This window comes from Paeniroseomonas aquatica (assembly GCF_030409335.1).
GTDB classification, from domain to species: domain Bacteria; phylum Pseudomonadota; class Alphaproteobacteria; order Acetobacterales; family Acetobacteraceae; genus Belnapia; species Belnapia aquatica.
Genome location: NZ_JAUFPN010000060.1, coordinates 1 through 56875, shown reverse-complemented (window position 1 = coordinate 56875; position 56875 = coordinate 1). Strand labels below are relative to the sequence as shown.

The following is a 56875-nucleotide window of genomic DNA, read 5'->3' as shown; positions in this document are numbered from 1 at the left end:
CGCCATACAGCGCCGGTTTGCGTCGCCTGATTCGGTCCGCCAAGTACCCCAGCAGTGGTGCTCCAATGACCCAGCCCAGCGGCACCATCGAGGCACGTGCAACCGCCTCGCCGGTGGGCACGCCCAGGCCAAGATGTAGGAACGGCACGCCCCAGATCATGTCGCCGATCGTGGTCGGCATGAACAACAACCCGCCGATGAAGCCGCAGAGGTATGATTGCGGGTTGGTCAGTACGATCCGGTAGGGCGCGAACATCGACCAGAAAGTGCCGGGCGCCCGGTCCTCGCGCCGTGGCGTGACCACGAGCGCCACCACCGCCAGCAGCGCCAGCAAGGCGCCCGAATAGATCCAGAAGGACTCCCAAGGGATCGTTCCATGCACCAGCGGGCTGACCGCGAACTGCCCGGCGAAGCCACCCAGCATGCCGGCCAGCTGGGTGAAGCCGACTGCCGTGGCCAGCCATTTGGCCGAGAAGCCATGCACCGCCAGATAGACAGCGCCGGTAAAGGCGAAGGCGGAGCCCGCGCCCTGCAACAACCTCCCGCCCTCGGCCAAGCCCATCGAGCCCAAGCCGAACAGCACGCTGCCGATGCCGGTGGTGAGGATGCCGATGAAGATGGGCAGTTTGGCGCCGTAGCGGTCCAGCGAGGCGCCGGAGACCAGAGCGAAGGTGGCGTAGGTGTAGTAGTACAGCCCAAGCAGCGCGCTAATGCCAAGCGTGGTCAGGCCGAAAGCCGCGGTCAGCTCGGGAATCATGACGCCGGGCGCCGAGCGCAGGGCATATTGCAGAAAATAGAAGAGGCAGCACAGTACCCAGGCCGCAATAAATAGTGTTCGAGGTTCGGCGCGTACGGGCGCCAGCGTCAGTCCGGCGCTGATCGAAGCGGCCATGATGTGATATCCTTGGCGCCGGGGTATGGGCTGGCGATGCGGACGCTACCCGTTCAATGACTCGACGCGGCAGGCTCGGAAACTACCGAGGTTGGTTGTGTGACAGGGCCGATGGCAGCTGCACGGGGCGGGCACGCTTCGGTAGTTTCCGGCCCTGCGCCTGCAACGCCGCTGCCTCTAAACCGGTCCCCGCCAGGCGCGAGCAGCAGCCGTGCTGCCGCTTACACGGACCGCCGATGAAAACGCAGATTCTGACGGCGATCGGTGAGCAGGCGCTACAGCCCCGCGCCGCCCTGCACGCGTCCCTGGCGGCCAACGACCGGCTGAAATACATCTTCTCGCTGTTGCAAGTGGCAGCGGATCACGCGGCTCACCCGGAAACCTTGCCCGCCAGCCTGAAGGACGAGCGCGTCGCCTGCGGGATTGACCAGCGGAAATTCGATACCATCACCGCCGGGGTGTGGCTGATCGGGGATGCCTGCCAGGTGCCTGGCGCCGAGCGGCTGATGGCGCGCATCGCCTCTGACCTCGGCGTCATGGCAGCACCCCTGCTGACGACCCCATTGCCGGACCTGGCCGGGCGGCTGGCCAGCGTGCTGCATACCCTGCCCACCGCCGCCGACGACCTGCTGCGCCCTAATGCCATTGCCGCCACACCCAGGCCAGCCACGGCCATGCAAACAGCCCGTACCAGCTGGTGATGGACATGCACAAGCGGCTGAACGCCCTGCAGGCATCGCTCGCCGAGGAGATGCTGTGCACCGACAAGACCGGCACGCTGACCGAGGCAACGATCAGGCTGGGTCCAGGATATTGGGACCAGCAGCATCAGGCTGAGCCAGCGCAAGCCACTGGCCTTGACGAAGTGACCGTGGCTAGATTGGACCGGGTCCGGTAGATGCCCTTAGCGCTGATGCACTTGCCGCGCAGGCGCTCGATGGTGTCGTCGAGGCTCAGCAGCACCGGTCCTGCCGGCAGAAAGACTTCCAGCAGTGACCCAAGCAACACCCGCGCTGCCGCCCGCCCGCTCCGGTCGATGCGGTTGAGGACGCGATGATAGTTGACGAAGAAGCGCTCGCAGAGCTTGGCACTGCGACCGCGTAGTTTCCGACCCTGCCGTGACGGTGCTGTGGGCGCCTAGGGTGCATGCAAATAGGTAGCCTCGCTCATTGCTCTCCGAACAAGGACCCACCCATGAGGAATGATGCCCAGCTGAAGCAGGCCGTGCTCTCCGAGTTGAATTGGGAGCCCAGCGTGGACGCCGCCTATATCGGCGTTTCCGCGCAGGATGGAGTCGTAACCCTGATGGGTCATGTCGCCACCGATGTTCAGAGACAGGCGGCCAAAGCCGCCGCCTGTCGCGTAAAAGGTGTCTCGGCCGTCGCCGAGGAGATCGAGGTGAATCTTCCCTTCGACACCAAGCGTGGAGATGACGAGATTGCAGCGGCTGTCGTTGATCGGCTGAGCTGGGATGTTTCCATCCCGCGAGACGCGATCAAGGTGAAGCAGGGCTGGGTAACGCTTACCGGCCAAGTAGAGTGGTATTATCAGAAGAGCGCGGTGGAGCAGGAAGTCCGGTGGCTGTTCGGCGTGGTCGGCGTGGCCAACCAGATTGCCATCACGGTGCGGCCTGATACCAGCAAGATCAGCGACGACATCAGCCACGCGCTGCATCGGTCCTGGCTGTTCGACAGCAAGACGATCGCCGTTAGCGCCACCGGCGGCCATATTCGCCTGACCGGTACCGTGCGCTCACCCTATGAGCGTCAAGTGGCCGCGACGACAGCCTGGGCAGCGCCCGGCGCAACCGCCGTCGAGAACGACCTGCTCGTCGTCTGACCTGTACAGAGTCGCGCCGTCCCGTGAGACCGGGTCGGCGCAGCTAGCGTGCTTCCATCCCACAGATCGCCCAGGAGTCTCCTATGGAAAAGACCGATACGGCCGTTGCCGTCTTCAGCGAACACGTCGCCGCGGAAGCCGCGATCAAGCAGCTAGCCAGCGAAGGCTTCGCAATGAAACAGCTCAGCGTCGTGGGCAAGGGATACCACACCGAGGAAAAGGTCGTGGGCTTTTACAACACCGGTGACCGGGTTCGGTTTTGGGGCACCCGCGGCGCGGTATGGGGCGGCTTGTGGGGCCTGTTCTTCGGTGGGCTATTCATTAGCATTCCCGTGGCCGGCCCCCTGGTCGTCCTTGGCTACGTGGCCGCCGCCGCGATAATGGCGATCGAGAATGCCGTGGTTCTCGGTGGCCTCTCCGCGCTCGGCGCCGCGCTGTTCAGCATCGGCATCCCGAAGAACAGCGTGCTGGAATATGAGGCTGCGGTGAAGGCGGATGGTTTCCTTGTGATGGCGCATGGCACGGCCGAAGAGGTCGCCCGCGCAAAGGCCATTCTCGGCACTATCAAGCCTGCACGCTTGGACACGCATGGGTTGACCCAGTCCACCGTGCCGGAGGTGATCGCCCTCGGCGCTGCATGACGGGCCCGCCATCCGAGCTCTCCTCGGGAGCCTTCTGGAAATGACCACAATGTCGGACCCCACCATGTCGAGCCACGTAATAACATCACCGGCCGAAGTGTTTCCGCCAGAACCGCGCATGACGACGGCGGCCGACCTCGACCGGCTGCTGCATGCTTGGCAGAGCCGCTTCACCGGCGGCCGGTCCCCCAGCACGCTGAGCCTGGCCTTCCTCGATTGGATGAACCACGCGGCCAATTCGCCCTTCCAGACATCCATGCTAGGGCGAGTGGCGGTGGCGCAATGGATCCGCCTGGCGCAGGCGATGATGAGCGGGAAGCCGGCCATCGCGCCGCGGCTGGAGGACCATCGCTTCGACCATCCCGCCTGGCTGGAAAACCCATACCGCACGCTGGTCCAGGCTGTGCTGCTGGGCGAGGAATGGAGCGACAGCCTGGTCCACACGCCACCCGGCGTCGATCCGGCGAATGAGCGGATCGTCGCCTTCAGCGTGCGGCAATGGCTCGACTTGGTTTCGCCCTCGAACCTCCCCTGGCTGAACCCCGAGGTCATCCAGGCGACGAAAGCGACCCGTGGCGGCAATCTCGTCGCCGGACTGGGCAACCTGCTGCGGGACCGCGCCCGCGCCGATGCGGGTTCTGGGATGGAAGGCTTTAGGCTGGGTGGCAATCTCGCCGCCACACCTGGCAAGGTTGTCTTCCGCAATGCCTTGATGGAGGTGATCCAGTATGCGCCGACCACTCCGACCGTCGGCGCCGAGCCGGTGCTGATCGTGCCGGCCTGGATCATGAAATATTACATCCTCGACCTCTCGCTCGGGAATTCGATGATCGGCTGGCTGGTCGGCCAGGGGCGCACGGTCTTCGCCATCTCCTGGCGCAACCCGGGCGCGGACATGCGCGACACCACCCTCGACGACTACCGCAGCCACGGCGTGATGGCGGCGATCGACGCGGTGGGGGCCATCTGCGGCGGCGCGAAGCTCCACGCCGTCGGCTATTGCCTCGGCGGCACGCTGCTGGCGATCGCCGCCGCGGCCATGGCGCGCGAGGATGACCGCCGGCTCGCCAGCCTCACCCTGCTCGCCGCCCAGACGGATTTCACCGAGGCCGGCGAGCTGCAGCTCTTCATCACCAATGACCAGCTTGCCTTCCTCGACGACGTCATGCAGGGCCAAGGCTATCTGGACCAGAAGCAGATGGCCGGCGCCTTCCAGATGCTGCGCTCCAACGACCTCGTCTGGTCGCATGCGATCCGCGACTACCTGCTTGGGGAGCAGGATACGCCGAACGACCTGATGGCCTGGAATGCCGATGGCACGCGGCTGCCCGCCCGCATGCATATCGAGTATCTGCGGCACCTCTTTCTCGACAACGACCTCGCCGAGGGCCGCTTCCCGGTGGGCGGAAGGCCGGTGACGCTGGGGGACATCAAATTGCCCATCTTCCTCGTCGGCACGGAGCGTGACCACATCGCGCCCTGGCATTCGGTGTTCCGGCTGCATGTGCTCAATGACGGCCCGCTGACTTTCGTGCTGACCTCGGGCGGGCACAATGCGGGCATCGTGAGCGAGCCCGGCCACCCGCACCGTCATTTTCGCCTCCGTGCCCGCGAGGCCGCGGGGCACACGCTGGGGCCCGACGAATGGTTGCGCGACACCGCGCCGCAGGATGGTTCCTGGTGGCCCGCCTGGGATGCGTGGCTGGAGGCAAGGTCGCGGCCGCGCATCGACCCGCCGCCGATGGGCGCGCCCGGCTATGCAGCACTCTGCGATGCCCCAGGCACCTATGTCCGCGAAGGATAACCCCAGTGCCTGACGCGAACCCCGTTGCCTTCATCGAGAACCGGACCTTCGACGAGATCCATCTCGGCGAGGCCGCCAGTCTTTCGCATGTCGTCACCCAGCGCGATATCGACCTCTTCGCGGCCGTCACCGGCGACGTGAACCCGGCGCATGTCGATCCTGCCTATGCCGAGACGGATATGTTCCACCACATCATCATCCAGGGGATGTGGGGCGGCGGACTAATCTCCGCCGTGCTCGGCACTAGGCTGCCGGGACCCGGCACCATCTATCTCGGCCAGGAGCTGCATTTCCGTCGGCCGGTGAGCATCGGGGACACCATCACCGCGACGGTAACGGTCCGCGACAAGCGGCCGGAGAAGGGCGATGTGACGCTCGACACGGTCTGCACCAACCAGCATGGCGATGCGGTGATCACCGGCACCGCCGAGGCTCGCGCGCCGCGGGTCAAGGTCCGCCGCCCGCGCGTCGTCCTGCCCGACATCCGCATCGGGCGCCACGACATCCTGCACAATCTGCTGGCCCGCGCCGTGGCCGACACCGCCGTGACCACGGCCGTCGTGTATCCGGTCGATGCCGCGTCCCTAGGCGCCGCCCTGGATGCGGCGAAGGCGGGGCTGATCATACCCGTCCTCGTCGGGCCGACGGCGCGGATCGAGGCGGCGGCGAGGGCGGCCAGCCTGGATATCGCGGGCTTCCGCCTAATCGATGCGGCCGACGCGCCCAGCGCCGCGTCGCGATCCGTCGCGCTCATCCAGGCCGGCGAGGCCGCGATGCTGATGAAGGGCGACCTGCATACCGAGACCTTCATGCATCCGGTGGTCGCGGCCGGAACCGGGCTGCGGACCGCACGGCGGATCAGCCATGTCTATGTGATGGACGTGCCCGAGCATCCGCGCCTGCTGCTGCTGACGGATGGCGCCATCAATATCACGCCGACACTCGCCGAGAAGGCGGATATCGTGCAGAACGCGATCGACCTGGCACAGGTGATCGGCATCACCGAACCGCATGTGGCGATCCTCGCCGCGGTCGAGACGGTGAGCGGCCGCCTGCCCTCCACGGTCGATGCGGCAGCGCTGTGCAAGATGGCAGATCGCGGGCAGATCACGGGCGGCATCCTCGACGGGCCGCTGGCCTTCGACAATGCGATCAGCGAGGCCGCGGCGAGGGAGAAGGGCATCGTCTCCGCTGTGGCCGGGCGGGCAGATATCCTGGTCGTGCCCGATCTCGAGGTCGGCAACATGCTTGCCAAGCAGCTCAGCTTCCTGGCCGGCGCGGAGGCCGCCGGGCTGGTGCTGGGCGCGCGCGTGCCGATCGTCCTCACCAGCCGGGCCGACAGCGCCGCGACCCGCCTCGCCTCCTGCGCGCTCGGTGTGCTGATGGTCCGGGCCGGGCAGCGCGCATGACCGGCCGGGGGACGATCCTGACGCTGAACGCCGGCTCGTCGAGCCTGCGTTTCGCCCTGTTCGAGGCCGGCCGCGCGGGCAGGGCCATCGCACGCGGCGGGGTGGAATGCCTTGACACGGCGCCCCACCTCCTCGCCCATGATGCCACCGGCGCGGTGCTTGCGGAGCGGCGCTGGCCGGCCGCGGCGCCCTTTGCCGAGGTCCTGACGACGCTGCTGGAGGTCGCCGAGGCCCATCTCGGCGAGGATGCACTGGAGGCGGTCGGGCATCGCATCGTCCATGGCGGAGCGGACCATATCGCACCCGCCCTCGTCACCGCCGACTTACTAGCGCTGCTTGAGACGCTGATGCCGCTCGATCCGCTGCACATGCCGCACAATCTGGCGCCAATACACGCGATCGCCGCAGTGCGACCGTCCCTGCCGCAAGTCGTGTGCTTCGATACTGGCTTCCACCACACCGTGCCGGCAGTGTCCCAGCGCTTCGCGCTGCCGCCTGCACTGGAGGCCGCCGGCGTGCGTCGCTACGGCTTCCATGGCCTGTCCTACGAATACATCGCGGGTGAGCTTGCCACGCGGGCGCCAGATCTGGCGCGCGGCCGCGTCGTCGTCGCGCATCTCGGTGCCGGCGCCAGCCTTTGCGCGATCCAACAGGGGCGCAGCATCGCTACGACCATGGGGTTCAGCGCGCTCGACGGGCTAATGATGGGAACACGCTGCGGCAACCTCGATCCCGGCGTGATTCTTTATCTAGGCCGGCAGGGACGCAGCTTCGCGGAGATCGAGAAGATGCTGTATCATGAGTCCGGCCTGTTGGGCGTTTCGGGCATCAGCAGCGACATGCGCGTGCTGCTGGAGAGCGACGACCCGCGGGCGCAGGAGGCCATCGCGCTCTTCGTCTATCGCATCCTGCGCGAAATGGGGGCGATGGCCAGCGTGCTGGGCGGGCTGGACGGGTTGGTCTTCACGGCCGGCATCGGCCAGCATGTACCGCCGATCCGCGCCGCGATCTGCGTCGGCCTCGCCTGGCTCGGCGTCGAACTCGACAGCGCCGCGAACGCGGCCGGCGCCGGCTTAATAAGCGCGCCGGGAAGCCGGGTGCAGGTCCATGTCGTCGCCACCGATGAGGAAGCGATGATCGCCCGCCACACGCAGGAAACGCTCCGGCAATCCCCCAAGTGAAGGAAGCTGCGGTCATCAAAACCTCCCCCATGTCGAGCCTGAGCGGGAAGCGCGGCCTAATCGTCGGCATCGCCAACGAGCACAGCATCGCCGCCGGTTGCGCCCGCGCCTTCGCCGCGGCGGGCGCGAGCCTGGCGGCGACCTTCCTGAACGAGAAGGCAAGGCCCTATGTCAGCGCCGTCACCGATCCGCTGGGCTGCGCGCTGCTGCTGCCCTGCGACGTGCGCGTCGCCGGGGAGATGGAGGCGGTGTTCGAGCGCATCACCGCGGAATGGGGTCGGCTCGACTTCCTGCTGCACGCCATAGCCTATGCGCCCGCCGACGACCTGCATGGCCGCGTCGTGGATTGCAGCGCCGCGGGCTTCGCCATGGCGATGGACGTATCGTGCCACTCCTTCCTGCACATGGCGCGGCTGGCGGAGCCGCTGATGGTCGATGGCGGCTCCCTGCTGACCGTTACCTTCTATGGGTCGGAGCGCGTCGTCGCGCATTACAACCTGATGGGTCCGGTCAAGGCGGCACTCGAAAGCACCATCCGCTACACTGCGGCCGAGTTGGGCGCCAAGGGCATCCGCGCGAATGCAATCTCGCCCGGCCCGATTCGCACTCGGGCCGCGAGCGGCATCGACCGCTTCGACGAATTGCTGGAGGCCGCGGCGGCGCGGACACCGGAGCGGAACCTGGTCGATATCGAGGATGTCGGCGCCCTGGCCGCCTTCCTGGCCAGCGATGCCGCGATGCGCATCACCGGCACGGTGATCCCTGTCGATGGCGGATTGCATCTGCTCGCATGACCGACGCTGACTCTCCCATGGGGATTGTTGTCTCGGTGCGCGGCGCCGTGGTGGATCTGCGCTTCGAGGCCGCGGCGCTGCCTCCGATCAATACGGCGATTGTCGTCGAGTGGGACCGGCCCGCACCCCTCATCCTCGAAGTCCACAGCCACGTCGATCCGCAGACGGTGCGGGCCATCGCGCTGCAGGCGAATGCTGGGCTGGCACGCGGCACCAAGGTGCATGCGACCGGGGCGCCCGTCACCGTACCGGTCGGCGAGGCGATCCTCGGCCGACTGCTCGACGTGGCCGGTAACCTGCGGGATGGCGGAGCGGCCCTGCCGCCGGAGACGCCGCGGCGCCCGATCCATCAGGCGCCGCCGGCGCTGAAGGATGAGACCGCGACCACCGGCGTCTTCGAGACCGGCATCAAGGTGATCGACCTCCTGACCCCCCTCGCCCTGGGCGGCAAGGCCGCGATGTTCGGCGGCGCCGGCGTCGGCAAGACGGTGCTGGTGATGGAACTGATCCATGCGATGGTGGAAAAGTACCAGGGCATTTCAGTCTTCGCCGGCGTCGGCGAACGCTCCCGCGAGGGCCATGAACTATTGACCGACATGCGGGACTCCGGGGTCCTGGCCCGCACGGTGCTGGTGTATGGGCAGATGAACGAGCCGCCCGGCGCGCGCTGGCGCGTGCCGCTGACGGCCCTGACCATCGCCGAGTATTTCCGCGACCAGAAGCACCAGAACGTGCTGCTGCTGATGGACAATGTCTTCCGCTTCGTCCAAGCCGGCAGCGAATTGTCGAGCCTGCTCGGCCGATTGCCCTCGCGCGTCGGCTACCAGCCGACCCTGGCGACGGAGGTCGCCTCCCTGCAGGAACGCATCGCCTCGGTGGCCGGTGCGGCGGTCACGGCGATCCAGGCGGTCTATGTCCCGGCCGACGATTTCACCGATCCGGCCGTGACCGCCATCTCCAGCCATATCGACAGCATCATCATGCTTTCACGCCGCTTGGCCGCCGAGGGCTTCTATCCGGCGATCGATCCGCTCTCCTCCTCCTCGGTGCTGCTCGATCCGCTGGTGCTGGGCGAGGAGCATTACCGCGTCGCCCAGGAGGTCCGTGAGTCGCTCGCCCGCTTCAAGGATCTGGAAGACATCATCGCCCTGCTGGGCGTCGATGAGCTCGGCACCAGTGACCGGTTGGTGGTGAAGCGGGCGCGCCGCCTGCAACGCTTCCTCAGCCAGCCCTTCACGGTGACCGAGGCTTTCACGGGCATGCCGGGCCGCAGCGTGACCAGGGCGGACACCCTGGCCGGCTGCCGCGCGATCCTCGCAGGCGAGGCCGACGACTGGGCGGAAAGTTCGCTCTACATGGTTGGGACGCTGGAGGAGGCGCGGCAGAAGGAGGCGGCCGCCGGCAAAGCGCAGCTCACGCCATGAGGCTGCGCATCATCACGCCACTTTCCATCATCATCGATACGAACTCCGTTCTGTCGCTTCGTGCCGAGGATGACAGCGGCGGCTTCGGGATCATGCCGGGCCATGCGGACTTCCTGACCAGCCTGACGATCGGCGTGGTAAGCTGGAAAGATGGCGCCGAAGAACGGCATTATTGCGCCGTACGCCGCGGCGTGCTTGCCGTCGCATCCGGGCAGAGCATCACCATCACGACGCGGGAGGCCGTTGCGAGCGATGACCTCGCGACGCTCGACGGGACGGTGATTGCCGGCTATCGCGCTGCGATCGAGACCGAGCGGATCGAGCGCACCGACACCATGCGGCTGCAGCTGAATGCGATCCGCCAGATCGTCCGGCAATTGCAGACGCAGGGGCGCGACGGAAGGGAACGGCTCGGATGAGTATGCCGCCCGAGGAGCAGGACCCACTGGTGAAAGGTGTACGCCTGCGGGCAGACCGGCATCGCGGCTGGCTGCGCGACGGCGAGCCTTCGGTCGCCCGTCACTTGGCGCAGATCGGCGTTCTCGGCTGGATTATCGTCGTGCCGATGCTGCTGGGGGCCTTCCTCGGCCGCTGGCTCGATGGCCTGCATGGCTCCGGCGTGTTCTGGACCGCGCCGCTGCTGATGATCGGATTGGCGCTGGGCTGCTGGTCTGGGTGGAAATGGATGCAGGAATCTTGACCATTGTCACCCTCGCCGGGCTGCTTGGGCTGGGCTTTTTGCTGGGGCTGGTCTTCTTCGGGGCGCTCTGGTGGATAACCCACCAGCTCCTCAGCGACGGTGGCGTGCTGCTGGTGCTGGCCTGCCATCTCGGCCGCTTCGCCCTGCTGGGCGGCGCTTTGGTCTGGGCCGCCCGGCAGGGCATCTGGCCGCTGCTCGCCATGGCCTGCGGCATCACCCTCGCGCGCGCGGTCACGCTGCGCCAAATTCGGAGCACCGCGCCATGACCTCCCCGCTCAGCAGCATCGCGCTGTTCCATCTCGGCCCGGTTCCGATCAGCGAGGGCGTGGTCACGACCTGGGCGATCATGCTCGTCCCGATCCTTGGGGGCTTTCTGCTCGGGCGCCGGCTTTCCCTTGTCCCATCGCCGACCCAGGCTTTTCTGGAGTTGATTGTCGAGGCGGTGGACAGCCAGATCCGCGACACGATGCGGGTCGAGCCCGACCCCTACCGGGCCTTCATCGGCACGCTCTTCGTGTTCATCTTCCTCGCCAACTGGGTGACGCTGGTGCCGGGCGTCGAGCCTCCGACGGCGCATCTGGAAACCGACGCGGCACTGGCCCTGCTGGTCTTCCTCGCCGTCATCCGGTTCGGCGTGCGGGCCGGCGGCGTGCGTGGCTACCTGGCGAGCTTCGCCTCGCCCAACCTCGTCATGGTGCCGCTCAATATTGTCGAGAGCCTGACCCGGAGCTTCTCCATGATGGTGCGCCTCTTCGGCAATGTCATGAGCGGCGTCTTCGTGGTCGGCATCGTTCTATCGTTGGCCGGCCTTCTGGTGCCGATCCCGCTGATGGCGCTCGATCTGCTGACCGGCGCCGTGCAGGCCTACATCTTCGCCGTCCTGGCGATGGTCTTCATCGCCGGCGTGGTCAATGACGCGAAGCGCCCGGCCGCTACTGCTCCCGAAAGGAAAATCCCATGAACTGGTTGGCCCTCGCCAGCATCGTCTGTGCCGCCGTTGCCGTTTCGTTCGGCGCCATCGGGCCCGCCCTCGCCGAAGGCAAGGCGGTCGCCGCCGCAATGGATGCCATCGCCCGCCAGCCGGAGGCCGCCAGCACTATCTCACGCACGCTCTTCGTCGGGCTCGCGATGATCGAGACGACGGCGATCTATTGCCTGGTGATCGCCCTGCTGTTGCTCTTCGCCAACCCGCTGCTGCGTTGACTCGATGACCATCGATTGGTGGACGCTCGGCATCCAGACGATCAACGTCGCGATCCTGGTCTGGCTGCTCGGGCGGTTCTTCTGGCGCCCAGTGGCGACCATGATAGAGCAGCGGCGCAACGTGGCGCAGACCATGCTGAAGGAGGCCGAGGCCAGCCAGAAAAAGGCGGCGGCGACGCTCACCGAGATCGAGAAGACCCGCGCCGGCTTTCGCGCCGAGCGCGACGCGATCCTCGCCGCTGCCCAAAAAGAAGCGACAGCGGCCGCCACGTCACGGCTGGCGGAGGAGGTGACCGCGGCCGCCACCCGTGAGGTGGCGGCCAGAGCGGCGATCGCGCAGGAGCGAGGCGATGCCGAAAAGGCTTGGGCCCGCAGCGCCGCAAGCCTCGCCACCGACATCGCTGGCCGGCTCGCGGCCCGACTTGACGGCACGGCGGTACGCGCTGCTTTCCTGGACTGGCTGCTGCAAGGCATCCGCGCACTGCCCGAATCGGTGCGCCAGGCCGCTGCGGCCGAGGGTGTCAGTCTAGTGGCGACCACCGCCACGCCGCTCGAGCCGGTCGAGCAGGACCGCTGCCGGGCGCTGATCGGTGAGGCGCTCGGCGGCAATGCGGAGATTGCCTTCAGGGTTGATCCCACGCTGATCGCCGGCTTCGAATTGAGCGGGCCGCATCTGGAGGTGGCCAACAGCTGGCGCGCCGACCTGGCCCGAATCCAAAAGGATCTCGCGCATGACGGCTGATCCCGGCGGCTCGGCGGATGCCTGGCTCGGCGGCGCCCGCGCCAAACTTGCCGCCGCCGAACTCGGAGCGCACTTGGATCAGATCGGCCGGGTCGAGGAGGTCGGCGACGGCATCGCGCTCATCTCCGGGCTGCCCGACCTGCGGCTCGACGAACTGGTGCGCTTCGGGAAGGGCCAGTTCGGCTTCGCCCAGGTGCTGGAGCGCGACCGTGTCGGCTGCGTGGTGTTCGACGATGTCGACGGGATCGAGGCCGGTGACGCCGTGCATGGCATCGGCGATGTGGTACGCGTGCCGGTCGGGCCGGGGCTGCTCGGCCGCGTCGTCGACCCGCTCGGGCGCCCGCTGGACGGCAAGGGTCCCATCCTCACCGAGGAGACGCAGCCGATCGAGCGGCCCGCGCCCTCAATCATCGATCGCGATCTCGTCCAGCAACCGGTGCAGACCGGACTCGTCGTCGTGGATTCACTTTTTGCGCTGGGCCGCGGCCAACGCGAGCTCATCATCGGCGACCGCGCCATTGGCAAGACGACTGTCGCGATCGACACCATCATCAGCCAGAAGACCAGCGACATCATTTGCGTCTATGTCGCCATCGGCCAGAAGAGCTCGAACGTCCAGCGGGCGATCGATGCCATCCAAACCTTCGGCGCGCCAGAGCGCTGCATCATTGTTGTGGCGCGGGCGGCGACTTCGCCCGGGTTGCAATGGATCGCGCCTTACGCGGGTTTCACCATGGCGGAGTATTTCCGCGACCGGGGCGGCCATGCGCTGATTGTCCTCGACGATCTTTCCAAGCACGCCGCAACCCATCGCGAGATCGCGCTGCTCACCCGCCAGTCGCCCGGGCGGGAGGCCTATCCGGGCGATGTGTTCTACGTGCATGCGCGCTTGCTGGAGCGTGCGGCGAAACTGTCGAAGGTGCGGGGCGGCGGCTCGCTGACCGCCTTGCCGATCGCCGAGACCGATGCCGGCAACCTCAGCGCCTATATTCCGACCAACCTCATTTCCATCACCGACGGCCAGATCGTGCTGGATGCCAAGCTGTTTCATGAGGGGATGAAGCCCGCCGTCGATGTCGGCACCAGCGTCAGCCGCGTCGGCGGCAAGACCCAGGCCAAGGTGCTGCGACTGGCCGCGGACTCGCTGCGCCTCGATTATGCGCAGTTTCTGGAGCTGGAGAGCTTCACCCGCTTCGGCGGGATGCCGGATGCGCGGGTACGGGACCAGCTCGCCCGCGGCGCGCGTATCCGCGCCATATTGGGCCAGCCGCAGCATGCGCCGCTGCGCCTGGCGGAGGAGGTCGCGCTCGTGCTGGCGGTGCAATCGGGTGTGCTGGATGCCATGCCGCTGCCCGCGGTAGCGGCCTTCCGGCAGGGCCTGGGCGTGGCGCTTGACCGCACGGCGCCAGAGGCCATGCGCAGCATCGAGACGGCCGGAACGCTCGACGACCGGCAGAAGCAGGTGCTGCTGGTGGCGTTGCGCGCCCATGCCGCCAGCGTGGCGCCGGCGGAGCAGGCTACACTGCCGTCATGACCGAACGCCTCGGCGATATCGGCGGGCGTATCGAGGGCATCCGGCAATTGGGTGCAGTGGTCAATGCGATGCGTGGCATCGCGGCGGCGCGGGCACGTCAGGCGCGCGATCAACTCGCGGCCGTCGACAGCTATGCCGCCTCGATTGCGGCGGCCATCGGGCATGCCCTCGCCCTGGCTCCTCCTGCGCACCCCAGCGCATCCCGCAAGCTGGCCCTGATCCTGTTCTGCGCCGAGCAAGGCTTCGCCGGCGCCTTCAGCGAGCGTGTGCTCGATGCGGTCGGCGCGGATCTCGCAACCAGCGCAGTCTTCCTCATCGGCACGCGCGGCGCTTCGGTGGCGGCGGAACGGGGCGTCGCTATCGGTTGGAGCGGCGCCATGCCCTCGCATTCGCCCGGCGTGCCGAAGCTCGCCGACGGGATCGCGGAGGTGATCTATGACCGGATCCTCCGTGGCGAGATCGACCAGGTCGATGCGGTCTTCAGCCAATGGGAACCGGGGCACGGCACGCATGTTGAACGCCAGCGGCTGCTGCCCTTCGATGCGGCCCGAATGCCCTATCCAGCCGACAGCAATCCGCCACTGATCACCCTTCCGCCTGATGTGCTTCTCCGTGCTCTCACCGCGGATTTTGTGCATGCGCAGCTCTGCAAGGCGGCGCTGCACGCCTTCGCGGCGGAGAATGAGGCGCGGATGACGGCGATGGCCTCCGCACGCAATCAAATTGAGCGACGTCTCGCCGAGCTTCAGGCGCGGCAGCGCCTTGTGCGCCAGGAGGAGATTACTGCCGAAATTATCGAGCTTGCAGCCGGCGAGACAGCCGGCCGGGCCTCCGGGGGGTAGAAAGTCGATTCCTGGGGTCGTCGTAACACCCCGAAGGAGTAGGAGCGATGAGAACGTGGAGACGGCGCTCGGATTTGGTGGGACGAGGGTGATGCGTCGCCTCGGCGACCATCTGTGGTGCGGCGTGAGGATAGGCGGGAATTCTGGGCGGTGACCGCGACAGGTCTGTCGAGTGGCAGTGGCCGACGCGGGCGTGTGCAGGCGGTAGAAATGTTTATCAGGGGCGTATTCGGCTGCGCCATTGCCCCTCCCACGCTGCGGGCAATCAACCTTCCGGCGACGGGAGCAGCTATAATGGCGTATCTATTCAAGCCGCGACTGGGTCGCGCGGGCTAGACCGCGGCTGGGTCAATTTGGATACGCGCGGCTCCGATCTGTGCTTCAGCCACATCCCAGGCTACGCGCATTTCGTCCAGCGCTGTGCGCGCAGCGAATCCGGCTGCCTGCAACTGCTCTTTGTCCGAAATTTGGCGTCCTGCTTTGAGCAAGGAATCTTGGAACTTGCGCCAAGGTACGTATTGCCACAGAAATCGTTACATCAATAAGGTGATGCACCTGGATCTGGCATGGATCGCCATGCTCTCCGCCTGGACCACACCGGGTGTAAATCGCCAGCCTCCAGCCGGATCAAGATCTAACCGGGCGTTACGTCCTGGCCTTCCAGCACCGGGATCTCCTGTACCATTCCGGTGATTTGACTGCCGATGGGCACACTTTAGGGCGTGGTGACGCGGCCAGACACGTCGACGCTGCGCAGCAGGGTTTCGTGCGTCACCGGTTCGGCAACCAGGACCGGCCCCGGCAGCAAACCAGGCGCATAGATCGTTTGCAGAATCAGCAGCGGTATCACTAAAAAACCAGCGCTAATGGGCGGCGGCGCGACGAACCTGCCCGCCGCCGTACGCTGCGCCCGGTGTGGCTATCGGAGTGGGCAGGGTCGGTCCGCTTGCGGCGGGCGCTGCGTTCAATGCATCATCAGCACTGGCATGACAGCCCCGCCCAGTATGCTGCGCGTAAAGCCGCCGAAGACCATCTCGTGCAGCTCGCCATGACCATAGCCGCCCATCACTAGCAAGCTGGCGCGAGCTTCAGCCGCTGCCGCCAACAGTGCCTCCACGGCGGAACCATCAGCCGTCGGCACATGCCATGCCTGCACCTCCGCGTTATGGCGCGACAGCGTTGCCATGAGACGATCGCGCGAGGCGACGCTCGGCGCGCCAGGGTCGCTGTCGGGCGATGCCTCCTCGCCCACGGTCATTACCAGCACCCGCCTGGCGCGGGCGATAAAGGGCATGGCGACTGCCACCGCACGTGCCGCTTGGGCGGTGTCCTTCCAGGCAATTACCACCGTCTCCAACAAGGTCGGCGGGCAGGTTTTCGCGGCGATCAGCAGAGGGCGGCCGATGCCGCCGAGCACTTCCTGCAGGCGGTCTAGCATCACGGCGTCCGTCCCGCGCCCACGGCCGATCACCACGAGGTCCGCGGTCCTGCCATGCTCGACTAAGCAGGCGCTTTCGTCGCCCGTCTCGACTGTAAGCGCAGCGGTGCCTTGGCCGGGCTGCTGCGCTGCATGTCCGGCAATGCCGGAGACTGCGCAGAAGGTGGCGAAGGCAGCCCGCGCGGCGGCCTCGGCGACCACATCATTCCGCTCAATCGTCTCCATAAGCAGGCCGATGCCATAGCCACCATCCATGCTGGCGCCGGCCATGCCGACCGCCGCAGCGATCGGATCTTGTCGAACATGGAGGAAAGCGAGATGTATCGGCGTGCCGAGACCAGCGGCAAGCGCGGTGGCGAAGACCACGTCATCGTCTGCTTCACCGGTTGCGGGCAACAGGATGTGTTGAAACATGTGTACCCAATCAGGACGTTTTTGGAGCGATATGGGAGGCCTCAAAACAAGTCAGCTCGACATGTAGACCACCTGGGCACATTGGTAGCTTGCACGGGGCGTAGTTCATCAGACTCGGAAATTACCGAGCGATGCACCCATCGGCTGATGGCGCTCATCGCGTTTCGCGATCCGAGACCTGCGTAATTTCCGGCACTTTTGTTCAACCGGACACCCACCCATGCTTCCGCCACCGCACAGCAAGAGTTGCCATCCGTAAAGCAAGAACCCTAGCTACAATCGGGGAGGCGGGTCGACTGTAGGCGGTAAGCCTCAACGCCGCGCCAGTTGCGAATCACCGCCTAAAATGTATGCTGAGAGTCACGCACTGGACCATCCGATCGGCGTGGCGATCGACCGGCTGGCTGAGCTGCTGGTCGCCAACGATGTCAGCAACTGGGCGTGGCGCCTTACGGTGGCGGGGACGCAGGCTACTACGCGTTAGTTACCAAGCGCATCATGAGGCTCAATTTGGCTTTGCGCGGTCCGCCTATAATCGACATTTTCGTGACATGGAAACAGGCAGTTGGTCGGCGGTGCATCGGGCTCCGTATGTACGGCAGTTGGCCTCGCTGACCTCCCGGCCAGTGCTCAGGGGCCGCTTTCATACTTTGTCACACAGGATTGGCGTCCAGGATGGCGGTACACAGCATCTTTCTGAATACGGTAGCGTTCCCCGCACCGAGGTGCGCGGTCAGCGCCCGCTCACGCCGCGGCCAACCGCGAGCGGCAGAATTGGAAATTAGGGAGACACGCCGGGATGATAGACATTAGGACGCTTCGCCACACGGGCCTTGCGCTGTCGCTGGGCCTCTCGCTCGCGGCCTGCGCCCAGCAACAGAGCCCGCCACCCGCCCAGCGGACCGGCGGCATGTCAGGAATGGGCATGCAGGGCCAGAACATGTCCGGCATGAACATGCAGCAGATGATGGCCCACTGTGCTGAGATGCGTCAGCAGATGCGCCCGGGCGCCACCATGAGCGCCGACATGCAGGGGATGATGGCGCATTGCGACCAGATGGACCGCCAGATGGGCGGCATGTCGGGAGCGCAGTCCGGAACTCGCGGCCAAGCCCGTTAAAGAATGGCAGGAGCGGCTTTGTGCCGCTCCTGCCGCCAAAAGCCATCTCTGAAGCCTCGGTCCTCCGCGCCTCAGAGCCGAACCGCTCGCAGTCGCAGCGAGTTGGCGATGACGGACACCGAGCTCAGCGCCATGGCAAGCGCTGCGATGATCGGACTAAGCAACATTCCGGTGAACGGGTAGAGCAAGCCCGCCGCGACCGGAATGCCGATCGCGTTGTAGATGAACGCAAAGAACAGGTTCTGCCGAATGTTGCGCATCACGGCCTGGCTCAAAGCTCTTGCGCGCGCGATGCCCGCAAGGTCGCCCTTGACCAGCGTCACGCCCGCACTCTGCATGGCCACGTCGGTGCCAGTCCCCATGGCGATGCCCACATCCGCCTCGGCCAACGCCGGGGCGTCGTTCACGCCATCGCCCGCCATGGCGACCACTTTTCCCTCTGACCTGAGCTTGCGGACGATGCGGTTCTTGTCTTCGGGCAGGACGTCCGCCTCGACCTCCTGGATGCCGAGTTTTCGCGCCACCGCCTCGGCCGTGGTGCGGTTGTCGCCGGTCAGCATGATGACCCGGATGCCTTGGGCGCGCAGGCTCTCCAATGCTGCAGGGGTTGATGCCTTGATGGGGTCGGCGACGGCTATGACACCACCCGGATGGCCGTCCACGGCCAGGAACAGTGCTGTGCCGCCCTCGCGCCGTAGTTCGTCCGCCTTGGCCGCCAAGATGCCCAACTCCACCCCGAGCTCCTGCATCAGCCGCGCATTGCCCAGGGCCACCCGGCGACCACCGACGGTGCCGGTCACGCCCTTGCCGGTAACGGAGGCGAAGTCGGCGGGCTCCTGCATCTCGACCCCGCGCTCGCGTGCCGCGGCGACGATGGCGGCCGCCAGCGGGTGCTCGCTGGACCGCTCCAGGCTGGCGGCGAGCGGCAGAACCTCGGCCTCCGTCAGACCCGGCGCCGCGATCACCGCCACGACCTTGGGCTTGCCCTCGGTCAGTGTTCCGGTTTTGTCCACGACGAGCGTGTCGACCTTCTCCATGTGCTCGAGCGCCTCGGCCGACTTGATGAGCACCCCGGCACCCGCGCCCTTACCGACGCCGACCATGATGCTCATAGGCGTGGCCAGGCCCAGGGCGCAGGGGCAGGCGATGATGAGCACGGAGACGGCCGCGATGAGCCCGTAGGAGAGCGCCGGAGACGGCCCCCAAGTGGCCCAGGCAACAAAAGCCACGATGGCTACGGCGATGACCGCGGGCACGAACCAGCCCGCCACGGTGTCGGCCATGCGCTGGATGGGCGCCCGGCTGCGCTGCGCCTCGGCGACCATGGCCACGATGCGCGAGAGCATAGTGTCCGAGCCGACCTTCTCGGCCCGCATCACCAGCGAGCCGGTGCCGTTCACTGTGGCACCGATGACCTTGGAGCCCGGCGCCTTCGCCACCGGCAGGGATTCGCCGGTCACCATGGATTCGTCCACGGCGCCGCTCCCCTCCAGCACCTCGCCATCCACCGGCACGCTCTCGCCTGGCCGCACGCGCAACCGGTCGCCGACTTGGACGTCGGCCAGCGGGGTCTCCTCGTCCTCGCCATTCTCCTTGAGGCGCCGCGCCGTCTTGGGCGCCATGTTCAGCAGCGCGCGGATGGCGCCGCCGGTCGCCTCGCGTGCCCGCAACTCCAGCACCTGCCCAAGCAGGACGAGCACGGTGATGACGGCCGCGGCCTCGAAGTAGACCGCGACCGTGCCGTCCATGCCCCGGAAGCCCTCGGGGAAGACACTTGGGGCCAGGGCAGCGACAACGCTGTAGAGGTAGGCCGCGCCGGTCCCGAGGGCGATCAGGCTGAACATGTTGAGGCTGCGGTTCACGACCGACTGCCAGCCGCGGACAAAGAACGGCCAACCGGCCCAGAGCACAACCGGCGTCCCCAGCAGGAACTGGACCCAAACCGATGTCCTGGGCGAGACGAGGTGATGCAGGTTCAGGCCCGGTAAGTGTCCGCCCATCTCCAGGATGACGACGGGGACGGCCAGGGCCAGCCCGACCCAAAGCCGCCGGGTCATATCGATGAGCTCGTGGTTCGGCGCTGCCTCAGCAGCCACCTCTACCGGCTCAAGCGTCATTCCGCAGATCGGGCAGTTGCCTGGCCCCTGCTGGCGGATCTCCGGATGCATCGGACAGGTGTAGATGGCGGCCTTGTCAGCCGCCGCGGGCGCGACCGCCGTCTCCGGCTTCTGGTACTTTTCGGGGGCGGCCTCAAACTTCGTTCGGCACCCGGCCGAGCAGAAGTGAAATGTCGTCCCCCCGTGCGTCAGGCAATGCTTTGAGATGGCCGGGTCCACCCTCATCCCGCAGACCGGGTCGGTGACCAGAGCGGCATCGGACACCGCCGCGTCTCCGTGATCATGGTGACCATGGCCCTCGTGTTGGCCGCAGCCGTGCCCGTGCTGGTGCCCGGCTCCCTTGTGGTGCTCGTTTTCGTGCTCTTGGTGCTGACCGCTCATGCTGCCGTCTCCGGGATGGTCCGCCTCGGCGGGCCGGTTCTGCTTTGACAGATGCAACTTGGTGCTTCCCACGATAGGAGGGGTAAGATCGATGCCGGACGTCGGTTGGCAGACATGCTTTGTCGCAATATCGGGTTGAACCCCGCCGGCTAGGCGGGGTTCAACCCCGGTCAAGAGGGTCCACTCAGGCTCCGGCCGGGACCCGGCCACCGTCCGTCATGGCCGGCAAAGGCACTGGATGTCGGATGCGAGGGTCACGGCGCCGCTTCCATCCGTCCAACAGCGTGGCGCCCTTTGCGAAGGAGACGAGCATGCACCAGATGTCCGCCGAGATGCGCGCCTGCATCGAGGACTGCCTGCGCTGCCACAGCACCTGCCTCGGCATGGCCATGAACCATTGCCTGGAGCAGGGCGGCAAGCACATTGAGCCGGGGCACTTCCGGATCATGATGGCCTGCGCCGAGATCTGCCGTACCTCGGCCGCCTTCATGCTCATCGGCACCCACCACCACAAGCACACCTGCCGCGAATGCGCCGAGATCTGCGAGGAATGCGCGAAGAGCTGCGAGCAGGTTGGCGACATGGAAACATGCATGCAGGAATGCCGCCGTTGCGTCGAAAGCTGCCGCAGGATGGCGGCCTGAGGGCTTAGCACCCAAGGCCAGCAAGCGCCGGTCCGGCTCTCGCCGGACCGGCGCTCCCGCATGTTACCCGAAGATGTACCAGGAGCCGACGTCGCTGATGCCCTCGACGAACTGGGGCGTCGAGAACATGAAGTCGCTCTGGCGCAAGTCGTCCTTGCCGACGCCGACGAGCAGGATGGAGCCGTCGTCCCCGCCGTCGTTGTTCACATCCCAGGCAACCTTGGCGCCCAGATCGGTGTCCTTCACCTTCACGTCGTCCGCGTTGATGTCCATGAACGCGATGTGGTCAAACAGGCCCTGCGCCAACCCGGTCGCCTGGAAGTCGAGCACCACGTCGTCGCCGCTGTCTGCTGAGACCATGAAGGCGTCCGAGCCCGCGCCGCCCAGGTAGACGTCGTCACCCTTGCCGCCATCGAGCATTCCGTGCCCTGGGCCTTCGTAAAGCCAGTCGTTGCCATCACCGCCCATCAGTTCGTCGTTCTTGGCCCCGCCGATGAGGACATCCTTGCCCGGCCCGCCCTCGAGCTGGTCCGGGCCGTCGCCGCCCAGCAGCCAATCGTCGCCTTTTCCGCCGTCCAAGACGTCGTCGCCGCCCCGGCCTGCCTGATGGTCATCGCCGCTGCGACCGAAGATCTGGTCCCAGGCATTGCTGCCGCTCAGCCGTTCGCCCTTATCGGTTCCGATTGTGGCTGCGTACATGTCGAAGGCGATTGTGTGGGCGGCATCGCCGGGTCCGGGAACCAGGCTCTTGTCCGCCGCCGGCAGCGTGCCTGAGATTTCGGGACCACTCACGCTCGGACTCGGGCGCTCCTCGACCGGGCCTTCGGGCGCGCGGGCACCGGGCGGCAAATCGGGCTGATCGAAGAACATGAAGTCGTCCTGCGCCAGCTCGGACTTCTGGACGCCCTCGAGCAGGACCGAGCCGCCCTCCCAGCTGATCTTCACACCGCCGCCCGTGTCGGCGACCGCGAGGTCCTCCCAGCGGATGTCCTGGAGGGCGATGTGGTCGCCGACGCCAGGCCCGGCGGTGAAATCGCGGATGATGTCATCGCCTGAGCCGGGCCGCACGATGAAGGCGTCCGGCCCCATGCCGCCTACGAGGGTGTCGTTGCCCTCCTCGCCGTCTATGCTGCTGTGGCCGGGGCCCTCGTCCAGGTAGTCGTTGCCAGGACCGCCCATAAGGGCATCAGCGTCCGCGGCGCCGTAGAGGGTGTCATTACCCGCACCGCCGTGCAGGTGATCCATACCGGAGCCGCCGGAAAGCAGGTCCGCCCCCTCTCCGCCCGTGAGGACGTCGCCCTCGGGGCCGCCACCGAGCTGGTCCGCGCCGCCGAGCCCCCAGTAGTGGTCGGCGGCGTCGGTGCCGCCAAAGCTGTCCCCCCCGGGGCCGCCAAACGCGAGCTGGTGCTCAGGCATGCCTGGGATGGTCAAGGAGACCTGCTCGCGTTCGGTACGCTCAGAAGTTGCGGTCTCGGTCCCGCCACCGAACAGTCCCCGCATCAGGTCCAGTAGTTCGTTCGCCATGCCGTGGTCCTCCGTCTCATGCTTGGCCACGCGATGGGACGGCGATGCATGCCCGGGCGCGCGACAGCTAAAACAACACGGTGTCTTCATCCCGGGTTTGAGCGGCTTTCATGACGTAGTGTGTCAGCGGGTCGGTTCCGCACCGTTCCTTGCATCATGTGTGGGGGACGTGCCTAGGCGCCGCCCGCATCAGCGTGGCGGCATTGATTTAAGCGCAGTTCGACTTGGGTGTTGGATACGGGCAAATCTGACGAGGCTGAATACATGATGTCTCGTGTCCAGCCTCGAAGCTCGTCGTCTCAGCCATCTTGAAGCCACCATCCGAGCAGCGTCCGGCGAGCAGATCGTCACCATCGAGCGCCTCGTCGCCGAGGTCGCCTCCACGCGGGTCGCCGAAGTGGCGCTTGTCCGCCGCACCGAGGTGAGCCACGCCGAGCGAGGTTGCCCACACTGCGGTACCGAGGGTGCTCACCTGCACGGCAAGGACAAGAACGACCGACAGCAGTTTCGTTGTTGCATCAGCGCGTGTCGCCGCACCTTCAACATCCTCACCGGCACGCCGATGGCCCGCGCCCGGAAGCCCAAAAAATGGGGCCACTACCTGTCCCACATGACCGATCACCGTTCGGTCAGGAAGATCACAGCGGCCAGGATTGGGGTGAACCACACCACCGTCTGGCGCTGGCGGCACCGCTTTCTCAGGGCTTCCGCGCAGGACAATGCGATGACCCTCTACGGGGTGATCGAGGCCGACGAGACGTTCTTCGTGCGCTCTTGCACGGGGCACCGAGGATGGGTGAATGGCAGGCCGCCCGAGGACCGCGCTGCGCGCCCGCGTGCCTGGGGCGCCACCAAGTGGAGCCTGTCAGGCGAGCAGGTGCCGGTGCTGACCACTATCGAGGCGGCGCTGGACGGCCGGATCGCTGCCGGGTCGGTGGTCTGTTCTGACGGCGCACCGGTTTATGCGAGGGCGGCTGTGACGGCGGGCGCCGAGCATCGCCGGGTAATGGTGCCGACCGTCGCACCGAAAGTGGTGAAGCTCGCTCCGCTGCCAACCAAGCGGCGGCAGAAGGGCCGCCTTGGGCTCGGGCGGGTGAACGCGCACCACGGTCAGATCAAGGGACTGGTGAATGGGCGGTGCCGTGGCGTGGCCACTCCGTATCTCGGCAGCTACCTTGGCTGACACAGGGCGATGCTGCGCCAAGGCTTCACCGGGAAGGCACTGGTGGATTGGGCACTGGCATAGCGCGACAGGCGGTCTGCTGTGGCTACCCCACACTCAAGTCGAACTGCGCCATACCTAATTTAATTCCAGTTTCGTCATCGTGGAATGCGAAGCACAAAACTTCTGCGAAAGCAGATCAGGTGGAAAACAACCTTGGCGCTCTCATTGGACCACCAACGGAACCTGAATGCCATTGGTTGCTGCCAACGCATCACCAGAAGCGATATTCTATCATTCGACATAGCACGATTTCCAAGAAGATTGATTATTTATCAAATTTTATGTGTGCGGCTATTATTAGGTAAAATCACAGCCGCAAATTAATGCCTGCTTATGTGACGATCTGCTCGCCGGACGCTGCACGGATGGTGGCTTCAAGATGGCTGAGACGACGAGCTTCGAGGCTGGACACGAGACATCATGTAGTCAGCCTCGTCAGATTTGCCCGCATCCTACATCTAAGTCGGACTGCGCTTTGATTTAATAAGCGCAATGCTTGGCAATGGCCTGCTAAACGAGCGTGGCCGCGGAGGCGTGCCGTATGGCACAACCAGGCGGGACAAGCAGGCTCAGCGAGAGCAAGCCCGCAATAATTCCTTCGGCATCCCTGAGGTTTTTGTGTTCCTGGTTGAACTTAACTGGTGTCGTTAGCCTACACCGTGTGGCACGGAACGGCGCCATAGGCCGTGCCATACTTCAGGTGGCTGACGTCTTTTGTCACGGCGCCCACTGCGTTGGCGCGCGGCCGCCGCCCTCAAGATCGTGCAGGATTGGGCAATCGGGCCGGTGGTCGCCGAGGCAGGCATCGGCCAACACCTGCAAGGTGTCCCGCATGGCGGTGAGTTCGAGAATTTTGCTGTCGAGTTCGGCCACGTGCTCCGTGGCGACCCGCTTGACGTCGGCGCTCAACCGCTCCCGATCCTGCCACAGGCCGACCAGCAGCTTGATGCGTCCGATCGACAGGCCAAGGTCGCGCGCCCGCCGGATGAAGCGGAGCGTGTTCACGTCCTTGGCCGAGTAGACGCGGTAGCCCGCCTCGGTCCGGCCCGCCCTCGGAATTAAGTCGATGCTCTCGTAATAGCGTAGCATTTTGGCCGAAACGCCCGAGGTCGCCGACGCTTGCCCGATGTTCATGCCTGCCTCCATTCCGAATTGCCCCGCGGTAGTCTCTGACCAAAAATTGCTGCCTCCCACGATGGGAAGGTCAAGTAAAAATTAGAATGGCCATTGCTTCAGTTGGCCCTTGACCTTCCCATTGTGGGAAACCCCATTTGGGGGCCGTCCCGCTTTTCGGAGGTCGGTATGGTAGTCTTCAGGGTTCCCAACATGAGGTGCGGCGGTTGCGCCCGCTCGGTTACGGCCGCCCTGCGCGGCGTGGCTCCCGCAGCTGAGGTCCGGGTGGACATGGAGCGCCGCGAGATCACAATAGAAGGCGAGCCGGACGCGGACGCCCTGGCCCGCGTGCTTCGCCAAGCAGGGTTTGAGGGCGAGAGGCTCGCCGCCTGATGCGTGACCTGGTGCCCGGGCCTGGGCCACGATGAACGCGGCCCGCAGCGGTGGTCCGCCCGTGGAGGCGCCGGACCGACGCAGGCTCGAACCGGAGGCACACGTTCTTGTCGTCGAAGACGACGTCGCTATGCGTCACCTCATCGCCCGGCTGCTGCGTGAGAACGGATTTCGCTCAACCGGGGTCTGCGACGGCCGGGAGATGTGGGAGACGCTCCAGAATACCGAGGTCGACCTGGTCCTGCTCGACGTCATGCTTCCCGGCGATTCCGGCCTTGAGCTCCTGCGTGGCCTGCGGGCCGTGCGGGGCTCGCTGCCGGTAGTTATGGTAACCGCCAAGGGAGAAGAGGCCGACCGCGTGCTTGGCCTCGACCTTGGGGCGGACGACTACCTGCCCAAGCCGTTCGGAGGGAAGGAACTGCTGGCGCGCGTCCGCGCGGTGTTGCGCCGTGCCCACCCCCCGACCATGACCCCTGCGGAGCCTTTGGCCCACGCCACCGTTCAACGGCTGCATTTCGACCTCTGGACCGTGGACTTGGCGCGGCGCGAGTTGCTGGCGCCCGGGGGCACGGTCGTTGACCTCTCCGGTGCCGAGTACGACCTCCTGCTCGCGTTCATTGAGCATCCGCACCGGGTGCTGGCGCGAAATCAGATCCTGGAGCTGTCGCGCGGCCGCCTCGCGGACCAGAACGACCGCAGTGTCGACGTGCTGGTCAGCAGGCTGCGGCGCAAGCTCGAGGGCAAGGAGAGCGGGACGGCAATGATCAAGACGGTGCGTGGCTCGGGCTATATGTTCCTGCCAATAGTGGAGCGCGTGGCTTGAGGCGCGGGCTTGGCTGGCTCTCCCCAGCGACGCTGGCGGGCCGGACCACCCTCGCCCTGCTCGCTGGGCTTTTAGTCTTCCATCTCGGGAGCGTCTGGCTGCTCGAGCGGGACGTACGTGGCGCGGTGGAGGAAGGGCACGAGGCCCATTTGGCGGACCATGCTATCATGGCCGCGCGGGTCATGGGCACCCTGCCCGAGGAGGTGCGCGAGGCCGCCGCGCGCGCCCTTTCGACGCCTGCCTTTGAGGCCACCTGGAGCCGCTCCGCCCCTGCGGCATCTGCGGACGACACGGCTTTGACACCGCTCCGCGAGCGATTGCAGCGGCGCGCGCCCGATTTGGCGGGCCTTCGCCTCGGGCTTGGCCTCGCCGCCCCGCCGGACGAGGGCCCGAGGCGCCTCCAAGGCACCATGCACCTCGCGGACGCCAGCTGGGTTTCCTTTACCGCCGAAGCGCCGGACGTCGCGCCGGCCCCGGCCCACACTTCGCTCCCCTCGCTCAGCGCCATGGCGCTCGGCATCGTGCTCGCCTCGCTGCTCGTGGTGCAGTGGATCACCAAGCCTTTGCGGCGCCTTGCCCTGGCGGTGGAGGACTTCGGCAGAGGCGCGGCGCCGGTGCCGCTGCCGGAGACTGGACCCCGTGAGGTCCAGGAGGCCGCACGGACCTTCAACGCCATGCAGGCAAGGATCCACCGCCTTGTCGCGGACCGCACGCAGGCACTCGCGGCCGTCAGCCACGATCTGCGAACCCCCATTCAGCGGCTGCGCCTTCGTGCAGGCTTCCTCGACGACGCGGAGGCGCAGCGGGCAATCGACGACGACCTCGACGAGATGGAGGGCATGGTGGAGTCAACCCTCGCCTATCTACGTGGGGAGACCGAGAGCGAGGAGTCACGGCAGGCGGACCTCGCGGCCATTCTGAGCACGCTCGTGGACGATGCCACCGATCGGGGCGCCTCCGCGACCTATGCCGGACCGGATCGGGTTCCGATGCGGCTCCGTCCGGTGGCGATCAAGCGTGCCATCGGGAACCTTATCGACAACGCCGTGAAGCACGGGGGCAATGCGCGTGTCACCCTCGAGGAAGCGCCGGGAGCCGTCATGGTACGGGTCGAAGACGACGGCCCCGGCATCCCGGAGGCGGCGCTGAAGGCGGTGTTCGAGCCGTTCCACCGCCTGGACGCCTCCCGCAACCGCGGCACCGGCGGGACGGGGCTGGGCCTTGCCATCGTCCGCCAGGTCGTGACCACTCACGGCGGCACGGTGACCCTCGCCAATCGCCGCGAAGGCGGGCTGGTGGTGACAGTGCAGTTACTACGCCAGTACGCGAGCGGGTACGATGGCAAGACCGGCAGCAGCAGCGTCCTCCCTTCTTCCATGCCGCCTCCTGGCATGGGTTAAGCCTAACTGCTCATCGGCATGGCGACCTACAGATGAGATCGACAAGTTTTTACGCCGCGATTTGCCATTCTGGACTGGCACGGGTGACCGTGTGCCAAAAAGCCGGGTCCGAGGGTGTAAGCCCGCCGCGCAACCTTCACCGTCGCTCCTCGCCGCAGCGGGCCCGGCGCTTTATAGACGGCCCAGGCTACCGCACCAGCATGGCGCGGCCGTGCTTTGGCCAGGGCACGTGCTTTGTCTTGCCCAAGAGACCTGCACAGCCGCAGGCTGTCGCTTCAGGTCAGGCTTAATACGGACCGGAGCGACCACGCTGACTGCCCATAGTATGGTCCATATGCTGGCAATACGTCGCCATTCGCTGCATATCGGGTGTTACTTGTCCACCCTGCTGCATCTGTTGCCGCATCTCGGCGCAATGCGCCATCATGGCCTGATGGCTCATCGGTGCCAAGTTACTCCCCTGGGTATTAGTTGTGCTCGGCGTTGGAGCCACCGCGGGCGCTGCCCGCTGCTGTGGAGCACAGGCCGTAAGGCCTGCCGTAAACAGCACTGTCAACCTGATCCCAGCGGTTCCCTGTCGTTTGGTGACATAGGTCTCCTCTCTGCGAGACATAAACATGCTCATGGAGTGCGCCCCTGCGGGTGGACGGTTTCAGGCTGCTGTTTTGACCGTCTGGCGGGCGTGTTGATCCTCGAACTGGGCGGGGCTGAGATAGCCCAAGGCGGAATGTAGGCGCTTCTCGTTGTAGACCTCGTCGATAAAGCGCGGCAGGTCAGCGGTGACATCCTCGAAGGTCTCGTAGGCTGCCAGATAAACGGCCTCGACCTTCAGCGTCTTCATGAAGCTCTCGGCCTTGGCGTTATCATAGGGATTGCCACGGCGGCTCATCGAGCCCGCCAGGCCATGGGCGGTCAGCAGCGCGCGGTACATCTCGGATGCGTATTGAGACCCGCGGTCGGAATGGTGAATGCAGCCATGGGGTGGGCTGCGGCCTCTGATTGCCACCTTCAGTGCAGCGACGGCGATGCGGGCATCCATCGACCGGCTGATGGCATAACCCACGACCTTGCGCGACCAGGCATCGAGGATGGCGGCCAGGTAGACGAAGCCGCCGGGAATGGCGACGTAGGTCAGGTCCGCGACCCAGAGCTGGTTTGGGCGCTCGGGCACGACATCCTTGGCCAAGTCGGGGAAGACCGGCCCGGCGTGGTCGCTGTCGGTGGTCACGACATAACGTCGCCGTCGCCTGGGCTGAAGATCGTGTTCGCGCATCAGCCGCCGGAGCTTCTTGCCATTCACCACGATGCCCTGGTGACGCAGGGCGGCGCCCACGCGACGGTAGCCGTAGCACTCGAACTCGTCGCAGATGGTGCTGATCCGGGCAAGGACCTCGTCCGCGTCCAGCGTCGCGGGCACAGGATCATAGAATGTGGAACGCGGGAGGCCCATCAGCGCACACCCTCGGCTGACGGAGATACCACGGGGCCGGTGACGACGGAGGTGCTCGCGCTTCTCGGCCGGGGAGCATGCTTCAAAGCCCCCTTTAGCAGCTCGATCTCCAGCGCCTGCCGCCCGACCATCCGCTCGAGCGCCGCGATCTTGGCCTCGTATTCCTGCAGCAGGTCGGCTGCCTGCACGTCGCTATCAAGAGCGCCTGCCTCGAACTTGCCCACCCAGATGCGGATCAGCTGCCGCGAGATGTCGTGCCGCTGCGCCAGGGCGTGCAGCGTCTCCCCCGCGATAAACTCCTCAGCAACCTGCCGTTTGAACGCCGCGCTGTGCGACCGATACTTCTTCATGGCTTCCATCCTTCGGAAGCCCAGCCAGGGGGGTCAATTCAAATCGCCCATTCTGTCCACCCGCAGGGCTCTCCCGCACTTTGCGTGGATTGTAACCCAATCGCATCGGTGTTTGTTCCGAGGCGGAGCGCATCCCATTGACTGGTGAATGACCCTGTTCTTCCCCATGCCAGGCTGCCGCATTGATGCTGTCACGCGTGACGTGCCGGAACACCTTCACATTGCAGCCCGAGGCACCGCCACGACAGCAGGCTGTCCCGATTGCGGACATCCGAGCCGGGCGGTCCACAGCCGTTATCAACGTCATCCGGCCGATCTCCCGTCCCTGGGTTGCAGCGTCCGCGTCGGACTGCGCTTGCGCCGATTCTACTGCCTCAACCCGGCTTGCGCCCGACGCACCTTCGCCGAACACCTTCCGGGCTTGGTTGCTCCCTACGCACGCCGCACGCGCCGGCTCGCCACCACCCAGGGTCGGGTCGGTGTGGCCCTGGGCGGCGAGGCAGCCGCCCGCCTATTGCCGCATCTGGCCATGCCGACAAGCGCCGATACGGTGCTGCGCCTGGTTCGCGCCGTGCCGCCGCCGGAGTGCCAGTCGCCACGTGTCGTGGGCGTGGATGACTGGGCCATGCGCAAGGGGCGCACCTATGGATCGGTCGTCGTGGATCTGGAACGCCGGCGCGTGCTGGACTTGCTGCCGGATCGGACAGCGGCGACGCTGGCCGGGTGGCTGCAGCGCCATCCCGATGTCGCAGTTGTCGCGCGCGACCGCTCGACCGAGTACGCCCGCGGCATCACCCTGGGTGCGCCCGACGCCGCTCAGGTCGCCGATCGGTGGCACCTGCTGGCCAACATGCGCCAGGCGGTCGAGCGATGGCTGGGCAGCGCGCACGTCCGGCTGCGGCGTCTGCCGCCGCTTCCCGGGCGGGACGCGGAACCGAAGGCGGCTGTGGCTTTCGGCAAGCGCACCAAGGCGTTCCCACGCACTGGCGCAGATGTCGATGCACGTGCCGCCGGCAGCGAACGGCGGCGCGCACTCTATGAGGAGGTACGGCGTCGCCATCTTGTTGGCGAACCCTTGCTGTCGATTAGCCGGACATTGCGCCTGGCCCGGGGTACCGTGCGCAAATATGCCCGCGCCGAGGCGTTTCCGGCCCATGCTGCCCGCGGGCCGCGGCCGAGTATTATCGACCCGCACATCGCATGGCTCGAGACCCAGGTTGCCGCTGGTCGCGGGAATGCTGCAGCTCTCTGGCGCGAACTGCGCGCACTCGGGTTCGCAGGCACTGCGCGACAGGTCCGCCGGTGGCTGAACGAGCAGAGGATCGGGCCCGCCCCGAACACGCCACACCAGTGGCGCCATCCAAAGCTGGTGGACTCCAGTGCCACGGACGTGGTCCTCGCCGGCCTGCCTATGCCGCGTCAGCTTTCCTGGCTACTGGTGCAGCCAGCCAGATGCCTTTCCAAGACTGACACGGCGACCGTGGCGCACGTGAAGCAGGACCAGGATGCCGCTGTGGTCGCAGATTTGGCCCGAAGGTTCACCGAGCTTGTGCGGACGAGTGGTATCAGTGGAAGCCCGACGGCGGATGCCCGCCCAATCCCTGAGTTAGCAGCCTGGCTCGCTGAAGCTCGGGCCTGTGGGGTACGCGCGATGGCCACGTTTGCCGCCGGAATCGAGCAGGATGGCGCCGCCGTGCGTGCGGCCTTGACCATGCCCTGGAGCAGCGGCCAAGCCGAAGGCCAGATCAACCGGCTGAAGCTGCTCAAACGACAGAGCTACGGCCGCGCCAGCCTTGACCTGCTGCGGCAACGCGTTTTGCTCGCGGCATGATCCACGCAAAGTGATATTGGTGGCAAATCCGGTGCGGTTCCTGCGATGAGAGGACGGCCTGCGCGCTGCATCTCGGCGGCGCGGCTCAAGCCAGCGGGGTGGGTGATGTCGTTCGACGCGAAGCGCACATACAATGTGCCAGACCAGACGGCGCAGGTCGCGCGGGCGATCTTCCCGAAGGGCAATCCGGTTATGCGCCTTCACGACGACCTGCACAGTGTAGTCGCGGATCGCGACTTCGCTGACCTGTTCCCGACCCGGGGGCGGCCCGCCGAGGCGCCGGTCCGGCTCGCGCTCGCAACGCTCCTGCAGTTCATGGAAGGGCTGACCGACCGGCAAGCTGCCGACGCAGTCCGCACACGGATCGACTGGAAGTATCTGCTGTGCCTGGAGCTAACCGACGTTGGCTTCGACCACACCGTTCTGAGCGAGTTCCGCACGCGCCTCCTGGCGCATGGGGCGGAGGGCCGGCTTTTCGACGCAATCCTCGAACTGGCGCGAGGGCGCGGGCTGCTGAAGGGCGGCGGACGGCAGCGCAGCGACTCCACGCACGTCCTCGGCGCGATGCGCGCCATGAGCCGGCTCGAGGTCGTTGGGGAAACTTTGTGCCACGCGCTGAACGCGCTGGCGACGGCGGCGCCCGACTGGCTGCGCGCGCACACGACCCCGGCGTGGGTCGACCGGTATGGACTTCGGGCGAGCGAGTTCCGGCTGCCGAAGAGCGAGGCTGGGCGTCGGGCGTGGGCCCTGCAGACCGGCGTCGACGGGTTTGCGCTGCTGGCTCTGGCTAGGGCGGACGGCGCGCCACCCGCCTTGCGGGATGCGGCTGCCCTTGAGACCCTGCGACAGGTCTGGATACAGAACTTCCTTCTCACCGAGCACGGGCCGGAGGGTCCTCAGGTCGATTGGCGAGCGAACGACCAAGTGCCGCCGTCGGGTCGATACATCGGCTCGCCATACGACGTAGAGGCGCGCTACGCGACCAAGGGCGCGACCGTGTGGAGCGGCTACAAGGTGCACCTGACCGAAACCTGCGACGACGGCACCCCGAACCTGATTACCAATGTCGAGACAACGAACGCCGCGGTTTCGGACGACGCGGTGACTGCGACCATTCATGCGGCGCTCGACGCGCGGGGCTTGCTCCCGACGACCCACATCGCCGACACCGGCTTTGTGAACTCAGCGCTGTTCGTCGATGCCCGGGAGCGCTACGGGGTCGATCTGGTCGGCCCGACCCGCGGTGATCGGCAGTGGCAGGCTCAGGCCGATGCTGGGTTTGCTGCGCGGGACTTTGCCATCGACTTCGCTCAGCAGCGGGCGACATGTCCGGCTGGAAAGGTGAGCCAAAGCTGGACGCTGGCGCTCGCCCGCGGCACAACGCCGGTGATCAAGATCAAGTTCTCAGTCGCCGATTGCCGAGCATGCCCACTTCGGCCGCAGTGCACGCGCTCGACCTCAGCACGCCGGGCCATCACAATCCGCCCCGAAGCCCAACATGAGGCGTTGCGCATCGGGCGGGCGCGGGAGCAGACCGCCGAGTTTGCAGTCGAGTATGCGCGGCGGGCCGGGATCGAGGGCACGATCGCGCAGGGCGTGCGCTCGGCTCGGCTTCGGCGGACGCCGTATTTCGGGCGCGCGAAGACACACCTCGCCCACCTCATGACAGCAGCAGCGATGAACCTCGTCCGATTGCTGAGATGGCTGGCGGACGAACCAAAAGCGCAAACACGGCACCGCGCCTTTGCGCGGCTGCATCCGCTCACCGCCTGAACGAGCTACGCCGGATTTGCCACCAATATCAAAGTGCGGGAGAGCCACCCGCAGGGGCGCACTCCATCAAGGCGTCGATTATTGACATTGCCATTACTATCTCCAAACACCGGCTTAAAACTGGAGCCAGTGTAGCCAAGATGTTCCGAGCGTGTGCTCAAGATGTTCCGAGCGTGTGCTGGCGCCTTTTTGTGCTGTTTAATCCAATTGACGCTCAAAATCAATTTTCTGAACTGGGTCAAAATCGACTTTTTCTGTGTGAGCCATATTAGTCTCCGGGGCTTGCAGGGTCACAGGAAGGGGGCTGCCGCGAGCGCATGACAAAGTATGTCAAGGCCGATCCAAAGCATTGCCGGGTGTGCCCACCTTCGCCACTGTCACTGGCGAAGGTGGGCGCCAGGGTCGGGAACACCGGAGCATGAGCCGGAGGTTTGGAATGACGATAATATCGGGTTATGTTGCTGTGCTACGGCGGCTGTCACTTGCGGCCGTGATTCTGGTGGCCGTAGTAACGCCCACTCTGGCCCAACGATACGAGCTGACGCTCGAAGAACGGGTTGTCAACATCAGCGGCGCCGACCGTCGCGCCGTCACGGTCAATGGCCAGCTTCCCGGCCCGGCGCTGCGCTTGCGCGAGGGCCAGGAAGCGGTGATCCGGGTGACCAACCGGATGGACAAGGCCAGCAGCATTCACTGGCACGGGCTGATCCTGCCGGCGTCGATGGACGGCGCGCCAGGCTTCAGCACTGGCTTCTCGCGCGGCATCGGCCCGGGCGAAACTTTCGAGTACCGCTTTCCGGTCGTGCAGTCCGGCACCTACTGGTACCACGCCCACAACTTGGACCAAGAACAGCGCGGTCTTTACGCACCCATCGTCATCGACCCGCGCACGCCCGAGCCCTTCCGCTACGACCGCGACCACATCGTGCAACTCTCCGAGTGGACCGACGAGCGTCCAATCCGCGCGCTGGAAAACCTGAAGCGCGACCCCGGTTACTACAACTACAATCGCCGCACCCTCGTGGACCTGCTGCGCGACCTTGGCGGGGCGCCGGACAGCACGGCGCGGCGCGCCATTGTCCGCGACCGGCTCGACTGGGCTGAGATGCGGATGGATCCGACCGACATCGCCGACATGACTGGCGCGACCTTTCGATACCTAGTCAACGGCTTCCGCCCGGAGACGCCGGCGACGCTGCTGTTCCGTCCGGGAGAGAAAGTGCGACTGCGGTTTATCAACTCCGGCGCCATGACCTATTTCGACGTCCGCATACCTGGCCTGAAAATGACCGTGGTGCAGGCGGACGGCAACAATATCCGCCCTGTGGTAGTCGACGAGCTGCGCATCGCGGTCGCCGAGACCTACGATGTCATCGTCGAGCCGCGCGATGAGCAGCAGTACCAGATTTTGGCCGAGACGATGGACCGTACCGGCTGGGCCCGCACCCGGCTGGCGACGCGGATGGATGCGCCCGTGGAAGTCCTCCCGCAGCACCGCCCGCGCCCAATCCTGTCGATGGCGGACATGTACATGACTCCTGGGCCAACCGGGCTTGATCGCGGCACGCCTCGCCCCGAGCAAGATCAGCCGGGTCATGTGTGGCCATCCTCAGGCATGTCGCATGGCGCAATGTCCGCGCCAGCAGGCCAGGGCCCGGCCGCTACGATGGACCATGCGGCAATGGGGCATGGTGCACCCGCGGCCAGCCCGCCCGGTGGAATGGACCACACTGCCATGCGGCATGGCATGGCCGCCGCTCCCACCGCCAGTGGCTTGGATCATGCGGCGATGGGCCACGGTACGTCCACTGCCGGCGCGCATGGTCCGGGCACCCCGTCTGCCACCACCGCCGGCGGGATGCCGGCACAGGCCGGGCATGAGGGGATGCTGATGGCCGATCCCATCCAGCATGATACCGGCGCTCCGCCAGGCGCCCGCGTGCTGTCCTACCGTGACCTGCGCCCGCTGCGCGCCGACCCAGAATATCGCGCGCCGGATCGCATCATCGAGGTGCGCCTGACCGGCAACATGGAACGCTACATCTGGTCGATGAACGGCAACGAGTTCTGGCGTGCCCAGCCCATCGTCGCCCGGCTGGGTGAGCGGCTGCGCATCCGCTTCATCAACGAGACCATGATGAACCACCCGATGCATCTGCACGGCATGTGGATGGTGCCGGACCTCGGCAACGCCGCCTTCAACCCGCGCAAGCACGTCGTGAACATCAAGCCGGGTACCTCGCTCGACGTCGACGTAATTGTCGATGCCGAAGGCGACTGGGCCTTCCACTGCCATCTGCTTTATCACATGGAGAGCGGCATGATGCGGATCTTCCGGGTGACCCGGGATGGGGCGCCGGTGGCTACAGCGCCATTGCCGCACCAGGCGGTGACGCCTGCCGCTGCGCACATCCACTGAGCTGACGGGACGCCAACATGATACCGAAGGCATTCCGGCGCTTGGCGGCGGGCCTACTGCTCGCAACACTGTCCACCATGGCCTGGGCGCAGGCGGGCGGAAGCCATGCCGAACATGGCGCTGCGGCCAGCCCGATGGCCCTGGCCATAGTGACCCCCGCGGGCGTCCCGGCGGCGGCAGGGGCGGAGGACCATGGCGGCCACGCCCCGCTCTATTTCGGCGCCGCGCTTTTCGACCAGAACGAAATCCGCAGCAATGGTCGCGGAAGCCCAATCTACGCCTGGGAAGGCTCCGCCTACTACGGCACCGACTACCATCGCGTCTGGGTCAACTCCCGCGGCGAGACCAACAAAGATGGCGGCGGGCTAGAGCGGGCGGAGTTGCAAATGCTCTATTCGCGCCTGATCGGCTATTACTGGGATGCCCAAGCCGGCGTGCGGCACGATTTCCGCCTACAGCCTAAGGATGGCACGCCGAGCCGGACCTACGGCATGGTAGCGCTGCAGGGGCTGGCACCCGGCTTTTTCGAAGTGCAGTTGCAGGCCTTCTTCGGTGAGGGCGGCGTGCTGCTGGCGCGGGCCGCAGTCTCTTACGACCTGCTGATCACCAATCGGCTGATCCTACAACCTGAGGCAGAGCTGAATTTCGCCTCAGGCTGGGACCGCGATGCGCTGATTTCTCCAGGCATCTACCGGACGGAGTTCGGGGTGCGGCTGCGCTACGAGATCACCCGCGAGTTCGCCCCCTACATCGGCTACTCGTATGAGAGCTTCAACGGCGGATCCTCCGGGCTGAGCCGCCGCCTGGAGCAGAAGCCGTCGCAATCCACTGTGGTGGCGGGCATCCGCCTGTTCTTCTGACCATGGTGGACTGGCCGGTACCGCTGGCCTCCCAGCCTGCGAGCGACCGCGCGGTCGCTCCGCGTTCTTCTGCTGATTAATGGAGGCTACATGACGCGGCGAACCGGGTTTCTTTTCCTGACAATGGCGGGCCTGCTGGCTAGCTGCGCCGGCAGCCCGACCGGACTGGAACGTGTGGCCGCCCCCGCCCATGCAAGCGGCGAAGGACTTGCTACGGCAGCCCCCATCGCCGAGCCCGCGCCCGCCGTGGTTCCAGGACGCCCCCGCCGCACCCCGCCGGTTCAGCCGCATATCCACTGAGAGCACGCGGGCAGCAGCGATCAGCGCCAGCGACATATCAAAATATTGCTAGCCGTGCCCATCGCCGCTGCACTGCTTGCCCGCATAGTCCGGCGGACACCAGTTCCTCCGCCACGCCGCTGCATCGAGCGCAGCAGCTTTTGATTTAGCCTTTGACTCAGACACGAGGATGGACATGACAGCTTTTCTCTCCCTGCGGCGCGGCGTCGCAGCCTTTGCCGTCGCCGTTGGCCTCGCCACTTCAGGGGCCGCGCTGGCGCATTCCGATGTCCATCATTCGGAACCCGCTGAGGGCGCCGTGCTGCGCGCTTCGCCACCCGCTGTTGTGCTCCAGTTCCCGGCACCGGTGCGCGTGATGACGCTGCGGCTGCTAGATGAGGCCGGGCGCGAGAAGCGGCTGGCTCGCGAGGGCGAGCGCAGCGCCGCGGTGCAAGAGGTGCGCGCCACAGTGCAGGACCGCTTAGCGCCGGGCGCCTATCGCGTTGAATGGCGCGGCGCCTCGCCCGATGGCCATGTCGGCAGCGGCACAGTCAACTTCAGCGTGGCGCCGGCGGGCCGATGATCCTCACGCTACTGCGGACGGGGGAGATTGGCTGGGAAGGCGCAGCAGTGGGTCTACGCGCGGCCTATTACGCGGGTAGCCTTGGGGGCGCTGGCCTCGCCTTCTTCGCCCTGCTGTTCGGGACGCGCGGCGAAACGGTGGATGGTCGCCGACTGGGTCGTTGGGCGGCCGGCGCCGCGCTGTTCGGCTTGGCCGCGGCGGCGGGCATTCTCGTCGCGCTGGTCGGTGCCTTAATGGGCAGCGAGGCGCTGCTCGACCCGGAGGGCTGGCAGGTGGTGCTCGCCTCCCCGGCGGGCACCTCCTACGGCCTTGGTGCGGTGGGATTGCTGCTGGTGGCGTCGCTGGCACTTGGGCCACGCTGGGCCGCTCTGGCGGCGACTGGCGGCATGGTAGTCTGCGCTAGCTTCGCCTTGCTCGGCCATACCACCTTGCTTACGCCCCGGCCCCTGCTGGGGGGACTGCTGCTGCTTCATCTGGTGGTGGCCGCCTATTGGGTGGGCAGCCTGCCGCCGTTGGCCTGGGTGGCCCGCCGCGATGGCCCCGGCGCCGCTCGACTGGTGGAGGACTGGGCCCGCATCGCCGCTATCGCCGTGCCGGTGCTGGTAGTGGCGGGACTGCTGCTGGCTTGGTGGACCTTGGGCAGTCTGGGGCAGCTCTTCGGGTCCTGGTACGGCTGGGCGCTGCTGGCGAAGGTTGCGTTGGTGGCGGTGTTGCTGGGTTTTGCCGCTTGGCACCGCTTCAGCCTGACCCCAGCGCTGGCAGCGCGCAGCCGGGGGGCTGGCGCTAGGCTGGCCGCCTCGGTTACGGCGGAGGCGGTGGTCGCGTTGCTAGTGCTATGGGCAGCGGCCGAGATGGTCTCGACCTCGCCCGAGGGCATGCTGGGTATGTGATAATTTGGCGGATGTGCAGCGATCTGATCGTCGCTACGTTGCCAATGAGGCCCATCAGCCGTGCGCTGCCCAGGTGGAACGTTAGCCGCCCGGCGAGCAGCGTCAACACCATACGTCCGGCGAGGCTCACGGGTGAGAGCCCAATCGATGGTGCGCCTCACGCCTCGCGCTCCACCCGCGGCAAGAAGCTGTAGCCGGTGCCGCGCACCGTCATAATCATCGCTGTGTCGCCTTCCTCAGTCTTCAGCTTGCGGCGCAGCCGGCTTACCAGGACATCGACGCTTCGGTCGTTCGGGTCAGCCAGCCGGTCGTACAGCAGGCCAAAAATTTTGTCGCGCGTCAGCATCTGCTGGGGATGCTCGAGGAAGGCAACCAGTAGGTCGAACTCCGCACTTGATAGATCGATCACTGCACCAGCGGGCGAAAGCAGATCACGCCGCGCGGTATCAAGGCTCCAGCCTTGGAAACGCATCCACCGGGAGGCGCCTTCCCCAAAGACGGTGGCCCGCAAACGGACGCGGCGAAGCACGGCTCGGATGCGCAGCAGCAATTCTTGTCGCCCGAAAGGCTTGGCCAAGTAGTCTTCGGCTCCGAGATCAAGGCTACGAACCCGGTCCGTCTCCCCGCCCTCGGCGGTCACCATCACCACCGGCAAAGCGGCATGCCTAATGCGCAGCGCACACAGCAGCTCGAGCCCCGACTGCCCAGGCAGCATGATGTCGAGCAGAACGAGGTCAACCGCGGCCTTTGCCAGCGCCCGCCACATTTCCTCGCCGTCACGGGCGCCAAAGGCACGAAAGCCATTCTCGCGCAGCAGCCTGATAATGAGGTGACGTATTGGCGCGTCGTCCTCGACTACCAGTATGTTCGGCTTGGGGTCCAGGCTGGTAGGTTCCGGCGTTGGGCCAATACTGCGGGCGCTGACCATCATGACCGGCACCGTGCGCCATTCTCCATCACGGAGCCACTGCGTTGCTTTCAGCGCGGCCTTTTGGTGTTTGAAGCCGCCTTGCGAGGGCCTTCGGCCTGGTGCACCTGTCGGCGTCGATGGCGGAGCTGCCGACGTTGCCGTGCTTAATTTTTCGATTTTTAAAGACGAACATGCTACCTCCGGCTCAGTCTCGCAGAGGGGGCGCGCCATCGCTTCATCGTCAAGACAAGCGGCCGCGCGGCAGAGATGCAGACACGCTTTGTCGTAAATGCGATACCATGCATGGAAGGAAGCCAACTACCCGTGTGGTCCGCTCCACACGCTTCCCGGCTAGCCCTTCCCGGCGCCGCCGGACGTTCGGTGGTCGCCATGGCCGTGGTGCATGAACAAGTGCATCAGCGGGCAGGCAAGCAACAGCAGGTAGGGCAGCACACCCCACGCATGGGCGTAATGCTCCCGCAGGACGTAAAAGGCGGCGACTAGGCAGAAGCCGATTAGAGCGATACCGCCCCGGCTGCGCCACCACGGCGTGGTTGTTTTGTCATTCATATCGACTCTCCTTGACCGCCACCGGGGATACGGCGACGGTCGGGCATCATAATATCAGTCAAGTCGCCGAGTACGTTTGTGTCACCTCACTGCTGTGGCCGGGCCGGCTGGGGCTTGGCAGCAAATACCAAGCCTACCCCACGCACCGACGATGCGCCGATCCGCTGCATGGCGGAATGCTGCGGATGCGCCCAGGCATGCACCGCCTGCAACGATGCCTGCTTCAGTGAGGCAAATAATCCAGAACCGCCCATTACATACGCCTGAACCTCGACTGTGCCGATTTAGAGTCCATCCGGGATCATGTGGTTTTCTGACATAGCTTTCGGAGCATGCGGCGGACGGAGGCCCACTGCAGGAAGGCCAGCGCGCTGCGATTTAGGCATTCCCAATCCTTGGCCAATCGTCGGCAGCGATTGAGCCAGGCGATGGTGCGCTCGACGATCCAGCGCTTCGGCAGCACGACGAACTTGTGCAACTCGGATCGCTTCACGATCTCAAGGTTGATCTGGCGGCAAGTGGTGCGCAGCCCGGCCTGGAAGTTGGTGCCCTGATAGCCGCCGTCGGCGTAGAGCTTCAGCAGGAAGGGGTAGAGGCCGAACAGCGTGCCCATCAGCAGCACGCCACCATCCCGGTCCTGGATGTCGGCGGCGTGGATGATGGCCTGCATCAGCAGGCCTTGGGTGTCGACCAGGACGTGGCGCTTCTTGCCTTTGATCTTCTTGCCCGCGTCGTAGCCGGAGGGGTCGACGCAGGCCCCCCTTTTTCCGCGCTCTTAACGCTCTGGCTATCGATGATAGCGACTGTCGGGCTGGCTTCGCGCCCGGCCTGCTCCCGGCACAGCACGTAGAGCGCGTGGTGAATGCGATCCAGCGTGCGGTCCTCGTCCCAGCGCCGCAGGTAATCGTTCACCGTGCTGCGTGGCGGCAGGTCCTTCGGCAGCGCCGCCCACTGGCAGCCGGTGGACAGGATATACATCACCCCATTCAGCACCGCCCGCGCGTCGATCGTCCGCTTGTTGCCGCCGCGCTTCGCCGGCGGGATCAGCGGGCCGACGATCGACCATTCCTCATCGGTCAGATCGCTTGCGTAGCGCAGCTTGCTGCGATCGTGTTTGGGCCGGTTCTCGGGCGTCCACATGGACGCCCTTCTTCCCGTAACCGCCGCCGGGAGCCAATCACAACCGATTCAGATCACTCAGCCCGTTCCCGGATGGGCTCTTATCGCAACGAAAAAAAGCGAGTATTCGCTGCAACGGATGCCGGTCGCCTGCCTTCTAAAATATCTTGTCTGCGCCGCTCCGCTCTAGCACTGTAGACGCTGCGGACCCCGGGGACGGATAGGCCGCGCCCGAAAGCAGAGCGCTGCCGACGCGAGTCGGCGGCGCTCTCGTTTGGTAGATTACTTGCTTTCGATTTAACCTCTCCGCTGGCGCCACGTTCGGTGGTGGTCAGTCTTCAGTCGATGCCAACCATTGCATGGTCATCTTGGCGGAGCTTTTGGGAAACCTTGTAGAAATCGATCCTGATCCGTTTGAGACCTACACTCGGCCCCGAGGATTAGAAGGCACGCGTGCCCAGAGACCTTATGGATTGCAGGCACATTCCGAGGATTTGAGGAATTTCTGGCGGCCCGAGCAGAAATGGTCGCCATAGCAATGAACGGGCACGGCTTATTGCAGCCGCACGCAGCACCCGCATTCAGGCGCTTTTTGCTGAATGCTCAAACTCGTGAAGCGGCTCACACACGGAGGTGGCCACCTCCCGCACTTGCTTTCTGCATTTAACGCCGTAAACCTCTTCTATTAGGGATGAGTGGCCGAGTGGTTTAAGGCAGCGGTCTTGAAAACCGCCATACGTGAATGCGTATCGTGGGTTCGAATCCCACCTCATCCGGGTTCCTAAAAGTAGTATTAGGTATTTGGCTTGGTCTACACCAGCATTTGAATGGTCCGCGTCAGCATACGGTTAAATGCTGGACGCATTTAATGTTTTTCTCTGCTTGTTCTTTACCAACGATCTGGCGCACGATAATAGAAATCATCGCGCTTCAGACCCCGTTTGAGAATGTCCGACCGGCGGTGCTTTGGGCTCTGGCTCCGCCCAGATGGATGGTATGTGCACCAAGGAGCATCGGGCGCGGCAGCCGGCGTTTGAACGTCGGCGGCGCTATCCGACTGATCTGACGGACAAGGAATGGGCTGCGATGCGGCCGCTGCTGCCTCCTCCGGCAGGGCGTGGCAGGCCGCCGAGCGCCGACATGCGGGAGATGCTCAACGCAATCCGCTACCTGGCCCATGCGGGTTGCGGCTGGCGGATGCTGCCGGTGCATTTCGGGCCATGGCAGACCGTCTATTGGTGGTTCCGACGCTTCGCCCGGCGCCTGCTATTCCAGACCATCCACGGCATCGCGCTCATGCTGGACCGCGAGCGGGAGGGCCGGGAGGCCAGCCCGAGCAGCGGCGTGCTCGACAATCGGACGGTGAAAGCGCCGCACGCGGCTGATGGCGGGGGCTACGACGCCGCCAAGCGGATCTGAGGTGGTCCCCGGATCTCGGACAGGTGGTTAAGCTCGGTTCGCCTGCGAGAAGGACGGACCCGATGACGGGCAAGCGGACGCGGTATTTGGCGGATTTCAAGGCGAAGGTGGCGCTGGAGGCGCTGCGTGGTGAGCTGACGACGGCGCAACTGGCGGCGAAGCATGGCATTCACCAGACGATGGTCGGCGAATGGAAGCGGCAGGGCATGGAGGGGCTGGCGGCGGTGTTCTCCGGCAAGTCGGCGGCACATGAGACCTCGAAGGCGGCCGAGGCGGATATCGAGAAGCTGCACGCGAAGATTGGGCAGCTGCTGGTGGAAAGGGATTTTTTGACGAAAGCGTCCGGTCGATGAGCCTGGAGCGGCGACGCCAGATGATCGAGCCGGAGCACCGGCAGCTGTCGGTGGTGCGGCAGTGCCAACTGATCTCGATCAGCCGGTCGGGGTTCTACCACCGGCCTGCTGGGGAGACGGCGCTGAACCTCGAGCTGATGCGGTTGATCGACGCGCAGTTCCTGGAGACGCCCTGGTATGGCTCGCGGCAGATGGCACGACACCTACGGCGCGAAGGCTATGTGGTCGGCCGCAAGCGCATTCGGCGGCTGATGGCAAAGATGGGCCTGATGCCGATCTACCAACGGCCGCGGACGACGGTGCCGAACCCCGAGCACCGGGTCTTCCCCTACCTGCTGCGGGACATGGTGATCGACCGCGCCAACCAAGTCTGGTGCGCCGACATCACCTATTCGGGGCAGTGCCCCGAACCCGATGCGGCGCGGATTCCTCTACCTGGTCGCGGTGATGGACTGGGCGACGCGGAAGGTGCTGGCCTGGCGGGTCTCGAACACCATGGAGGTGGAGTTCTGCCTGGAGGTGCTGGAGGAGGCCCTGGCGCGATTCGGGCGGCCGGAGATCTTCAATACCGACCAGGGCAGCCAGTTCACCTCGCCGCGGTTCACCGGCTTGCTGCAGCAGGCCGGGGTGCGCATCTCGATGGACGGCCGTGGTCGCTGGATGGACAACGGTTTATCGAGCGGCTGTGGCGCAGCCTGAAGTACGAATGCGTCTACCTGCACGCATTCGAGACCGGCTCGGAGCAGCGGGCCGGGCTGTCAAGGCGGATCGGCTATTACAATACTGGACGCCCACATAGTGCGCTGGCGGGGCAGACTCCAGACGAGGCCTATGGGACGAACGAGGTAGAGAGGTTGGCGGCCTGACGACAACCAGAGCCGAGCTTATCCAGGCCGTCAAACTGACCGACGGACGAAGACCACCTCAGAGTTTTTACAAGTTTTCGTGCGCAGCTTAACCGAAACGATGAATGGCAGCTCTGCTACCTTGCTATCTCGATGGGCGTACCCATTCACCGAGGAACGCCTTCCTTGGCATGGATAAACCTGTCTTCTGAGTTATCGACGCTCCAAACAAATTTTTAGCCCACGTCAGCATCCGGCCTTCTTGGCTTTCTGCCACGCAACAAAATCTTTAATCAGATAGCTTCCGACCACGGGCGGCGAGCCGGGACGGGCCGCTAGGTCCACTAGGCTGCTCGACGAGGGGTCAACCCCGTACACCTCAGCATGCCTGATTAAGGCTTCGAGAGCAGACGCTGTGCACTCGAAGGCGCGTTGGTAGTCCGAGGCTGTGTTGGCGGTTTTAGCGGCTGCGCGACGAGCGGTGTCGGACTCGGCGTTCGGCATATGGCGGGCCACAAACGCCTCAAGTCGTCTTTTGTCCGCCTCCAAGTTCGCGATCCGTAGACGGGCCTCGACTAGCTTCACCCTTAGGATAGCTGCCGACTGCGTGTCGTCCCCGATCAGGCTAGCTGCCCCGAGCTGGCGCGCCACGTGCGCCTCCAGCAGCGTTCTGTATCGGGGGTTCCTGCGCAGTTGCCCGGGCGTCCGCCCACAGGTGGGTGCCACGTGAGCGGTGAGTGAGGAGACGTTTTTAAACATGGTGCCAGCCCTCACGGAAGTTAGAGCCTGCCGGAGCGCCACCTCGACGAGGTCGGCCGCTCCCTGATGGTAACAGCGTGCATTGTATGACCCTTTGGGCGCTGGCATTGGTTAGCCAAGCCCGACGGCGCCACCGTCCAAAAGGAGGCGCGTCGAGCGCCCTACCGGAAGCTTGCCAATGCTTAAGGCCAGTTCCTCCAGGTTGGCACCCTTGGCCTTCAAAGATACGGTGATAAGGCTGGCGAGCGCCGCGATTTCGTCTTCCTCCTCGTCGGGCACATCGATAGGCTCAAGTCCGGCGTGGATGCGTTTTCTGAGGCGGCCTGCCAGGAGCCGCAGTCGATCGGTCGCCATCGTCGGGTAGACGTTCGCCTCGACCACACGCCTCAAAATGAACTCCCGTTCGGATGAGGGCTTCACGACCCGGATGAGGTGACGCCGGATTATCTCGGGTTCCTCGGTGTGGATTGCCTCGGCACTGGCACCGCGCTTGATGCGCATGTCCTCCAAAATCTCTTCGGCCAGCAACCAGCCAAGGTATTCCTGGATGTCAGCGTCAATGGCGTCGTAGAGCTCGCCCAGCTCGCCCGCCGCATCGCCGCGGGCCGCTAGCTTCCGGTAGGTCTCCTGACCCGCGCGAATACGCTCCGACAACAGTCGTTGTTTTGCAACAATGGCAGGCAGGTGATCCACCGATTTGCATGCCAAGGGACATGAGCCGCAGCGGAACGGAGCTTTCGTAATAGCAATGACTTCAGCGGAGCAATCCTCCCCGATCGGGCAGACGTGGGTCTCGCGGAAGACGAGGCGGGACATGGGCGACGTGCGCAGCAGGTCGAGGCCGGACGCGCCCTCGGCGTCCGACTCTAGAATTGGCCGGAGTGCCACTATGCCGAACCGCACAATGGCTCCCTCACGGTTGCTCGAGAGCGAGCGGACAAGCGCCGAGTTGACGTCAGCGGCCTTTATGAAAGCAGGCCCCTCCCGGATGGGCGCCGGATCGGGCATGGCGCTGAGCATCGCAAGGTCAGCGTGCAGCAGCTTGTTAGATAGCGAGTCGGGCTCGGGATGGTCGTAATGCGCCGTCACCCTTGCGTTGGCTTGCCCCACTAGATTTGCAAGGTCCCCTAAAGAAATGAAAGGTGACCTCCGCGTAATGAACGTTGAGCGCGCGGAGTGGGGCGTATAGAGCCGCTCGTAGCGCAACGGGCAATACTCTCCTCCATGCGACGCACGCCCTAGGGGTTCTGCCTTGATTGGTTTGGGAAGCAAGAACACCACCGGTTCGATCGGTAGCATGTGTGTTTGGAAGCAGGAAAGCACCCAGGTCCAGGCGTTGTCATACATCCCGTCGCGCACAGGATTTCCCGAGCGTAGGTCCCGGAACAGTGGAACAAGAGGTGCGAATCGGGAGTGGGCGCGCCCCTCGTAGTGGACCTCCTGGTCCTGGATTCCGTGGGCATCCTGCTCAGTTCTCTCCCTCAACAGTAGGGCGCGGACACGGGGTAGGATCACGGTGTCGAACGGGCCACCAACCTTGTCCGTGTTGACGTGAAGGTGAGCCACGTCGCGAATAGGCTTGCCGGCGTTCGCTTGATCGAACTTACGCTTGCAGAGCCACTGCATGCTTTGGAAGCGCAACCCGGTTTCCAGCGTTGCGATGATGAGGCGCAGTACCGTCAGTGAAGCGCCGCGCCTGCCGCGCTGCGGCCGGATGGATGCGAATGGGACCCTACGGATAGGGTAAGCGCGGTTCATGTGCCAATAAACAGGAATGAAACCAAAGTCATCCGGATTGCCGACCGACGCCTTGTAGGGCAGCTCAATCCCTTGCCCGTTGACGTACTGTCCCCATGCCTCGACGGCGTATAGCCACAGGAGGAGGTGAGGAAGGACCGAGCGCCCAAAAGGCAACTTGTCCGTGCCACGGGAGCGGGCGCCCCGGACGCGGGGCAGGTCGAACTCTTTCGAGAGCGGGTTTGCGAAGCCTGATCCGGCAATCTCCGGGTCATCCTCATAATTCAAGGCAATGAAGCTGAAAAATTGCCATGCATGGTGGATGACCGAGTATTGACTGTCGGCAGATGGATAGCGGCGTCGGATGTAGGCAAGCAGGCCCGCCGCGTGCATCTGTTCGTCCTTGGGGTCGACGAAAAGGCCGCGACGGAAGGCGGCAGGATTTCGAGGAGGTTTGACGGGCAGTTCATCAAATGAGCACCAGATTGGGAGAGCCACCCCGAGGTAGTCAGCGAGGCAGCGCAGCGCGACCCCGGGTGCCTTCTGATCCTCCATGCCCCTGCGAATGCGGTACTCCATGTAGCGATCGAACAGAACGCCCCAGGTTCGGCGAGCTTCTGCATCCAATATCACGTCCAAGAATGAGTGGTCTGACATGTCGGACCACCAGCCGTCGCGGCGACGACTCACACCAAAGATCATATCTTCGATTGCCTCCGCCCCTCCTTGACCAGAGGCGAAGCGTTCAACCATTTCCTCGACATGCGAGTCCGCCGACGCTTCTGCCGCTCGCGCTGCGACTCCTCGCGCAGCGCGCCTCGCTCGCACAGCCGTCTTCTGCTCGGCATCGCGTTCGGCAAGCGCTTCATCGATACGATCGAACGAGATATCCCGGCGGAGACGTCGGGCAAAGTAGAGCTCAAAACGCCGCAGGTCATCCGCCGAGAAGCCAAGGCGTGCGGGCATGGCTTCGAGTAGCTTGCTAAGAAGCAGTTGGACGCAAGGTCCGGGCGCCCGAGCGACGAATCCCAACCTGCCCTTCCGGCAATCCGTAAGGAGCTGGTTCACCTCTAGACTGCCCTGCATGGTAATGCGCTCGGGTCGGGTCCATGCCGTAGACGGTAGCCACGCTGTGGCATGCGACTTCAAGCGGAATGCGCTGGTCCCCGCAGCGCCCTCCTCGGGAAAGGCGGCACAGAAGGTGTAGATCTCTGCAGCCGTCGTAGCCCCCTCCCTAACGTCGTCCACAGACCCCAACGGGACGGTAATCGGGAGCAGAATTGCCTCGCTGGTCCACAATCGCAGAAGCACTCTGCGGGCGGCACGCCGCAGGTTGGCGAAGTGGCTTACTGCCAGTCTTTGATCGTAACGGCTTCGCCTGTAGATACGCTCCATTGCCGACGAGGAAACCGCATTTGCGGGGTGTGAGGCGATTATGCAGAGGTCATCCACAAAGTCGACGGCATCCCTGGGTTTGACAAGCGACGGCGCTTTAAGGTGCTCGAAGGCTCGTCGATCCCGCTGCGCCACGTTGCTGTCCGCAGCACGATGCCACCAAGCCATCTCGAACTCGGCCCCAATCTCGCTGCATGCGGCGGCGATGGCGTCGCGGAGATCCGGGACGAGCAGTAGCGCCGTTGGCTGGCGGTTGACCTGCGCGCTCGGTGCAAATCGGTCCTCACTCACGACAGCGCTTGGTCGAGACGGTCAGCCTCGTGCCGCAGGCGACGCACCACGAAGGACGGCAGCGCCGCGACGTCCATCCCGCCGCCCACGACGTACTCATCCGCCCATGCAAGCTTGGCTGCGAGAATAACGCGATCCGGCCGGGCATAGTGTGCCGTCGTCGCCCTATTGCGGTGGCCCATGAGGCGCTGAACCTCGTTTAGTTGAAGGCCATAGCCGCCTGGCACGGGGATATAGTTCAGCATGTAAACCCCGTAGGCGTGCCGCAAGGAGTGCAAGCCCCAACGGCTCTTTCGCGGTCCCGGTATCTCAGCACGGCGGAGCGCGGCATGAAACGCCTTGAGTCTCGCCGTGTCCGTAAGCAAGTGCATCGGCCGGCCGCGATTGGTTCCCGGCCGGATGTCCTGAAAAAGGTAGCCGTGGCCGCAGCCCGGCACGTACTCGCCTAGCAAGTACGCAGTCAGCGCCTCGAAGAAGCGGGTCTTTAGTGGCTCGAAAAGGTAGACCTCCGCCACGGCCCGACCTTTGAAGCGCTCCGGACGGTGGGAGGGCTCATCCGGGCGGGAACGGTCGAACGCGGGATCCTCAACAAAGAGGGCACGTGCCTTCGGGTCAATGTGATCCAGTTTCAACGCCATGGCCTCCGAGGTCCGGATGCCGCCGCCTGCAAGCAGCAGCCATAATGCTCGGTCACGGTGGCTGCGCGCCGAGGCGAACAGCGGGGCGAGTCCATCGAGCGGGAAGTCCAGCCCGGCCTCATCGAGTTGCGCACGCGCGTCCCGAGGGAGGGTGAGGTTGCGCGGGCGTTGAAGGCCTTCCGGGTGCAAGCGGATGACATTGGCCAACATGGAACTCTGCTTCAGCGCCTTCCGCTGCGACGCAGTAAGGAGCGCGTGCCCGCTGACTACACGGATGACGCCGGATGGATCCGGAGGGGGGGAGGTGAAACCCGCCGCCGCGGCCCGGTCCAGCTCGGCCTGCAAGACAAGGTTTGATTGCCTGAGAAACAGGTTGACGGCGGCGACGGTGTTCGCGGCGATTCTGACGGAGTGTAGGTCCAGCGCTTCTGCTACGGGCTTCGCCCATTGCAGGAAGGAGTCGGATTGAGAGTTCTCCGCGGTCCGAATCTGCGTCGCCCTGCCGATAACCTGCAGGTAGCTTTCAACCACACGGTTAAGTTCGTGGGCCGGAACCGCTACGCCGAACACCCGGGCCTCCGTCAAATAGTCGAGGAATGCCGCAACGACCTCCAAATAGCGCTTCACGGTGGCACGCGCGTACGCCCGACGGGTCAGGAATTCCGCAAAAGCGTCGAAGGTGGCCACAGGGTCACCGTCGTTGTCGACAAGACGGAGCACAGTGACGCCGCCGATGATGCGGGACTGCTTTGTAAAATGGCGCACTGCTGTCTTCCACCTCCATAGATGTCTGGCTGTGCCGGTGCTTAGGCGATCAACATTTGACCCGCGCTCTCAGGAAGAACTGAAGCAAAGAGGCTAAAATCCTCAGCAAAATTCAAAAAAACGGTCATAATTAGAGTGAAAAATCTCATGAAAACGCCGCTCCGCATGAAAAATCTACTGATAGACAAACACTAAACCGGCTATAATGCAATTCGTAATCTACGGTATATGCAAAAAGCAAAAAATTTACATTTTTAGTTTGTTCTGTATGTAATTAATTAAGAGAAAAATATCCAGTCCTGAAAATATGAAGTAATATAGACCGCTTGTGACTGGCCTTAGCCTCTCTGGCGAAGTCATGGAGCGGGTATACTCCCCCCATTGGTTTTGCTGGCTGCTGATGCCCAAGCGCCGCTGTGGCTCGGACTCCATAATAGTTCTTCTGGAGCCTTTGATCCGCATGCCATAATCCCTGCCTAGATCCGCTGAACCCGTTGGAAACGCTGCATGTCAGAGCTGACCATCCTACCCGCGGCGGACCTGGCGCTGGCCGCCGGCTATGCTCGTCAGGCCCTGGCACCAGCGACGCTCAAGGCCTATGCGGCCGACTGGGCGGAATTCTCCGCGTGGTGCCGGCAAAGAGGCGTCTCGGCCTTACCCGCCAATCCCGCCACCGTCGCGGCCTATCTGGCCTCGATCGCCGTCAGCCATGCCCGCTCGACCCTGCGCCGCCGGCTAGCGGCGATTGGCCGGGCACACCGGATGAAGAACGCTGCCTGGACGACGTCACACCCGATAATCCGCGACACCTTGGCCGGGATCCTTCGCCGCCATGGCATGCCGCAGCGCCAGGCCGCGGCGATCGGCACCGCCGAGCTGCGTCAGCTGGTAGCCACCTGCAGCACCGATCTGGCGGGGCAGCGCGACCGGGCTTTGCTATTGCTAGCCTTTGCCGGTGCGCTGCGTCGCTCGGAACTGGTCGCCGTGCAGCGCGAGCACATCACCTTCACCGTCGACGGGATGAAGCTGCTCATTCCTCGGGCCAAATCCGATCAGGAAGGCCAGGGCGTCGAGCTCGGCATTCCACGCGGCCGCAAGCCCGAGACCTGTCCAGTCCGGGCGATGGAGGCTTGGTTGCGCGTCTCCGACTGTTCGTACGGCCCGGTATTTCGCAAAGTCGACCGGTGGGGCACGGTGGAACGGACCGCGCTGCACTCCTATGCGGTGCCCAAGCTCCTGGCGCGCCGGGTTGTCCTGGCCAAATTGAGCAGCTCCGGGCTCGAGCGTCTCTCGGCGCATGGCCTGCGCGCCGGCTTCATCACCGAAGCCTACAAGGCCGGAGCCCGTGACGAAGTCATCATGGCGCATTCCCGGCATAAGGACGTTAGGACCATGCGCGGCTATGTCCGGCGGGCCAAGCTGGTCGCCGAGAGCCCCGCCGGGCTGGTCGGGCTCTAATCGTACATCTAAGCTCCTTACACGGAGGGCTCTGCATCTCATGCGTGTGGTGTCCGCTCAGCACGCGGTGGGCGATGGGCTGCGACGCAGGTGGCAGCATTGCTGCGCCGCATCGGTGATGAACCATCGTGACCTCCACGCCTTCTTTATCTTCAAGGCTGCTTATTTCGGGAGCACAGTGTGGCCACTGTTTTCATGTCCTATAGCCACCTCGACGAAGCTATGCGGGATCGGCTTGAAACGCACCTGGCCATGCTCAAGCGTGAGGGTGTCATCGACGCTTGGCATGACCGTCGGATCGTGCCGGGACATCCACTAGATGCCAGCATCATGGCCGAGGTTGAGGCGGCGGATCTGTTTCTCTTCCTGCTCAGCGCCGACTTCCTCGCGTCTAACTACTGCTACGATATCGAGATGCATCGAGCACTGGAACGGCACGCCACTGGCGAAGCGGCCATTCTCCCGGTAGTGCTACACTCCTGCGAGTGGAAGCGCACGCCACTTGGGAAGCTCCTGGCAGTTCCGCGGGACGGCAAACCGGTTGCCAAATACCCATATCAGGAGGACGCCTATCTTGAGGTGACTGAGGCGATTCGGAAAGCGGTTGCTGCTCTTGGGCATCCTCGTTCAACCCGCGGAACCGGTACGTCGCTTGGCTCTGTCAAACAGTCCCGAGGAGGGCAGAGTGGCTCGGCGACGCTGCCGCCACACCCACGCAGCAGCAATCTTGCCATTCGAAAAGTGCTTACTGAAGCTGATCGCCACGCTTTTTTGGAGGACGGATTCGAGTTCATTGCTCGATTCTTTGAGGAGTCTTTGTCAGAGGTGGAGCAGCGTAACCCTGGCGTGGAAGGCCGGTTGCGCCGCAATGGGGCCGATGCTTTCACGGCGCGTGCCTTTCGCGGCGGCAAGCAGGAGGCACAGTGCCGGGTTCAACTTGGCGGAATGGTATCGGGGAACGGTATCTCGTTCTCGTACGATGCCAATGCACAGCTTGGGTCATTCAACGAGTACCTGTCAGTGCGGGCTGACGATCAGGGTCTTATGTTTGACGCTATGGGTATGTCGACGATGTCCGGCCGTGAGCCAAAAGGGCTCACGGCACAAGGTGCTGCGGAGTTTTTATGGGCGCTATTTATCCGGCCTATGCAGGGTGAAGGACGTTGGTGAAGTCTCCAACTTAAGCAAGGGAGATGGCCACCGGACATACTGCCTGGAGGCCGCTACGCCTGATTTTGCGAGCGATGCTGGTGCCGATCGACACCGTTGTATCCATGGTGTTGAGGTGGAACTTGCAAAAGCTGCTGCCACCCTTGTCGCGCGGACTTCCTGCGGCTTGACAGACTGTCTTGTGCATTCAGCCCGCGCAGCAGGACAGCTTCGTGACCTCCCTGGAGAAGCTCAACGCGCCCAGCTTTAGTGCCTCGACTGTTGTCAGATAAGGGAAGATCGTCGCGGACAAGTCGGCTACGGTCAGCCCGTGCTTCACCGCCAGAACGGCGGTCTGGATACTGTCCCCGGCCTCCGGCGCCAGCATATGCGCGCCTAGAAGCCGTCCGCTGCCACGCTCTGCCACCAGTTTAACTAGCCCCCGCGTGTCGCGGGCGGCCAGTGCCCGAGGCACTTGGTTGAGCGGCACGACCCTAGTCTCGACTTCCAGGCCTGCACGCCGGGCCGCCGCTTCGGTTAGGCCGACCTTCGCCACCTGCGGGTCGCTGAAGACTATCTCCGGCATGGCCATGGCATTGTAGCGCGACGCGCCTTCGTCGCCGACCGCATTCTCCGCTGCGATCTTGCCGCCGTGAGCGGCCATGTAGACGTAGAGGTCCCTGCCGGTGACGTCACCCGCCGCGTAAACCCTCGGTCGTGTTGTGCGCATCCGGTCATCAACCTGGACAGCTCCTCGGCCGTCCATCGCCACGCCAGCTTCCTCCAGACCCATTCCGGTCGTGTTTGGCGTTCGGCCAGTAGCAACAAGAACGCGCTCAGCGGAAAGCGTCACGGTGGTGCCTTCGCTGTCCCGGACGACGAGTTCGACTCCGCCGTCTCCGGCCTGTCGGATGGCCTCGTAGGACACACCGTGGCGGATATCGACGCCCTCTGCTCGGAGGTATTCGGCCAGCGCCGCGCTCACCTCCGGCTCCGCGCCGGGCAGCAGCCGTGAGCGGCACACGATCGTCACGCGCACGCCGAAGCGGGCGAACATCTGGCCGAGCTCGACGCCGATGACGCCGCCGCCGATCACCAGGAGCGAGGCGGGAAGCGCCTCGACCTCCATCGCCGTCGTACTGGTGAGCCAGGGGACCGTGCCCAGCCCGTGGATCGCCGGTGCAGCAGGTGACGTCCCGGTCGCGATGATGACCTTGCCGGGCCGGTAGGCCGTGTCCCCGACCATGACGGCTCCGTCTGAGGTGAGACGCGCCCGCCCCGGGACGTAGGACACGTTGGGGTAGTCGGGCAGGAGGTTGGCGTATTTCGCCTCCCGGAGGCTAGCGACCAGCTCATCCTTCTGTGCGACGAGGGCTTTCCAATCCTCCAGCCGCGCCGATGCGGTGATCCCGGCGAAGCGCGAAGCCGTGCGAGCCTGGTGCAACGCCTCCGCCGCCCGGATAAGCGCCTTCGACGGCACGCAGCCGATGTTGACGCAGGTGCCGCCGATGGTCCCGTCGCCAACCAGCACAACCTTCGCGCCGAGCTCCGAAGCGCGGATCGCTGCGGAGAAGCCCGCTGACCCGGTGCCGATCACGACGAGGTCCGGAGTGCGCTTGCCGTGGCTCGGCTTGGCACTGCAGCAGTCATGCTGGACGGGCTCTGGTGCGAAGAAGTTCACGGTGATTCCTTTACTTTTTTTGGTCCGGCAGCCTAGGCGGAGCGCTGACGCCGGTAGATCGCGTAGGCGACGATCCCAAGGAATAGGGTCATCGCCGGGATCAGGACGTAATCCAGGTAGCCGAGCACGGCCGAGAGGCCGACGGCACCGAGCAGGACGGCCAGTACCGGGGTGGAGCAGCACAGAGCGGCCACTACGAAGCCAACAATGCCGGTGGCCATGAGCTTGCGGTTTCCATGTCAGTGGTCCTCTCCCACGCGCCCGGCGGAACCGTCGCGGTCGAGCGCGGCCGCCATGACGGCGGTAGGCGCCAAATGGGCGACGAAGCCCGCCGGAGGGCAGCAGAGGCCGCCCTGGACAACGGCGACGGCGCCGAGGGCGAACAGCCCTGCAGAGGCGGCGGCTAGAGGAAGGGCGAGCCTCATGCCCCGTCCTCCTCGGACCGCGGGGCGAGCATTGGCACGAACAGGCCTTTGCCGACCTGCAGTGCCGCTTCCATCGAAAGCTGGAATCCGGCGCCGCCTGGGTCGACCCGATGGCGCCACGCCACAAGGTGTTCGTTGGTGCAGAAGAACAGCTTCACGGTGCAGCCCGACGTTGCGCCGCACTCGTCGGCGTACCGGATCCCCGCCCACACGACGGCAGTGGCAGGCGCCGCCGAGGCGAGCGCGCGGCCCTTGTCGTGCATCGTGATCTGGATAGGTACGCCGCACTCGGGGCAGGAGGACTCAACGGCCGTGTCGCAGCTGAGCATGGCTCCCATGCCGAGGGCATCGATGGCGCAGAGGGCGTACACCACGGCCAGTTTGTCCAGTCGGACGCGATGGCCGGTCTCCCGCGCACTAAAGGGGTAGGCGGCCGTCACGGCCGTGCCACGCTCTTCCAGAACCACGAGATCCCGCCGCCGCAATGCGCGCAGTATTTCGGCGACCGTGGGCTCGGCCAGGCCGGTCCCGGCGGCCAGCCGCGCCATGTCCGGCGCCGCGCCGGAGTGGGCGAAGCCGCGCAGCACTGCTCGCCAGACCCGGTCCTCGGCCGCACTGAGGTCCGACCACTTCTCCGCCCTTTGCGCCGCGACCATGCTCGCGGCGAGCGCGTCGCGCGCCGTTGGCTCTGTGGTCAGAGACCAGTCCGGCATCAGCACGCCGGGACGCAGCGCGAAGGTTTGGCCGACGGCACCGGTTGTCCGCTCAATGGTGTCCATGGGACCTCCGAGGACTTTGTAGGCCTCCCTATTGCACCGCCCGCGACGGAAAGCCGGCGTTGGTCGTCGCCTGCACCAGGGCCGCAACATCTGCCTTCGCGGTGTCGAAGGTCACCGTCGCGGTGGCCGTTCCCGAGCGTTCGGTGACCGCCACCCGGCTCACGCCGGGTACGCGGGTGAGGGTGCGCTTCACGATAGGGGCGCAGGTGACGCAGGAGACATTTTGCACCTCGAGAGTGGTCGTCTGTTCGACGGCGAAGGCCGTGGCGCCAGTGGCCAAGACGAGGCTGAGGGCAGCGGCAAGGCAGATAATCGGTTTCATGTCCGGCTTCCCTTCCAGAATGGCTACAGAATGATCGACGCGGCGTAGGGGAAGGCGAGAGCCGCCACGACGAGGGTAGCCGTGCTCCAGAGGGCGACCTTGGCGATCCGATCGGAGGCCGGTCGGGCGCAGTACGAACCTTCTGCACAAGCCGTAGCTTTGGGCTTGCGGTAGATCGCGAAGAACCCGGCTGCGAGGCAGGCTAGGGCGACGGCTACAAAGATCGGCTGATAGGGCGCCAGGGCCGCTAGGTTGCCGATCCAGGCACCACTGACGCCGATAAGGAACAGGCCCAGAGGCAACAGGCAGCAGCTCGACGCACCAAGAGCGGCCAGCAGCCCCACCGTGGCCAGCAACGCCTCGGGCGAGCCATTTCCATCCCCCACCCGCTCCCCCGTTTCATCTAGGGCGAGGACATTCCTTTCTGCTTGATCACTCATCGCTACCTGGCCCTTCTCCGTCATCTGGATCAAGATAGGATCTGTAGTAACTACAGGTTCAAGAGTGAATCTACGCCCTCCGGGAGATGGCAATGGACAGCAGCAGGCAGCACGGCATTTCGATAGGCGACCTTTCCATGCGGACGGAGGTCAACATTGAGACCATCCGGTACTACGAGAAGGTCAGCCTGCTGCCCGCCCCCGGGCGGACGGAGGGGCGGCATCGGGTGTATGGGCCTGCACACGTCGCGCGGCTCACCTTTGTGCGCAGAAGCCGTGAACTGGGCTTTAGCCTTGAGGAGATCCGTAGCCTCCTGAGACTTGTCGATGGCGGCCACAGTTCGTGCACGGACGTTCAGGCTGTGACCCTCGAGCATCTCGAGGACGTGCGGAAGAAGATGGCCGACCTTCAGCGGCTGGAGCGAACCCTTAGTGAGGTCGCGTCACGCTGTCAGGGCGGGTCGGTGCCGGATTGCCCCATCGTCGAGGCTCTGTACGCGCTCGCGCACGGCGCCGAGACCTAACCGCTCTTGCAGGGCTCAGGAAAACCTGATTACGCGTAAACCTCAGCCAGTTTGAGCAGGTGATAGGGCATCGGTGAGGTTTGCGCGGCAGCCTTGGTCAAGCGCGCCAGCATGACCGCGAGGTCATGGCGACGGTTGAAGCGGTACTCGAATTCGGCGAGGTAGCGGGGCACGTGCTTCTGGGAGATCGAGCGGTAGGTCCCGGCGATCGCCGCCTTGATGTTGCCGAGCGCGGTGTTGATCCACTTGAAGGCCGGCGTGCGGGCCCGCGCTTGCCGCCCGAGCGCTCGCCGCCGAGGTAGGCATCATCGAGTTCAACCCGCCCCGTGAGTTTCCTGTCGGCGTCACGCTCCAGCATGACCTGCGCCAGCTTGTGCTTGATGGTCCAGGCGGCGGTCTGAGTCACGCCGAGGCGGCGGCCGAGCTCGATGCTGGAGATGCCCTGCTTGCTTTGCGTTACGTGGTAGATGGCACGAAACCAGATCCGCAATGGCAGCTTGGTGGCGGCGAAGATGGTGCCGGCGATGAGCGAGGTCTGCCGCCTACAGGCGGTGCATTGGAAGAGCCGGCGCGACGTCACCTCGCTGTGGCGTTGTCCGCCGCAGGCGGGACACTCAAAGCCGTTCGGCCAACGCCAGCGAAAGAGGATCTCGCGGCAGGCAGCTTCGGTACCGTACTGGCGCTCAAACTCGGGTTCACTGAGCCCCTTCTGGAACTGCACCGAGTTGCGGGACACGGCATCCTCCTGAAGACGCTTAACTGTTCCCTATTTGTACTCTATCGCAAGCGGCTGAGGAAGCCGCGTAATCAGGAAAGAGTTCGTAGATGGCGCTCTTCCGCTCAGTGAAGGCGAGCTCGGCGGGGACTCACCTTTAGCTACCCTCCATGGTCACCTACGGCAATCTGGTCGTCATGTGACGGCTGAGCCAAGCGGCCTGGACCACATTTCAGGTGCCCAGCGTGGTGAGCCGTTTCACGATCCGAGAACTGCCTTGCTACGAACAAGCCTCAGGAAGACCTCCTCGAGGTCCGGCTGGCGTGTCGTTACCCCACTTACCTGAAGGCCAGTTACACGGATGGCGCCAAGGATGTGGTCCACGGTGTCGCTCCCATGACTGTATTGGAACACCAGGCGCTGCGGCATTGTTAACACCGGACTAAAGCGGCGAAGCCCGGTGGGGACTTCGGTAAGGGGTAGGGAGACCTCGACGATCAGTTCCTGGTCCTCTGAACCGCCCCGGGTTTGCTGGAGGCCCTACCTGTT

At 65.0% G+C, this 56875-nt stretch carries 51 protein-coding genes, 1 tRNA gene and 4 pseudogenes (1 of these 56 cut by a window edge); 36 read left to right on the top strand and 20 right to left on the bottom strand.

Annotated elements, in window-relative coordinates:
• Nucleotides 1–892 carry the 5' portion of an MFS transporter gene (locus QWZ14_RS07120; RefSeq protein WP_290315932.1) on the bottom strand. Its footprint begins 365 nt before the window's first position, so 892 of the gene's 1257 nt are visible here — the first part of the coding sequence; it begins with the start codon at nt 890–892; the stop codon falls past the left edge of the window.
• Between the two features lie 236 nt (nt 893–1128).
• Here QWZ14_RS07120 and QWZ14_RS07115 point away from each other — a divergent pair, with 236 nt between their 5' ends.
• The 17 genes from QWZ14_RS07115 to QWZ14_RS07035 all read left to right on the top strand — a co-directional run bounded on the left by QWZ14_RS07115 (nt 1129) and on the right by QWZ14_RS07035 (nt 15005).
• Nucleotides 1129–1593: a hypothetical protein gene (locus tag QWZ14_RS07115; RefSeq protein WP_290315931.1), complete on the top strand. Its 465-nt coding sequence runs from the start codon at nt 1129–1131 to the stop codon at nt 1591–1593.
• A 5-nt stretch (nt 1594–1598) separates the two neighbouring features.
• Nucleotides 1599–1790, top strand: coding sequence for a hypothetical protein (locus QWZ14_RS07110; RefSeq protein WP_290315930.1), 192 nt, complete (start codon nt 1599–1601; stop codon nt 1788–1790).
• A gap of 296 nt (nt 1791–2086) precedes the next feature.
• Nucleotides 2087–2731 (top strand): BON domain-containing protein, encoded by a 645-nt coding sequence (locus tag QWZ14_RS07105; protein ID WP_290315929.1) that lies wholly within the window; start codon nt 2087–2089, stop codon nt 2729–2731.
• Between the two features lie 83 nt (nt 2732–2814).
• Nucleotides 2815–3372, top strand: a complete 558-nt coding sequence (locus QWZ14_RS07100) for a general stress protein (protein WP_290315928.1) — start codon at nt 2815–2817, stop codon at nt 3370–3372.
• A 49-nt stretch (nt 3373–3421) separates the two neighbouring features.
• Nucleotides 3422–5176 (top strand): PHA/PHB synthase family protein, encoded by a 1755-nt coding sequence (locus QWZ14_RS07095; RefSeq protein WP_290315927.1) that lies wholly within the window; start codon nt 3422–3424, stop codon nt 5174–5176.
• Between the two features lie 5 nt (nt 5177–5181).
• The gene (locus tag QWZ14_RS07090; RefSeq protein WP_290315926.1) at nt 5182–6585 is read left to right on the top strand and encodes a bifunctional enoyl-CoA hydratase/phosphate acetyltransferase; all 1404 of its coding nucleotides are present in this window, start codon (nt 5182–5184) and stop codon (nt 6583–6585) included.
• On the top strand, nt 6582–7766 hold the full coding sequence (locus QWZ14_RS07085; protein WP_290315925.1) for an acetate/propionate family kinase: 1185 nt from the start codon (nt 6582–6584) through the stop codon (nt 7764–7766). Before QWZ14_RS07090 ends, QWZ14_RS07085 begins: the two co-directional genes overlap by 4 nt.
• Before the next feature lie 29 nt (nt 7767–7795).
• Nucleotides 7796–8560, top strand: a complete 765-nt coding sequence (fabI, locus tag QWZ14_RS07080; protein WP_290315924.1) for an enoyl-ACP reductase FabI — start codon at nt 7796–7798, stop codon at nt 8558–8560.
• Nucleotides 8557–9984, top strand: a complete 1428-nt coding sequence (gene atpD, locus QWZ14_RS07075) for a F0F1 ATP synthase subunit beta (RefSeq protein WP_290315923.1) — start codon at nt 8557–8559, stop codon at nt 9982–9984. Before fabI ends, atpD begins: the two co-directional genes overlap by 4 nt.
• Complete coding sequence (locus QWZ14_RS07070) at nt 9981–10403, top strand: F0F1 ATP synthase subunit epsilon (protein WP_290315922.1); 423 nt, start codon at nt 9981–9983, stop codon at nt 10401–10403. The genes atpD and QWZ14_RS07070 overlap by 4 nt, the downstream gene beginning before the upstream one ends.
• Entirely contained in the window at nt 10400–10684 is a 285-nt protein-coding gene (locus QWZ14_RS07065) for an AtpZ/AtpI family protein (protein ID WP_290315921.1), read from the top strand. Before QWZ14_RS07070 ends, QWZ14_RS07065 begins: the two co-directional genes overlap by 4 nt.
• Nucleotides 10681–10950 (top strand): N-ATPase subunit AtpR, encoded by a 270-nt coding sequence (locus QWZ14_RS07060; protein ID WP_290315920.1) that lies wholly within the window; start codon nt 10681–10683, stop codon nt 10948–10950. Before QWZ14_RS07065 ends, QWZ14_RS07060 begins: the two co-directional genes overlap by 4 nt.
• Nucleotides 10947–11645, top strand: coding sequence for a F0F1 ATP synthase subunit A (locus QWZ14_RS07055; protein ID WP_290315919.1), 699 nt, complete (start codon nt 10947–10949; stop codon nt 11643–11645). Before QWZ14_RS07060 ends, QWZ14_RS07055 begins: the two co-directional genes overlap by 4 nt.
• Nucleotides 11642–11887: a F0F1 ATP synthase subunit C gene (locus tag QWZ14_RS07050; protein WP_290315918.1), complete on the top strand. Its 246-nt coding sequence runs from the start codon at nt 11642–11644 to the stop codon at nt 11885–11887. Before QWZ14_RS07055 ends, QWZ14_RS07050 begins: the two co-directional genes overlap by 4 nt.
• 4 nt (nt 11888–11891) lie before the next feature.
• Entirely contained in the window at nt 11892–12629 is a 738-nt protein-coding gene (locus tag QWZ14_RS07045) for a F0F1 ATP synthase subunit B family protein (RefSeq protein WP_290315917.1), read from the top strand.
• Nucleotides 12619–14163: a F0F1 ATP synthase subunit alpha gene (locus QWZ14_RS07040; protein WP_290315916.1), complete on the top strand. Its 1545-nt coding sequence runs from the start codon at nt 12619–12621 to the stop codon at nt 14161–14163. Before QWZ14_RS07045 ends, QWZ14_RS07040 begins: the two co-directional genes overlap by 11 nt.
• Nucleotides 14160–15005 (top strand): F0F1 ATP synthase subunit gamma, encoded by an 846-nt coding sequence (locus QWZ14_RS07035; protein ID WP_290315915.1) that lies wholly within the window; start codon nt 14160–14162, stop codon nt 15003–15005. The genes QWZ14_RS07040 and QWZ14_RS07035 overlap by 4 nt, the downstream gene beginning before the upstream one ends.
• 715 nt (nt 15006–15720) lie before the next feature.
• On the opposite strand, the gene QWZ14_RS07030 is transcribed toward QWZ14_RS07035, so the two are convergent.
• Together QWZ14_RS07030 and QWZ14_RS07025 are read right to left on the bottom strand one after the other, a co-directional pair.
• Complete coding sequence (locus QWZ14_RS07030; RefSeq protein ID WP_290315914.1) at nt 15721–15855, bottom strand: hypothetical protein; 135 nt, start codon at nt 15853–15855, stop codon at nt 15721–15723.
• 114 nt (nt 15856–15969) lie between these two features.
• A complete protein-coding gene (locus tag QWZ14_RS07025) occupies nt 15970–16857 on the bottom strand; it encodes a universal stress protein (protein ID WP_290315913.1) in 888 nt (295 codons plus the stop codon).
• Between the two features lie 799 nt (nt 16858–17656).
• Between QWZ14_RS07025 and QWZ14_RS07020 the strand changes: the two genes are divergently transcribed.
• Nucleotides 17657–17977, top strand: coding sequence for a hypothetical protein (locus QWZ14_RS07020; protein ID WP_290315912.1), 321 nt, complete (start codon nt 17657–17659; stop codon nt 17975–17977).
• Nucleotides 17978–18048: 71 nt separating this feature from the next.
• Here QWZ14_RS07020 and QWZ14_RS07015 read toward each other — a convergent pair whose 3' ends face one another.
• Nucleotides 18049–20358 carry a heavy metal translocating P-type ATPase gene (locus tag QWZ14_RS07015; protein WP_290315911.1) on the bottom strand — a complete coding sequence of 770 codons (2310 nt, stop codon included), beginning with the start codon at nt 20356–20358 and terminating at the stop codon, nt 18049–18051.
• 12 nt (nt 20359–20370) lie between these two features.
• Between QWZ14_RS07015 and QWZ14_RS07010 the strand changes: the two genes are divergently transcribed.
• Together QWZ14_RS07010 and QWZ14_RS07005 are read left to right on the top strand one after the other, a co-directional pair.
• Entirely contained in the window at nt 20371–20523 is a 153-nt protein-coding gene (locus QWZ14_RS07010; protein ID WP_290315910.1) for a hypothetical protein, read from the top strand.
• A 272-nt stretch (nt 20524–20795) separates the two neighbouring features.
• Nucleotides 20796–21119: a four-helix bundle copper-binding protein gene (locus QWZ14_RS07005; RefSeq protein WP_353959280.1), complete on the top strand. Its 324-nt coding sequence runs from the start codon at nt 20796–20798 to the stop codon at nt 21117–21119.
• 63 nt (nt 21120–21182) lie between these two features.
• Here QWZ14_RS07005 and QWZ14_RS07000 read toward each other — a convergent pair whose 3' ends face one another.
• Nucleotides 21183–22643, bottom strand: a complete 1461-nt coding sequence (locus QWZ14_RS07000) for a calcium-binding protein (protein ID WP_290315909.1) — start codon at nt 22641–22643, stop codon at nt 21183–21185.
• A 274-nt stretch (nt 22644–22917) separates the two neighbouring features.
• On the opposite strand from QWZ14_RS07000, the pseudogene QWZ14_RS06995 reads away from it, so the two are divergent.
• Nucleotides 22918–23889, top strand: a pseudogene (locus QWZ14_RS06995) (IS1595 family transposase).
• Nucleotides 23890–24585: 696 nt separating this feature from the next.
• Here the strand turns inward: QWZ14_RS06995 and cueR are convergent.
• Nucleotides 24586–25002 carry a Cu(I)-responsive transcriptional regulator gene (gene cueR / locus QWZ14_RS06990; protein ID WP_290315908.1) on the bottom strand — a complete coding sequence of 139 codons (417 nt, stop codon included), beginning with the start codon at nt 25000–25002 and terminating at the stop codon, nt 24586–24588.
• Between the two features lie 168 nt (nt 25003–25170).
• Here cueR and QWZ14_RS06985 point away from each other — a divergent pair, with 168 nt between their 5' ends.
• From QWZ14_RS06985 to QWZ14_RS06975, 3 genes are all read left to right on the top strand, one after another.
• Nucleotides 25171–25374 carry a heavy-metal-associated domain-containing protein gene (locus tag QWZ14_RS06985; RefSeq protein ID WP_290315907.1) on the top strand — a complete coding sequence of 68 codons (204 nt, stop codon included), beginning with the start codon at nt 25171–25173 and terminating at the stop codon, nt 25372–25374.
• Between the two features lie 31 nt (nt 25375–25405).
• Complete coding sequence (locus tag QWZ14_RS06980; RefSeq protein WP_290315906.1) at nt 25406–26197, top strand: response regulator transcription factor; 792 nt, start codon at nt 25406–25408, stop codon at nt 26195–26197.
• A 167-nt stretch (nt 26198–26364) separates the two neighbouring features.
• On the top strand, nt 26365–27597 hold the full coding sequence (locus QWZ14_RS06975; RefSeq protein WP_290315905.1) for an ATP-binding protein: 1233 nt from the start codon (nt 26365–26367) through the stop codon (nt 27595–27597).
• Nucleotides 27598–28249: 652 nt separating this feature from the next.
• On the opposite strand, the gene QWZ14_RS06970 is transcribed toward QWZ14_RS06975, so the two are convergent.
• Both QWZ14_RS06970 and QWZ14_RS06965 read right to left on the bottom strand, forming a co-directional pair.
• Nucleotides 28250–29074: an IS3 family transposase gene (locus QWZ14_RS06970; RefSeq protein ID WP_290315939.1), complete on the bottom strand. Its 825-nt coding sequence runs from the start codon at nt 29072–29074 to the stop codon at nt 28250–28252.
• Entirely contained in the window at nt 29047–29397 is a 351-nt protein-coding gene (locus QWZ14_RS06965; protein ID WP_290315904.1) for a transposase, read from the bottom strand. The genes QWZ14_RS06970 and QWZ14_RS06965 overlap by 28 nt, the downstream gene beginning before the upstream one ends.
• Before the next feature lie 148 nt (nt 29398–29545).
• Here QWZ14_RS06965 and QWZ14_RS06960 point away from each other — a divergent pair, with 148 nt between their 5' ends.
• The 6 genes from QWZ14_RS06960 (at nt 29546) to QWZ14_RS06935 (ending at nt 38032) form a co-directional block, all read left to right on the top strand.
• The gene (locus QWZ14_RS06960) at nt 29546–31228 is read left to right on the top strand and encodes an ISL3 family transposase (RefSeq protein ID WP_290315903.1); all 1683 of its coding nucleotides are present in this window, start codon (nt 29546–29548) and stop codon (nt 31226–31228) included.
• A 105-nt stretch (nt 31229–31333) separates the two neighbouring features.
• Complete coding sequence (locus QWZ14_RS06955; protein WP_290315902.1) at nt 31334–33001, top strand: IS1182 family transposase; 1668 nt, start codon at nt 31334–31336, stop codon at nt 32999–33001.
• A gap of 436 nt (nt 33002–33437) precedes the next feature.
• Nucleotides 33438–35420: a copper resistance system multicopper oxidase gene (locus QWZ14_RS06950; RefSeq protein ID WP_290315901.1), complete on the top strand. Its 1983-nt coding sequence runs from the start codon at nt 33438–33440 to the stop codon at nt 35418–35420.
• 17 nt (nt 35421–35437) lie between these two features.
• Nucleotides 35438–36280, top strand: coding sequence for a copper resistance protein B (locus QWZ14_RS06945; RefSeq protein ID WP_290315900.1), 843 nt, complete (start codon nt 35438–35440; stop codon nt 36278–36280).
• 475 nt (nt 36281–36755) lie between these two features.
• Entirely contained in the window at nt 36756–37142 is a 387-nt protein-coding gene (locus QWZ14_RS06940) for a copper resistance CopC family protein (protein ID WP_290315899.1), read from the top strand.
• 47 nt (nt 37143–37189) lie between these two features.
• Nucleotides 37190–38032, top strand: coding sequence for a copper resistance D family protein (locus QWZ14_RS06935; protein ID WP_290315898.1), 843 nt, complete (start codon nt 37190–37192; stop codon nt 38030–38032).
• A gap of 157 nt (nt 38033–38189) precedes the next feature.
• On the opposite strand, the gene QWZ14_RS06930 is transcribed toward QWZ14_RS06935, so the two are convergent.
• The 3 genes from QWZ14_RS06930 to QWZ14_RS06920 form a co-directional block, all read right to left on the bottom strand.
• Nucleotides 38190–39173 (bottom strand): response regulator transcription factor, encoded by a 984-nt coding sequence (locus tag QWZ14_RS06930; RefSeq protein ID WP_353959279.1) that lies wholly within the window; start codon nt 39171–39173, stop codon nt 38190–38192.
• Nucleotides 39174–39293: 120 nt separating this feature from the next.
• Nucleotides 39294–39512 (bottom strand): DUF2933 domain-containing protein, encoded by a 219-nt coding sequence (locus QWZ14_RS06925; RefSeq protein WP_290315897.1) that lies wholly within the window; start codon nt 39510–39512, stop codon nt 39294–39296.
• 301 nt (nt 39513–39813) lie between these two features.
• Nucleotides 39814–40652 (bottom strand): IS5 family transposase gene (locus QWZ14_RS06920; RefSeq protein WP_290315896.1). Its coding sequence is split into 2 segments (ribosomal slippage): nt 39814–40280 and nt 40280–40652, totalling 840 coding nucleotides; the frame shifts between segments, so codons are not numbered across the junction.
• Nucleotides 40653–41320: 668 nt separating this feature from the next.
• Between QWZ14_RS06920 and QWZ14_RS06915 the strand changes: the two genes are divergently transcribed.
• The 3 genes and pseudogenes from QWZ14_RS06915 (at nt 41321) to QWZ14_RS06905 (ending at nt 43269) form a co-directional block, all read left to right on the top strand.
• A tRNA-Ser gene (locus tag QWZ14_RS06915) sits at nt 41321–41407 on the top strand.
• Nucleotides 41408–41627: 220 nt separating this feature from the next.
• Nucleotides 41628–42047 (top strand): annotated as a pseudogene (locus QWZ14_RS06910) (transposase); the annotation flags it as partial.
• Between the two features lie 65 nt (nt 42048–42112).
• A pseudogene (locus QWZ14_RS06905) lies at nt 42113–43269 on the top strand (IS3 family transposase).
• 849 nt (nt 43270–44118) lie between these two features.
• Here QWZ14_RS06905 and QWZ14_RS06900 read toward each other — a convergent pair.
• Nucleotides 44119–46710 carry a hypothetical protein gene (locus QWZ14_RS06900; protein WP_290315895.1) on the bottom strand — a complete coding sequence of 864 codons (2592 nt, stop codon included), beginning with the start codon at nt 46708–46710 and terminating at the stop codon, nt 44119–44121.
• A gap of 716 nt (nt 46711–47426) precedes the next feature.
• Nucleotides 47427–48833, bottom strand: a complete 1407-nt coding sequence (locus tag QWZ14_RS06895) for a tyrosine-type recombinase/integrase (protein ID WP_290315894.1) — start codon at nt 48831–48833, stop codon at nt 47427–47429.
• A gap of 507 nt (nt 48834–49340) precedes the next feature.
• On the opposite strand from QWZ14_RS06895, the gene QWZ14_RS06890 reads away from it, so the two are divergent.
• Together QWZ14_RS06890 and QWZ14_RS06885 are read left to right on the top strand one after the other, a co-directional pair.
• Complete coding sequence (locus tag QWZ14_RS06890; RefSeq protein WP_290315893.1) at nt 49341–50291, top strand: tyrosine-type recombinase/integrase; 951 nt, start codon at nt 49341–49343, stop codon at nt 50289–50291.
• Nucleotides 50292–50471: 180 nt separating this feature from the next.
• Nucleotides 50472–51461, top strand: a complete 990-nt coding sequence (locus QWZ14_RS06885; protein WP_290315892.1) for a toll/interleukin-1 receptor domain-containing protein — start codon at nt 50472–50474, stop codon at nt 51459–51461.
• 187 nt (nt 51462–51648) lie between these two features.
• On the opposite strand, the gene merA is transcribed toward QWZ14_RS06885, so the two are convergent.
• Genes merA through QWZ14_RS06855 form a run of 6 tightly spaced genes read right to left on the bottom strand, consistent with a single transcriptional unit; the run spans nt 51649 to nt 55111 of the window.
• The gene (gene merA, locus QWZ14_RS06880) at nt 51649–53121 is read right to left on the bottom strand and encodes a mercury(II) reductase (RefSeq protein ID WP_290315891.1); all 1473 of its coding nucleotides are present in this window, start codon (nt 53119–53121) and stop codon (nt 51649–51651) included.
• 32 nt (nt 53122–53153) lie between these two features.
• Nucleotides 53154–53342 carry a mercury resistance system transport protein MerF gene (merF, locus tag QWZ14_RS06875; RefSeq protein WP_290315890.1) on the bottom strand — a complete coding sequence of 63 codons (189 nt, stop codon included), beginning with the start codon at nt 53340–53342 and terminating at the stop codon, nt 53154–53156.
• An 18-nt stretch (nt 53343–53360) separates the two neighbouring features.
• Entirely contained in the window at nt 53361–53546 is a 186-nt protein-coding gene (locus QWZ14_RS06870) for a hypothetical protein (protein WP_290315889.1), read from the bottom strand.
• On the bottom strand, nt 53543–54325 hold the full coding sequence (gene merB / locus QWZ14_RS06865) for an organomercurial lyase (protein ID WP_290315888.1): 783 nt from the start codon (nt 54323–54325) through the stop codon (nt 53543–53545). The genes QWZ14_RS06870 and merB overlap by 4 nt, the downstream gene beginning before the upstream one ends.
• A 28-nt stretch (nt 54326–54353) precedes the next feature.
• On the bottom strand, nt 54354–54647 hold the full coding sequence (locus QWZ14_RS06860) for a cation transporter (protein ID WP_290315887.1): 294 nt from the start codon (nt 54645–54647) through the stop codon (nt 54354–54356).
• A gap of 23 nt (nt 54648–54670) precedes the next feature.
• Nucleotides 54671–55111: a mercuric transporter MerT family protein gene (locus tag QWZ14_RS06855; RefSeq protein ID WP_290315937.1), complete on the bottom strand. Its 441-nt coding sequence runs from the start codon at nt 55109–55111 to the stop codon at nt 54671–54673.
• 68 nt (nt 55112–55179) lie between these two features.
• On the opposite strand from QWZ14_RS06855, the gene QWZ14_RS06850 reads away from it, so the two are divergent.
• Entirely contained in the window at nt 55180–55611 is a 432-nt protein-coding gene (locus tag QWZ14_RS06850) for a MerR family transcriptional regulator (RefSeq protein WP_290315886.1), read from the top strand.
• A gap of 29 nt (nt 55612–55640) precedes the next feature.
• Here QWZ14_RS06850 and QWZ14_RS06845 read toward each other — a convergent pair.
• A pseudogene (locus tag QWZ14_RS06845) lies at nt 55641–56347 on the bottom strand (IS1595 family transposase).
• Nucleotides 56348–56875: the final 528 nt, after the last annotated feature.

Bases quoted from the DNA above. Each gene is read 5' to 3' on its own strand.
- QWZ14_RS07115 (WP_290315931.1), top strand. From the start codon at position 1,129: ATGAAAACGCAGATTCTGACGGCGATCGGTGAGCAGGCGCTACAGCCC.
- QWZ14_RS07110 (WP_290315930.1), top strand. From the start codon at position 1,599: ATGCACAAGCGGCTGAACGCCCTGCAGGCATCGCTCGCCGAGGAGATG.
- QWZ14_RS07105 (WP_290315929.1), top strand. From the start codon at position 2,087: ATGAGGAATGATGCCCAGCTGAAGCAGGCCGTGCTCTCCGAGTTGAAT.
- QWZ14_RS07100 (WP_290315928.1), top strand. From the start codon at position 2,815: ATGGAAAAGACCGATACGGCCGTTGCCGTCTTCAGCGAACACGTCGCC.
- QWZ14_RS07095 (WP_290315927.1), top strand. From the start codon at position 3,422: ATGTCGGACCCCACCATGTCGAGCCACGTAATAACATCACCGGCCGAA.
- QWZ14_RS07085 (WP_290315925.1), top strand. From the start codon at position 6,582: ATGACCGGCCGGGGGACGATCCTGACGCTGAACGCCGGCTCGTCGAGC.
- fabI (WP_290315924.1), top strand. From the start codon at position 7,796: ATGTCGAGCCTGAGCGGGAAGCGCGGCCTAATCGTCGGCATCGCCAAC.
- atpD (WP_290315923.1), top strand. From the start codon at position 8,557: ATGACCGACGCTGACTCTCCCATGGGGATTGTTGTCTCGGTGCGCGGC.
- QWZ14_RS07070 (WP_290315922.1), top strand. From the start codon at position 9,981: ATGAGGCTGCGCATCATCACGCCACTTTCCATCATCATCGATACGAAC.
- QWZ14_RS07065 (WP_290315921.1), top strand. From the start codon at position 10,400: ATGAGTATGCCGCCCGAGGAGCAGGACCCACTGGTGAAAGGTGTACGC.
- QWZ14_RS07055 (WP_290315919.1), top strand. From the start codon at position 10,947: ATGACCTCCCCGCTCAGCAGCATCGCGCTGTTCCATCTCGGCCCGGTT.
- QWZ14_RS07050 (WP_290315918.1), top strand. From the start codon at position 11,642: ATGAACTGGTTGGCCCTCGCCAGCATCGTCTGTGCCGCCGTTGCCGTT.
- QWZ14_RS07045 (WP_290315917.1), top strand. From the start codon at position 11,892: ATGACCATCGATTGGTGGACGCTCGGCATCCAGACGATCAACGTCGCG.
- QWZ14_RS07040 (WP_290315916.1), top strand. From the start codon at position 12,619: ATGACGGCTGATCCCGGCGGCTCGGCGGATGCCTGGCTCGGCGGCGCC.
- QWZ14_RS07035 (WP_290315915.1), top strand. From the start codon at position 14,160: ATGACCGAACGCCTCGGCGATATCGGCGGGCGTATCGAGGGCATCCGG.
- QWZ14_RS07025 (WP_290315913.1), bottom strand. From the start codon at position 16,857: ATGTTTCAACACATCCTGTTGCCCGCAACCGGTGAAGCAGACGATGAC.
- QWZ14_RS07020 (WP_290315912.1), top strand. From the start codon at position 17,657: ATGATAGACATTAGGACGCTTCGCCACACGGGCCTTGCGCTGTCGCTG.
- QWZ14_RS07005 (WP_353959280.1), top strand. From the start codon at position 20,796: ATGTCCGCCGAGATGCGCGCCTGCATCGAGGACTGCCTGCGCTGCCAC.
- QWZ14_RS07000 (WP_290315909.1), bottom strand. From the start codon at position 22,643: ATGGCGAACGAACTACTGGACCTGATGCGGGGACTGTTCGGTGGCGGG.
- cueR (WP_290315908.1), bottom strand. From the start codon at position 25,002: ATGAACATCGGGCAAGCGTCGGCGACCTCGGGCGTTTCGGCCAAAATG.
- QWZ14_RS06985 (WP_290315907.1), top strand. From the start codon at position 25,171: ATGGTAGTCTTCAGGGTTCCCAACATGAGGTGCGGCGGTTGCGCCCGC.
- QWZ14_RS06980 (WP_290315906.1), top strand. From the start codon at position 25,406: ATGAACGCGGCCCGCAGCGGTGGTCCGCCCGTGGAGGCGCCGGACCGA.
- QWZ14_RS06975 (WP_290315905.1), top strand. From the start codon at position 26,365: ATGGCCGCGCGGGTCATGGGCACCCTGCCCGAGGAGGTGCGCGAGGCC.
- QWZ14_RS06965 (WP_290315904.1), bottom strand. From the start codon at position 29,397: ATGAAGAAGTATCGGTCGCACAGCGCGGCGTTCAAACGGCAGGTTGCT.
- QWZ14_RS06960 (WP_290315903.1), top strand. From the start codon at position 29,546: ATGACCCTGTTCTTCCCCATGCCAGGCTGCCGCATTGATGCTGTCACG.
- QWZ14_RS06955 (WP_290315902.1), top strand. From the start codon at position 31,334: ATGTCGTTCGACGCGAAGCGCACATACAATGTGCCAGACCAGACGGCG.
- QWZ14_RS06950 (WP_290315901.1), top strand. From the start codon at position 33,438: ATGACGATAATATCGGGTTATGTTGCTGTGCTACGGCGGCTGTCACTT.
- QWZ14_RS06945 (WP_290315900.1), top strand. From the start codon at position 35,438: ATGATACCGAAGGCATTCCGGCGCTTGGCGGCGGGCCTACTGCTCGCA.
- QWZ14_RS06940 (WP_290315899.1), top strand. From the start codon at position 36,756: ATGACAGCTTTTCTCTCCCTGCGGCGCGGCGTCGCAGCCTTTGCCGTC.
- QWZ14_RS06930 (WP_353959279.1), bottom strand. From the start codon at position 39,173: ATGGCGCGCCCCCTCTGCGAGACTGAGCCGGAGGTAGCATGTTCGTCT.
- QWZ14_RS06925 (WP_290315897.1), bottom strand. From the start codon at position 39,512: ATGAATGACAAAACAACCACGCCGTGGTGGCGCAGCCGGGGCGGTATC.
- QWZ14_RS06900 (WP_290315895.1), bottom strand. From the start codon at position 46,710: ATGCCCGCACGCCTTGGCTTCTCGGCGGATGACCTGCGGCGTTTTGAG.
- QWZ14_RS06890 (WP_290315893.1), top strand. From the start codon at position 49,341: ATGTCAGAGCTGACCATCCTACCCGCGGCGGACCTGGCGCTGGCCGCC.
- merF (WP_290315890.1), bottom strand. From the start codon at position 53,342: ATGGCCACCGGCATTGTTGGCTTCGTAGTGGCCGCTCTGTGCTGCTCC.
- QWZ14_RS06870 (WP_290315889.1), bottom strand. From the start codon at position 53,546: ATGAGGCTCGCCCTTCCTCTAGCCGCCGCCTCTGCAGGGCTGTTCGCC.
- merB (WP_290315888.1), bottom strand. From the start codon at position 54,325: ATGGACACCATTGAGCGGACAACCGGTGCCGTCGGCCAAACCTTCGCG.
- QWZ14_RS06860 (WP_290315887.1), bottom strand. From the start codon at position 54,647: ATGAAACCGATTATCTGCCTTGCCGCTGCCCTCAGCCTCGTCTTGGCC.
- QWZ14_RS06855 (WP_290315937.1), bottom strand. From the start codon at position 55,111: ATGACGGAGAAGGGCCAGGTAGCGATGAGTGATCAAGCAGAAAGGAAT.
- QWZ14_RS06850 (WP_290315886.1), top strand. From the start codon at position 55,180: ATGGACAGCAGCAGGCAGCACGGCATTTCGATAGGCGACCTTTCCATG.